The sequence below is a fragment of the Telluria sp. LT2P80 genome (genome assembly GCF_059685955.1).
Genome location: NZ_JCASIO010000012.1, coordinates 1 through 56,951, shown reverse-complemented (window position 1 = coordinate 56,951; position 56,951 = coordinate 1). Strand labels below are relative to the sequence as shown.

The 56,951-nt window shown below is 65.3% G+C and carries 50 protein-coding genes and 4 tRNA genes (1 of these 54 running past the window's edge); 31 read left to right on the top strand and 23 right to left on the bottom strand.

Annotation, left to right across the window (positions count from 1 at the left end):
* Window positions 1-718, bottom strand: partial view of a TonB-dependent receptor plug domain-containing protein gene (locus AC56LW_RS22310; RefSeq protein WP_499637726.1) — the start only. It extends 1,439 nt beyond the left edge of the window; only the first 718 of its 2,157 coding nucleotides appear in the window; it begins with the start codon at window positions 716-718; the stop codon falls past the left edge of the window.
* Window positions 719-1,010: 292 nt separating this feature from the next.
* On the opposite strand from AC56LW_RS22310, the gene asd reads away from it, so the two are divergent.
* The gene (gene asd / locus AC56LW_RS22305) at window positions 1,011-1,844 is read left to right on the top strand and encodes an archaetidylserine decarboxylase (RefSeq protein ID WP_499637811.1); all 834 of its coding nucleotides are present in this window, start codon (window positions 1,011-1,013) and stop codon (window positions 1,842-1,844) included.
* A 10-nt stretch (window positions 1,845-1,854) separates the two neighbouring features.
* Here asd and AC56LW_RS22300 read toward each other — a convergent pair whose 3' ends face one another.
* Window positions 1,855-2,826 carry a LysR family transcriptional regulator gene (locus AC56LW_RS22300; RefSeq protein WP_332532951.1) on the bottom strand — a complete coding sequence of 324 codons (972 nt, stop codon included), beginning with the start codon at window positions 2,824-2,826 and terminating at the stop codon, window positions 1,855-1,857.
* A 107-nt stretch (window positions 2,827-2,933) separates the two neighbouring features.
* Between AC56LW_RS22300 and AC56LW_RS22295 the strand changes: the two genes are divergently transcribed.
* From AC56LW_RS22295 to AC56LW_RS22255, 9 genes are all read left to right on the top strand, one after another.
* The gene (locus AC56LW_RS22295) at window positions 2,934-3,530 is read left to right on the top strand and encodes an FMN-dependent NADH-azoreductase (RefSeq protein WP_499637723.1); all 597 of its coding nucleotides are present in this window, start codon (window positions 2,934-2,936) and stop codon (window positions 3,528-3,530) included.
* Between the two features lie 139 nt (window positions 3,531-3,669).
* On the top strand, window positions 3,670-4,464 hold the full coding sequence (locus AC56LW_RS22290) for a pirin family protein (RefSeq protein ID WP_499637808.1): 795 nt from the start codon (window positions 3,670-3,672) through the stop codon (window positions 4,462-4,464).
* A gap of 81 nt (window positions 4,465-4,545) precedes the next feature.
* Entirely contained in the window at window positions 4,546-5,016 is a 471-nt protein-coding gene (locus AC56LW_RS22285; RefSeq protein ID WP_499637721.1) for a hypothetical protein, read from the top strand.
* A gap of 75 nt (window positions 5,017-5,091) precedes the next feature.
* The gene (locus AC56LW_RS22280) at window positions 5,092-6,066 is read left to right on the top strand and encodes a succinylglutamate desuccinylase/aspartoacylase family protein (RefSeq protein WP_499637718.1); all 975 of its coding nucleotides are present in this window, start codon (window positions 5,092-5,094) and stop codon (window positions 6,064-6,066) included.
* 173 nt (window positions 6,067-6,239) lie between these two features.
* Window positions 6,240-6,536, top strand: a complete 297-nt coding sequence (locus AC56LW_RS22275) for an ArsR/SmtB family transcription factor (protein WP_332532955.1) — start codon at window positions 6,240-6,242, stop codon at window positions 6,534-6,536.
* A gap of 9 nt (window positions 6,537-6,545) precedes the next feature.
* Complete coding sequence (locus AC56LW_RS22270; RefSeq protein WP_499637715.1) at window positions 6,546-7,607, top strand: alkene reductase; 1,062 nt, start codon at window positions 6,546-6,548, stop codon at window positions 7,605-7,607.
* A gap of 244 nt (window positions 7,608-7,851) precedes the next feature.
* Window positions 7,852-10,506 (top strand): aminopeptidase N, encoded by a 2,655-nt coding sequence (pepN, locus tag AC56LW_RS22265; protein WP_499637712.1) that lies wholly within the window; start codon window positions 7,852-7,854, stop codon window positions 10,504-10,506.
* 7 nt (window positions 10,507-10,513) lie between these two features.
* On the top strand, window positions 10,514-11,299 hold the full coding sequence (locus AC56LW_RS22260) for a hypothetical protein (protein WP_499637709.1): 786 nt from the start codon (window positions 10,514-10,516) through the stop codon (window positions 11,297-11,299).
* A 94-nt stretch (window positions 11,300-11,393) separates the two neighbouring features.
* Window positions 11,394-11,846, top strand: coding sequence for an acyl-CoA thioesterase (locus tag AC56LW_RS22255; RefSeq protein WP_499637707.1), 453 nt, complete (start codon window positions 11,394-11,396; stop codon window positions 11,844-11,846).
* Here AC56LW_RS22255 and arsC read toward each other — a convergent pair.
* Window positions 11,830-12,177, bottom strand: coding sequence for an arsenate reductase (glutaredoxin) (gene arsC, locus AC56LW_RS22250; RefSeq protein WP_332532960.1), 348 nt, complete (start codon window positions 12,175-12,177; stop codon window positions 11,830-11,832). The two genes, AC56LW_RS22255 and arsC, sit on opposite strands and share 17 nt — an antisense overlap.
* Before the next feature lie 191 nt (window positions 12,178-12,368).
* On the opposite strand from arsC, the gene AC56LW_RS22245 reads away from it, so the two are divergent.
* Window positions 12,369-13,001 (top strand): 1-acyl-sn-glycerol-3-phosphate acyltransferase, encoded by a 633-nt coding sequence (locus AC56LW_RS22245; protein WP_332532961.1) that lies wholly within the window; start codon window positions 12,369-12,371, stop codon window positions 12,999-13,001.
* Window positions 13,002-13,012: 11 nt separating this feature from the next.
* Here AC56LW_RS22245 and AC56LW_RS22240 read toward each other — a convergent pair whose 3' ends face one another.
* The 10 genes from AC56LW_RS22240 to AC56LW_RS22195 form a co-directional block, all read right to left on the bottom strand.
* Entirely contained in the window at window positions 13,013-14,671 is a 1,659-nt protein-coding gene (locus tag AC56LW_RS22240) for a SulP family inorganic anion transporter (RefSeq protein WP_499637704.1), read from the bottom strand.
* A gap of 87 nt (window positions 14,672-14,758) precedes the next feature.
* Window positions 14,759-15,337, bottom strand: coding sequence for a HupE/UreJ family protein (locus AC56LW_RS22235; RefSeq protein WP_499637701.1), 579 nt, complete (start codon window positions 15,335-15,337; stop codon window positions 14,759-14,761).
* Window positions 15,338-15,353: 16 nt separating this feature from the next.
* Window positions 15,354-15,977 (bottom strand): urease accessory protein UreG, encoded by a 624-nt coding sequence (gene ureG / locus AC56LW_RS22230; protein ID WP_332532964.1) that lies wholly within the window; start codon window positions 15,975-15,977, stop codon window positions 15,354-15,356.
* Window positions 15,978-16,000: 23 nt separating this feature from the next.
* Window positions 16,001-16,666, bottom strand: a complete 666-nt coding sequence (locus AC56LW_RS22225) for an urease accessory protein UreF (protein WP_499637698.1) — start codon at window positions 16,664-16,666, stop codon at window positions 16,001-16,003.
* On the bottom strand, window positions 16,663-17,196 hold the full coding sequence (gene ureE / locus AC56LW_RS22220) for an urease accessory protein UreE (RefSeq protein ID WP_332532966.1): 534 nt from the start codon (window positions 17,194-17,196) through the stop codon (window positions 16,663-16,665). Before ureE ends, AC56LW_RS22225 begins: the two co-directional genes overlap by 4 nt.
* 9 nt (window positions 17,197-17,205) lie before the next feature.
* Window positions 17,206-18,906: an urease subunit alpha gene (ureC, locus tag AC56LW_RS22215; protein ID WP_499637805.1), complete on the bottom strand. Its 1,701-nt coding sequence runs from the start codon at window positions 18,904-18,906 to the stop codon at window positions 17,206-17,208.
* Complete coding sequence (locus tag AC56LW_RS22210) at window positions 18,906-19,244, bottom strand: urease subunit beta (RefSeq protein ID WP_499637695.1); 339 nt, start codon at window positions 19,242-19,244, stop codon at window positions 18,906-18,908. The genes ureC and AC56LW_RS22210 overlap by 1 nt, the downstream gene beginning before the upstream one ends.
* 12 nt (window positions 19,245-19,256) lie before the next feature.
* Window positions 19,257-19,559, bottom strand: coding sequence for an urease subunit gamma (locus tag AC56LW_RS22205; RefSeq protein ID WP_183551533.1), 303 nt, complete (start codon window positions 19,557-19,559; stop codon window positions 19,257-19,259).
* A 27-nt stretch (window positions 19,560-19,586) separates the two neighbouring features.
* The gene (locus AC56LW_RS22200) at window positions 19,587-20,426 is read right to left on the bottom strand and encodes an urease accessory protein UreD (RefSeq protein ID WP_499637692.1); all 840 of its coding nucleotides are present in this window, start codon (window positions 20,424-20,426) and stop codon (window positions 19,587-19,589) included.
* Between the two features lie 103 nt (window positions 20,427-20,529).
* Window positions 20,530-22,002: a diguanylate cyclase gene (locus AC56LW_RS22195; protein WP_499637689.1), complete on the bottom strand. Its 1,473-nt coding sequence runs from the start codon at window positions 22,000-22,002 to the stop codon at window positions 20,530-20,532.
* 177 nt (window positions 22,003-22,179) lie between these two features.
* On the opposite strand from AC56LW_RS22195, the gene AC56LW_RS22190 reads away from it, so the two are divergent.
* Genes AC56LW_RS22190 through AC56LW_RS22180 form a run of 3 tightly spaced genes read left to right on the top strand, consistent with a single transcriptional unit; the run spans window position 22,180 to window position 24,443 of the window.
* Window positions 22,180-23,145 (top strand): SDR family oxidoreductase, encoded by a 966-nt coding sequence (locus AC56LW_RS22190; RefSeq protein ID WP_499637686.1) that lies wholly within the window; start codon window positions 22,180-22,182, stop codon window positions 23,143-23,145.
* A gap of 24 nt (window positions 23,146-23,169) precedes the next feature.
* Window positions 23,170-24,207 (top strand): non-homologous end joining protein Ku, encoded by a 1,038-nt coding sequence (gene ku, locus AC56LW_RS22185; protein WP_499637683.1) that lies wholly within the window; start codon window positions 23,170-23,172, stop codon window positions 24,205-24,207.
* Window positions 24,208-24,209: 2 nt separating this feature from the next.
* Window positions 24,210-24,443 (top strand): hypothetical protein, encoded by a 234-nt coding sequence (locus AC56LW_RS22180; RefSeq protein WP_332532972.1) that lies wholly within the window; start codon window positions 24,210-24,212, stop codon window positions 24,441-24,443.
* Window positions 24,444-24,465: 22 nt separating this feature from the next.
* Here AC56LW_RS22180 and ligD read toward each other — a convergent pair whose 3' ends face one another.
* Window positions 24,466-27,036 (bottom strand): DNA ligase D, encoded by a 2,571-nt coding sequence (ligD, locus tag AC56LW_RS22175; RefSeq protein ID WP_499637680.1) that lies wholly within the window; start codon window positions 27,034-27,036, stop codon window positions 24,466-24,468.
* A 122-nt stretch (window positions 27,037-27,158) separates the two neighbouring features.
* Here ligD and AC56LW_RS22170 point away from each other — a divergent pair, with 122 nt between their 5' ends.
* Window positions 27,159-28,100 carry a D-2-hydroxyacid dehydrogenase gene (locus AC56LW_RS22170; RefSeq protein ID WP_499637677.1) on the top strand — a complete coding sequence of 314 codons (942 nt, stop codon included), beginning with the start codon at window positions 27,159-27,161 and terminating at the stop codon, window positions 28,098-28,100.
* On the opposite strand, the gene AC56LW_RS22165 is transcribed toward AC56LW_RS22170, so the two are convergent.
* Window positions 28,097-31,981, bottom strand: coding sequence for a two-component regulator propeller domain-containing protein (locus AC56LW_RS22165; protein WP_499637674.1), 3,885 nt, complete (start codon window positions 31,979-31,981; stop codon window positions 28,097-28,099). The genes AC56LW_RS22170 and AC56LW_RS22165 overlap by 4 nt on opposite strands.
* Window positions 31,982-32,090: 109 nt before the next feature.
* On the opposite strand from AC56LW_RS22165, the gene AC56LW_RS22160 reads away from it, so the two are divergent.
* The 6 genes from AC56LW_RS22160 (at window position 32,091) to AC56LW_RS22135 (ending at window position 34,672) form a co-directional block, all read left to right on the top strand.
* Window positions 32,091-32,167 (top strand) — tRNA-Arg (locus AC56LW_RS22160).
* A 192-nt stretch (window positions 32,168-32,359) separates the two neighbouring features.
* Window positions 32,360-32,436, top strand: a tRNA-Arg gene (locus tag AC56LW_RS22155).
* Window positions 32,437-32,525: 89 nt separating this feature from the next.
* A complete protein-coding gene (locus AC56LW_RS22150) occupies window positions 32,526-33,155 on the top strand; it encodes an NUDIX hydrolase (protein ID WP_499637672.1) in 630 nt (209 codons plus the stop codon).
* 80 nt (window positions 33,156-33,235) lie between these two features.
* Window positions 33,236-33,312 (top strand) — tRNA-Arg (locus AC56LW_RS22145).
* 162 nt (window positions 33,313-33,474) lie between these two features.
* Window positions 33,475-33,551 (top strand) — tRNA-Arg (locus AC56LW_RS22140).
* Window positions 33,552-33,703: 152 nt separating this feature from the next.
* On the top strand, window positions 33,704-34,672 hold the full coding sequence (locus AC56LW_RS22135; RefSeq protein ID WP_499637669.1) for an IS1595 family transposase: 969 nt from the start codon (window positions 33,704-33,706) through the stop codon (window positions 34,670-34,672).
* Window positions 34,673-34,759: 87 nt separating this feature from the next.
* Here AC56LW_RS22135 and AC56LW_RS22130 read toward each other — a convergent pair whose 3' ends face one another.
* The 3 genes from AC56LW_RS22130 to AC56LW_RS22120 are packed head-to-tail and all read right to left on the bottom strand — an operon-like array spanning window position 34,760 to window position 39,136.
* Window positions 34,760-36,652: a sensor histidine kinase, YfiR-like protein-associated gene (locus AC56LW_RS22130; protein WP_332533693.1), complete on the bottom strand. Its 1,893-nt coding sequence runs from the start codon at window positions 36,650-36,652 to the stop codon at window positions 34,760-34,762.
* Complete coding sequence (locus AC56LW_RS22125; RefSeq protein ID WP_499637666.1) at window positions 36,652-37,239, bottom strand: TOL_0243 family YfiR-like periplasmic protein; 588 nt, start codon at window positions 37,237-37,239, stop codon at window positions 36,652-36,654. Before AC56LW_RS22125 ends, AC56LW_RS22130 begins: the two co-directional genes overlap by 1 nt.
* A gap of 16 nt (window positions 37,240-37,255) precedes the next feature.
* Window positions 37,256-39,136, bottom strand: a complete 1,881-nt coding sequence (locus AC56LW_RS22120) for a TOL_0244 family TonB-dependent receptor (protein WP_499637663.1) — start codon at window positions 39,134-39,136, stop codon at window positions 37,256-37,258.
* 335 nt (window positions 39,137-39,471) lie between these two features.
* On the opposite strand from AC56LW_RS22120, the gene AC56LW_RS22115 reads away from it, so the two are divergent.
* The 3 genes from AC56LW_RS22115 (at window position 39,472) to AC56LW_RS22105 (ending at window position 44,628) form a co-directional block, all read left to right on the top strand.
* Window positions 39,472-40,305 carry a response regulator gene (locus tag AC56LW_RS22115; protein WP_332533690.1) on the top strand — a complete coding sequence of 278 codons (834 nt, stop codon included), beginning with the start codon at window positions 39,472-39,474 and terminating at the stop codon, window positions 40,303-40,305.
* Between the two features lie 161 nt (window positions 40,306-40,466).
* Window positions 40,467-43,493, top strand: coding sequence for an ATP-binding protein (locus tag AC56LW_RS22110; protein WP_499637660.1), 3,027 nt, complete (start codon window positions 40,467-40,469; stop codon window positions 43,491-43,493).
* A 130-nt stretch (window positions 43,494-43,623) separates the two neighbouring features.
* Window positions 43,624-44,628, top strand: a complete 1,005-nt coding sequence (locus AC56LW_RS22105; protein WP_332533688.1) for a GGDEF domain-containing response regulator — start codon at window positions 43,624-43,626, stop codon at window positions 44,626-44,628.
* 145 nt (window positions 44,629-44,773) lie between these two features.
* Here the strand turns inward: AC56LW_RS22105 and AC56LW_RS22100 are convergent, their stop codons facing one another.
* Window positions 44,774-45,193 carry a hypothetical protein gene (locus tag AC56LW_RS22100; protein ID WP_499637656.1) on the bottom strand — a complete coding sequence of 140 codons (420 nt, stop codon included), beginning with the start codon at window positions 45,191-45,193 and terminating at the stop codon, window positions 44,774-44,776.
* A gap of 189 nt (window positions 45,194-45,382) precedes the next feature.
* On the bottom strand, window positions 45,383-45,862 hold the full coding sequence (locus AC56LW_RS22095) for a hemerythrin domain-containing protein (protein WP_499501904.1): 480 nt from the start codon (window positions 45,860-45,862) through the stop codon (window positions 45,383-45,385).
* A gap of 192 nt (window positions 45,863-46,054) precedes the next feature.
* Between AC56LW_RS22095 and AC56LW_RS22090 the strand changes: the two genes are divergently transcribed.
* Window positions 46,055-46,774: a sensor histidine kinase gene (locus tag AC56LW_RS22090; protein ID WP_499637653.1), complete on the top strand. Its 720-nt coding sequence runs from the start codon at window positions 46,055-46,057 to the stop codon at window positions 46,772-46,774.
* A 76-nt stretch (window positions 46,775-46,850) separates the two neighbouring features.
* Here AC56LW_RS22090 and AC56LW_RS22085 read toward each other — a convergent pair whose 3' ends face one another.
* The 3 genes from AC56LW_RS22085 to AC56LW_RS22075 all read right to left on the bottom strand — a co-directional run bounded on the left by AC56LW_RS22085 (window position 46,851) and on the right by AC56LW_RS22075 (window position 50,301).
* A complete protein-coding gene (locus tag AC56LW_RS22085; RefSeq protein ID WP_499501902.1) occupies window positions 46,851-48,152 on the bottom strand; it encodes an NAD(P)/FAD-dependent oxidoreductase in 1,302 nt (433 codons plus the stop codon).
* 95 nt (window positions 48,153-48,247) lie between these two features.
* Window positions 48,248-49,018 (bottom strand): LytR/AlgR family response regulator transcription factor, encoded by a 771-nt coding sequence (locus AC56LW_RS22080; protein WP_499501901.1) that lies wholly within the window; start codon window positions 49,016-49,018, stop codon window positions 48,248-48,250.
* The gene (locus AC56LW_RS22075; RefSeq protein WP_499637649.1) at window positions 49,015-50,301 is read right to left on the bottom strand and encodes a sensor histidine kinase; all 1,287 of its coding nucleotides are present in this window, start codon (window positions 50,299-50,301) and stop codon (window positions 49,015-49,017) included. The genes AC56LW_RS22080 and AC56LW_RS22075 overlap by 4 nt, the downstream gene beginning before the upstream one ends.
* Before the next feature lie 230 nt (window positions 50,302-50,531).
* On the opposite strand from AC56LW_RS22075, the gene AC56LW_RS22070 reads away from it, so the two are divergent.
* From AC56LW_RS22070 to AC56LW_RS22045, 6 genes are all read left to right on the top strand, one after another.
* Complete coding sequence (locus tag AC56LW_RS22070) at window positions 50,532-51,221, top strand: hypothetical protein (protein ID WP_499637647.1); 690 nt, start codon at window positions 50,532-50,534, stop codon at window positions 51,219-51,221.
* Between the two features lie 194 nt (window positions 51,222-51,415).
* Window positions 51,416-52,180 carry a glycosyltransferase family 2 protein gene (locus tag AC56LW_RS22065; RefSeq protein WP_499637644.1) on the top strand — a complete coding sequence of 255 codons (765 nt, stop codon included), beginning with the start codon at window positions 51,416-51,418 and terminating at the stop codon, window positions 52,178-52,180.
* The gene (locus AC56LW_RS22060; RefSeq protein WP_499637641.1) at window positions 52,177-52,881 is read left to right on the top strand and encodes a TVP38/TMEM64 family protein; all 705 of its coding nucleotides are present in this window, start codon (window positions 52,177-52,179) and stop codon (window positions 52,879-52,881) included. The genes AC56LW_RS22065 and AC56LW_RS22060 overlap by 4 nt, the downstream gene beginning before the upstream one ends.
* On the top strand, window positions 52,853-54,580 hold the full coding sequence (locus tag AC56LW_RS22055) for an ArnT family glycosyltransferase (protein WP_499637638.1): 1,728 nt from the start codon (window positions 52,853-52,855) through the stop codon (window positions 54,578-54,580). Before AC56LW_RS22060 ends, AC56LW_RS22055 begins: the two co-directional genes overlap by 29 nt.
* Before the next feature lie 68 nt (window positions 54,581-54,648).
* Window positions 54,649-54,786, top strand: coding sequence for a hypothetical protein (locus AC56LW_RS22050; RefSeq protein WP_499637635.1), 138 nt, complete (start codon window positions 54,649-54,651; stop codon window positions 54,784-54,786).
* A gap of 109 nt (window positions 54,787-54,895) precedes the next feature.
* Window positions 54,896-56,140 (top strand): DEAD/DEAH box helicase, encoded by a 1,245-nt coding sequence (locus AC56LW_RS22045; protein WP_499637632.1) that lies wholly within the window; start codon window positions 54,896-54,898, stop codon window positions 56,138-56,140.
* Window positions 56,141-56,951 lie beyond the last annotated feature (811 nt).

Below are 56,951 nucleotides of genomic sequence, written 5' to 3'. Positions count from 1 at the left end.
CCAGGCGCGGCGTCAGGTTCAGGCGTCGCATGCGGCCACGTTCATCGGTCGCCGTCGTGCGCAGCAGGTCGAGGGCGCCGTCGGTTCCCGTGTTCTCCAGCACCATCCCATTGACGCGATCGAACCGTTCGCTCACGCCATCGCCGGCCAGCGACCAGGCGAAGCCCTCGCGCCGGTCACTCAGTTGCAGGGACGCAGTCGGCCCCTTGAACACATCCGAACCGAGCATGCCCAGCTTGAGCTCGCGCTCCCTGGTCTTGGCCACGTGGCGCAGGACGATGTTGACCGTGCCGGCCACCGCCTGCGTCGACAGGTCTGCCGTCGCGGCGCGCAGCACCTCGATGCGCTCGACCACCTCGGGCGACAGCGTGTCGAAGCTGAAGTTGCCGGGGGCCCGTTCGCCGTTGATCAGTACCTGCGTGTAGCCGGCGCCCAGTCCACGTAGCTGGATCGTCCCGCCCTGGCCACTGCTGCCGTCGATCGTCACCCCGGGTACGCGCCGCAGCGCATCCAGGATCGAGCGGTCGCCGTAGCGCGCGAGTTCGTCGCGCTTGATGATGATGCGGGTGGCGGTGTCGTCGCGACGCGCATCGTAGCCGGCAGCGCTGCCCCGGATGTCCACCTGCGCGATGCCAGGTTCAGTCTGGGCAGCTGCCGGTAGCGGCAGGCTTGCAGCGATCAACAGGGACACGGTGTAGTGCGTTGGCAGATTCGTCACGGCGGCTTCTCCCGGTTATTGAACAGACCGGACCAGAATATGCCACTTCATAGCAGAATGTAAACGTAAATATAGAAGTTTTTATTCGACTGCAGCGCATCCCATACTGCTAGCCAATGGAACTTATAAATAACAGGGAAGCGCATGCCTGCACTGTCCGCCATCCACCGGCTACCTGCGGTACACTCGCCTCAACAGTGTTAAAAGCGGCAACAGAATTTCCGTCTGACATGCCCAGCTATAATGCGCACTTTTCCGCGAAAGGCGATCGACCGTGTCCAGACTCAAAGTCCTGCCCCAATATGTGATGCCGAAGCAGGCAATGACCAACCTCGCCGGCCGCGTTGCCGGCCACCGTGGCGGGTCGATGACGACTGGCCTGATCCGTTGGTTCGTGGGCAAATACGGCGTCGACATGAGCGAAGCAGCCAATCCGGACATCGCCAGCTACCCGAGTTTCAACGAGTTCTTCACCCGCGCGCTGCGCGATGGCGTGCGCCCTTTGGCACAGGCCGATTACGTGTGCCCGGTCGACGGCGCGATCAGCCAGTTTGGCGACATCGATGACCACCAGATTTTCCAGGCCAAGGGCCACAAGTTCACCACGGCCGAACTGGTGGGCGGCGACCAGACGCTGGCGGCGCACTTCCAGCACGGCCACTTCGCCAACGTCTACCTGAGCCCGAAGGATTACCACCGCATCCACATGCCGTGCGACGGCCGCCTGACGCGCATGATCTATGTGCCGGGCAAGCTGTTCTCGGTGAACCCGACGACGGCGCGCGGCGTGCCGGGGCTGTTTGCGCGCAACGAGCGCGTCGTGTGCGTGTTCGACAGCGACGAATTCGGGCCATTCGTGATGACGCTCGTGGGCGCGACCATCGTCGGCAGCATGGCGACCGTCTGGCATGGCGTCGTCAATCCGCCGCGCATGGCGCGCATCTGCGACTGGCAGTACGAGCCGGGCCAGGTCACGCTGAAAAAAGGCGATGAGATGGGCCGCTTCCTGCTCGGCTCCACCGTCGTGATGCTGTTCCAGAAAAATGCGATCCGCTTCAATCCGGCCTGGGCGCCTGAAGGCAAGGTGCGCCTGGGTGACGTGATGGGCAACCGGCCCCTGCGCTGATCGTTCGCGCTCAGGCAACGTCCGGCGCACCCTCCTCCAATGCGGCCTTCGCCCTGAAGGCCGCAGCGATCTGCTCCGGCCCATGGCCGTGGGCCGTACAGGTCTCTTCCATCATCGCCAGGAATGCGCGCGTCTTGGCCGGCATCAGCTTGCGGCTCGGGAATACGGCCCAGCCATTCGCGGTCGGCATTTCCCACTCCGGCAGCACCCGCACCAGTTCACCCGTCTGCATATACGGTTCGGCAAACAGCGTCGAGCTGAGCGCGATCCCGGCGCCGCGCGCAGCGATGCGCGCCAGCAGGTCCGGTGAATTGGCCGTCAGTCGGCTTGGCAGCGCGCGCTGCCAGCGCACCTTCCCGCGAATCAGCGTCCATGGCATCGGGCCGCCGCTGCGGCTCAGGATACACAGCACGTCGTGCGTGGCCAGGTCGTCCGGATGCTCGGGAATCCCGTGCCGCGCCAGGTAGGCGGGCGACGCGAACAGGCCCGGCTGCTCGAGGATGAACGGGCGCGCGCTGAGCGTGGCGTCGTCCGGCAAGTCGCCCATGCGGATGGCAATGTCGAAATTCTCGGCCACCAGGTCGACCCGGCGCGGCGTCAGGTCCATCTCGAGCGTGACGGCCGGATAGCGCTCGAGAAAGCGCGCGATCACGTGATTCAGCGTGCTGTTGGCAAAGTCGCCCGGCGCCGAGATGCGCAGCTTGCCGCTCGGCTCACCCTGGCGGTGCTGGGCCAGTGCGCCAGCAGCCTCCACTTCGTCCGCCAGGCGCCGCGCATGCTCATACAGGCTGGCACCGAATTCCGTCACCACCAGCTTGCGTGTCGTACGCTGCAGCAGCCGCTCGCCCAGGGTCGTTTCGAGCAGCGCCAGGCGGCGCGACACGGTCGACTTCGGTAGATTGACGCGGTCCGCAGCGCGCGTGAAGCTCCCGGCCTCTACGATGCGGGCAAACAGCAGCAGGTCATTCGGTTCGACGTCCATGATTGTCCCATCAGCAGAATAATGTTATCCATTTTACGGGCTTTCGCATTGTTTTTGGAAAGACTAAAGTAGACCCATCGCTACTCCAACCACGAAGGGAACACACCATGAACATCCTGCACATCACCTCGAGCATCCGCGGCGACGCTTCCGAATCGACCCGCGTCACGCAGCAGATCGTCGACAAGCTCGTCGCTGCCAATCCGGGCGCCACGATCGTACGCCGCGACCTGGGCGCGGCCCCGGTCGCGCTGCTCGACGGCGCAGCACTGGGCGCGCTGTTCACGCCGGGTGACCAGCGCAGCGCCGCGCAACTGGCGCGCGTGGAGCAGGACGACGCGCTGATCCTCGAAGCGCAGGCGGCGGACGTGATCGTGCTGGGTGCGCCGATGTACAACTTCTCGATGCCGGCGCAGCTGAAAAGCTGGTTCGACGCCATCGCCCGCGCTGGCGTGACGTTCCGTTATACCGAGACCGGTCCGGAAGGCCTGCTCAAGAACAAGAAGGTCTACGTGGCTGCAGCGCGCGGTGGTGTCTACGAAGAGGCGCAGGATCCGCAAGTGCCGCAGATGCGCGCGCTGCTGGGCTTTTTGGGCCTGATCGACCAGACCTATATCTACTCGTCGGGCATGGCAATGGGGCCGGACGCCGTCGCTGCTGGCCAGGCAGCGGCCAACGCCGCTGTCGAAGCGGCGCTGGCATAACACCCGCACTGCCCCAGCCGCCAGCAGGCGGCCCAACCACCAGGAGAACAGATTGACCACTACCGTCACGCAGCCAGTCACCACGGCACCCCTCGCAAAAAGCCGTGGCGTCGAGCGCCTCATCAACGGCCAGTTCGTGATGGACGGCGCGGGCGTACGCATCAACCGCATCCTGACTGGTCCCCTGCAGCGCCGCCTGGACCCGTTCCTGATGCTCGATGCCTTCGGCAGCGACAAGCCGGGCGACTACATCGCCGGCTTTCCCGAGCACCCGCACCGGGGCTTCGAGACGATCACCTACATGCTGGCAGGGCGCATGCGTCACCGCGACAGCGCCGGCAACGAAGGCCTGGTCACCGATGGCGGCGTGCAGTGGATGACGGCCGGCCGCGGGGTGATTCACTCCGAGATGCCGGAGCAGAACGCCGGCCTGATGGAAGGCTTCCAGCTCTGGCTCAACCTGCCCGCGAGCGACAAGATGACGGCGCCGTGGTATCGCGACATCCCTCTCGAGGAAGTGCCGCGCCTGACAACGCCTGACGGCGTGACCGTGCAGGTAATCGCCGGCCGCACGCATGGCGTCGACGGCGCGGTGCAGCGGGCGCATACCGAGCCGCTGTATCTCGACCTCGAAATCCCGGCCGGCGTGACGTTCGAGCAGCCGATTCCGGCCGGACACAATGCGTTCGTCTATGTGTTTCGCGGTGAAGCCGTTATCGACGGAAAAGGCGTGCCGCAAACGCGCATGGCGATCCTCGACAATGCCGCCGGCGCCGACGGCGTGCGGATCAAGGCGATCGCACCCACGCGCCTGCTGGTACTGGCCGGGCGCCCATTGAGCGAACCCATCGCGCAGTACGGACCGTTCGTGATGAATACCCAGGCCGAGCTGCATCAGGCGGTCGAGGATTTTCGGGCCGGGCGTTTCGCATAAGCGCGTCGTCAGCGGCCACCCTACGTACCTGGCAGGCATGCGCTACACTCTCGGGATGACACAAGCGCAACACAGCCTGCCATGGCACTGCTAGACACCCTGGGCGACCTGCTCGCCCGCGCCAGCTATGCGCTGGGGCTGGAAAACGCCGACCGCTTCCCGCGCGGGCACGCTTCCCCGCACACCCGCTGGAACAAGGCGTACTTCGACATCCCGTCCGACCTCAAGGCCGAGCGGATGGAAACCATCATCTGCGCGGCCATCACCAACACGCCCTATGTGTTCGGCGAGATCCGCAATCCGACGCCCCGCATGCAGCGCGCGTTACTTGCCATCATCGAAGCGCGCCTGCGCCGCGCCGACGCGCCGGCCGATCTGGTGGCGCTGCTGATCAAGGCATACCGTCAGCCGCACACACCCGACATCGTGCCGGGCCTGCGCGCGACGATCGCGGCCAATGCGCAGTTCGATGCAAATATCCAGGCGCATGCGGTGCTGGCGTACCTGGGCGATGCGCCGGCGGGGTTTGGCGTGATCGAGGCGCGGGGCTGATGCAGCCAGCATGCGTCAATGCTGGCATTTACCGATAAAATACCGCCACCCATTTTCTCTTCACTCACACCGCCCATGACTTCGCCCCGCCAGTTCCAGTTCAAATCGATCAACTACACCGGCCTGCAGCCAGGCCCGCGCGTCATCATCATGGGCGCGACCCACGGCAACGAGGTATGCGGCACCAAAGCCATCCGGCGCGTGATGGACGAGATCGACAGCGGCGCGCTGCACATTGCTGCCGGCAGAGTGACATTCGTGCCAATCGTCAATCCGCTGGCGTACCAGCAGGTCACGCGCAATGGCGACCGCAACCTGAACCGCGACCTGTTCCCGAAAGCCAATCCACAGGATTTCGAAGACCAGATCGCGAACTGGCTGTGCCCCCTGCTCGGCCAGCACGACGTGCTGCTCGATATCCATTCGTTTGCCGCCACGGGCGAGCCGTTCGTGATGGTTGGTCCGCTCGACAATGACGGCACGCTGCAGCCGTTCCGCCACGCCGAAAAAGAACGCGCGTGGGCGCGCCGCCTGGGCGTGCGTCGCTTTGTCGATGGCTGGCTGGCGACCTATGGCGACGGCGTGCAGCGCCGCAGCCGCAGTGCCGACGAACTGGAAACGGTGTTGCGTTATGGCGTGGGCACCACCGAATACATGCGCAGCACGGGTGGCTACGCGCTGACGCTCGAAGCCGGCCAGCACGACGATCCGGCCGCGCCCGATGTGGCATACCGCGCGATCATGAATACGCTGGCGCACCTGGGTTTGATTGCGGCGCCCGACCCGGTGCCCGTGGATTTCGATGCCATGGAAGCGCTGTCGATGGTGGTCGTGCACGACAAGCTGCACGCGGATGACGCGTTCGTGCGTCCCTGGAAAAGCTTCGATCCGGTTGAAGAAGGTGAACTGATCGGCACCCGCGCCGACGGCACGCCCGTCACCGCCGAATTCGGCGGCCGTATCCTGTTCCCGGCCGCCAGCGCTGCCGCCAACACCGAGTGGTATTACCTCACCCGCCCGAACCCGCTGTTCGGACGCGAACAGGGCTGAGCTTCACGATGCCGCTGATGATCAGCGCGTTCGGCAACAGTCGCAGCGCGCCGGTCCAGATGGCGTAGGCAGCACCCGGCAGCAAAAATCGGACCCCCGCCAGCAGACTTTTTTTGAATATCGTAAGATGACGATATTCGGATCGAAAGATCCCGATATAAAGGAACCACCCGATGGATATCGACGCGATCCACAAGGCCCTGGCCAACCCGGTGCGGCGCCAGATCCTGCACTGGCTGAAAGATCCGCAGTTGCACTTCAGCGAGCAGGAACACCCGCTCGAGATGGGTGTGTGCTGCAAGCTGATCGACCAGCGCACCGGCCTGTCGCAATCGACCGTGTCGGCGCACTTGGCCACGCTGCAGCGCACGGGCCTGGTGGGCACGCGCCGGGTCGGCCAGTGGGTTTTTTATCATCGCAACGAGGAAGCCATTGCGGCCTTCCTCGCCCAATTGAACGACGCAATTTAGGAAAACCAGATGACTACCATGTTTGATCCGATCAAGGTCGGCGCCCTCGAATGGCCAAACCGCATTGTCATGGCGCCGCTGACCCGCTCGCGCGCCGATGCCGGCCGTGTCCCCAATGCCCTGATGGCCGAATACTATGTGCAGCGCGCTTCGGCGGGCCTGATCCTGTCCGAAGCCACGTCGGTCACCCCGATGGGTGTCGGTTACGCCGACACGCCAGGCATCTGGTCCGATGAGCAGGTCGAAGGCTGGAAGCTCGTGACCGACGCCGTGCACGCTGCCGGCGGCCGCATCTTCCTGCAGCTGTGGCACGTCGGCCGCATCTCCGACCCGTCGTTCCTGGACGGCCAACTGCCGGTGGCGCCATCGGCGATCAAGCCGGACGGCCACGTGAGCCTGCTGCGCCCGAAGCGTGAATATGTCACCCCGCGCGCGCTGGACATCGAAGAAATTCCGGGCATCGTATCGGCCTACCGCAAGGGCGCCGAGAATGCCAAGCTGGCCGGCTTCGACGGCGTGGAAATCCACGGCGCCAATGGCTACCTGCTCGACCAGTTTCTGCAAGACTCGACCAACCAGCGCACCGACGCGTACGGCGGTTCGATCGAACACCGCGCGCGCCTGCTGCTGGAAGTAACCGATGCCTGCATCGACGTCTGGGGCGCCGACCGCGTCGGCATGCACCTGGCGCCGGCACGCGACTCGCACGATATGGGCGACTCGACGCCGGCCGAAACCTTCGGCTACGTCGCGCGTGAACTGGGTCGCCGCAAGATCGCGTTCATCTTCACCCGCGAAGGCCAAAGCCCGGATGAACTGGGCCCGATGATCAAGAAAGAATTCGGCGGCGTCTGGATCGCGAACCAGCAGCTGAGCAAGGAAAAGGCCGAGGAACTGGTCGCCAGCGGCACGGCCGATGCCGTCTCGTGGGGCCAGCTGTACATCGCCAACCCGGACCTGGTGGAACGCCTGCAGCTGAACGCACCGCTCAACAAGCCGAACCCGGACACGTTCTACTATCCGGGCGCGACCGGCTACACCGATTATCCGGCGCTGCCGGCCACGGTGTAAGCATCCCTTTCTCCGCGCCCTCGCCCGCTATCGCCGGCGAGGGGCGGCGCTTCTTCGAACAGGACCTGCGGGTCCTGTTTTTTTTCGTATTGACGCTTGAATGGAGCATATGTATGCCATATGCATGCGTGAAAAAGGATCATCGTGATGGGTGTCCAGCCACGAACGTTAGTGATATTCTTGCGCGATTGTTAGATTGTTACTGCGCGCACGTGTCGATGCGCCTACCGAGAGAGGATTTTCAGTGAACGTTCCAGCACACCGCGCCATGGCGCTTGCCATCGCTTCCGCCATCGCCTTCAGCGGCGCCGTCCACGCTGCGCCGGCGGCTCAGGGCGCGCGCGCCGAGACGCCATTCCTGTCGCAGGTCGACGCCTTTGCCCGCTCCGCGCGTGTATCGAACGTGGACTATGTGCTGGACTTCACGCTGACCGGCAAGGAAACCTTTGCCGGCACCACGACCGTCACGTTCGACCTGAAGGATGCCGACGCGCCGGTCACGCTCGACCTGAAGGACGCCACCGTCAAATCGGTCAGCGTCAACGGCAAGCCCGTCGCCACGCGCTACAACAAGTGGTTCGTCACGCTCGACGCGGCCAGCCTGGCCAAGGGCCGCAACACGGTCGTCATCGATTACGAGCGCCTGCACAGCACCAATGGTGAAGGCCTGCACCGCATGGTCGATCCGGCCGATGGCCGCGTCTACACCTATTCGCACTTCGAGCCGGTCGCCGCCCAGCAGATGTTCGCCGTGTTCGACCAGCCCGACCTGAAGGCCAGCTACACGGTGTCGGTTACCGCGCCGCGCGACTGGCACGTGGTCACGACCACGCGCGAGACGAAGATCGATGAGCGTGGCGCGAACCGCCACTGGACCTTCAAGACCACCAAGCGACTCAGCCCGTACAACTTCTCGCTGCACGCCGGCCCGTACCAGGTCTGGGAAGACAACAGCGGCAAGTACCCGATGCGCCTGTTCGCGCGCCAGTCGCTGGCCAAGCTGGTGGTACCGGCAGACTGGTTCCGCCAGACCAAGGCCGGCCTCGGCTTCTTCGAAGAATACTTCGGCGTCCCGTATCCGTTCGAGAAATACGACCAGCTGATCGTGCCGGACTTCCTGTACGGCGCGATGGAAAACGCCGGCGCGATCACGTTCGCCGAAGCGCGCTATGGCGTGGCCAATATGACGGCCGAGCAGAAGCAGTCGCTGACCGAAGTGATCATGCACGAGATGGCGCACCAGTGGTTCGGCAATCTGGTGACCATGAAGTGGTGGAACGGCCTGTGGCTGAACGAAAGCTTCGCATCCTTCATGGGCGTGCTGGCGACGGTCGAATCGACCGAGTTCAAGGATTCGTGGCAGAAGTTCTACCAGAGCGGCAAGCAGCGCGCCTATATCCAGGACCAGACCGCCAGCACGCATCCGATCGAAGTGCCGGTGCCGTCGTCGAGCAACGCCTTCGACAATATCGATGCGATCACCTATTCGAAAGGCGGCTCGACGCTCAAGCAGCTGCGCCACCTGCTGGGCGAAGACGTGTTCCGCAAGGGCGTGCACAACTACCTGGTCAAGTACTCGTGGAAGAACGCGACGCTCGACGATTTCATCAGCAGCCTGGGCGAAGCAGCAGGCCGCGACCTGTCCGGCTGGACCAAACAATGGCTGTACAACGCCGGCGTGAACACCATCGCCGCGAACTACAGCTGCAGCGGCGGCAAGATCCGCAACTTCACGCTGACGCAGACCGCGCCATCGAAAGAGCTGCCGACGCTGCGCGAACAGCGCGTGCAGATCGGCGCCTTCAAGATCGACGGCGGCAAGCTGACGCTCGTGAAGAACGTCCCCGTCACCTACACGGGCGCCAAGACCGCGGTGCCGGACATGAACGGCACCGCCTGCCCGGATCTGGTCTACCCGAACTACCAGGACTGGGGCTACGCCAAGGTCAAGCTGGACAAGCGCTCGTTCGCCACCGCGCGCACCAGCCTGGCCAAGGTCGACGATCCGCTGCTGCGCGCGATGCTGTGGCAGAGCCTGTGGGATGGCGTGCGCGACGCCGAAATGCCACTGAATGACTTCCTCACCGTGGCGCTGAACAATGCGCCGCTCGAGAAGGATTACACGCTGCTGGGCGACGTGCTGGGCAAGGTCAGCGAGTCGAAGGCCTACCTCAATGCGATGAACCTGGATAACGCCTACACGCGCCAGACCACGCTGGCACTGGAAAAAATGGCGTGGGACGGCGTGCTGGCCAACAAGGGCAACGCCGACTTCCAGCGCCGCTGGTTCAACCAGTACGTGAGCGTTGCCAGCAGCCCGGACGCGCTGGCGCGCCTGGCCGGCATCCTCGATGGCAAGGTCGACGCCGCGGGCGTGCCGGTGGGTCAGCCACAGCGCTGGTCGATCATCGCGCGCCTGAACCGGTACAACCACCCGGGCGCGTTCGACCTGATCGCGCAGGAGTCCGCACGTGACAAGTCGGACGCCGGCCAGATCGCGGCCGTGGCAGCCACGGTCGTGCGCCCTGACGCCGCCGTCAAGGCGGACTGGGTCAAGCAGATCGAAGACCAGAAGACGGCGTTGCCGTTCTCGCGTATCCGCACCGCGATGGGCAGCATCTTCCCGGCTGAACAGGGCGCGCTCAATGAGCGCGATGCCGATGCGCGCCTGGCACGCCTGCCGCAGGTGGACAAGACGGGCGGCCCGGTCTTCATGCGCGCGTATGCCGGCACGATGATCCCGGCGACCTGCACGCCGCAAAGCGTGGCGCGCCTGAGCCGCGCGGCAGCCACGATGACTGACCTGTCGGCGTTCACGCGCCGCACGCTGCTCGACACGCTGCAGGACGATCAGCGCTGCGTGGCGATCAAGGCAAAGCTGAACGCACCAAAAGGCTGATCGCCACATGCTGGCTGCCGGAGTCCTGACGCCGCGCCGCAGGCCCGGCTGGCCGCTTGCGGTCACGCTGGGTCTGCACCTGCTGCTGGGCTGGTGGTGGTTGCAGGCGACCGGCGTACGGGTGCTGCCGGCGGTTGTGTCGGCGCCCCGTGAATTCATCGTGGTAGCGGTGCTGGCGCCTGCGCCTTCCCGTCCTTCCACTGCCCCCGCTGCACCCGCTGCACCCGCTGCACCCGCTGCCGCAGCGTCACCACGACCGCGCGCAACGCAGGCAATTCCTGCGCGCGCCGTTCCTGCCGCGCCGACAGTGGCGCCACAACCGCTCACGCCAGCGCCTGCGGACACTGCGCCGCCTGCGGCCACGAGCGAACCTGGTGCAGATCCCTTCCCCACCCCGCCCGGCGCAGCACAAGACACCACTGCCACAGGCGACGACAGCCTGGCCAGCCGCGGCAAACGCACGGCAGGCGCGATCGACCACGAGCTGCGCAAGGGGAAACTGGCGCCGCTCGATCCGGGCGACAGCAAATGGCAGCGCTTCGCGGAGGCCGTCGGCAATGCCCGCGTGGACACCTCGCGCACGCTGATATCGGAAAGTTATACGGCGCCGGACGGGGTTGTCGTGTACCGCTTCCGCCTGGGCGGGCGCACCTGGTGTCGCACCGGCGGCGACATCAGGCCGAGCCCGTTCGGCGCCCAGGCTGGCGGCGCAGCGCTGTTCGACAAGGCCGGTGGTGGCGGCTTCGCTGGCACGGTCCGATGCCCGACGCGGGTAGTGTTCAAACCCGACTGAGCCACTGACAGGCCGCACAGTCGCCGTCCACCGTCGCGCTGCCCTGCCGTAAAATGGCCGCTTGCGGCGCTCTGCCGCTTACGGAGACAACACATTGGACTGGGATTATCCGCAACCGTTCATCCTGGCGGTGACGCCGCAGGCCGGCGACATCGATGGCCTGAACCACACCAACAATGCCGTGTACGTGCGCTGGTGCGAGCAGGCCGGCTGGGCGCACTCCGACAACCTCGGCCTGTCACTCGACGACTACCGGCGCCTCGACCGGGCGATGGCGATCCGGCGCGGCGAATACGATTACCTGCTGCCGACGTTCGTCGGCGAAGCGCTGCGCCTGGCCACCTGGCTCGTTGGCGGCGACGGCAAGCTGTCGATGGAACGGCGCTTCCAGCTCGTGCGCGACAGCGATGGTGCCACGGTGCTGCGCGGGCGCTGGGACCTGGTCTGCATCGAACTCTCGAGCGGCCGGCCGCGCCGCATGCCCGCCGAATTCCTGGGCACGTACATGCCGGTGATCGTGGGCGGCCCGCCTACAGGATCTCGCTGACGCGCGTGAATGGCCGGCACAGTCGCACACCCTTGGGTGTCACGACAAATGGCCGCTCGATCAGGATCGGATGCGCGACCATCGCGTCCAGCAGCGCAGCGTCGCTGGTGCCCGGCTGGTCCAGTCCCAATTCGGTGAAGACCGCTTCCTTGCTGCGCACGGCCTCCCGCACCGTGATGCCCGCATCGGCAATCAAGCGGGTCAGCGTGTCACGTGTTGGCGGGTTGGCCAGGTAGTCGATGATCTGCGGTTCATGACCGGCGTCGCGGATGGCGGCCAGCGTGTTGCGCGACGTGCCGCAGCGGGCATTGTGATAAATCGTGATAGCCATGGTCATAGCAATGGTGTTTTTCTATTCATGGTGTGGTGAATCGGACAACGACATGATAACCACAGCGCATACCCGTCACCACTATTTTGCTTGTTCCCCCTTCCGGGCCGGGCTAGAATCGCACGCTTGATTTTATCGAGCGTAAGAACTGCAGCCGTTGCAGATGACTGACGCCACCCTCCGGAGACCCGATGACCGACTACTTGCTGCGCCCTGCAGCCCTGCCCACCCTGCGCCAGCGCGCGGCGCTGCGTGTACTGCAGTGCTTCGGCTGGAAGGTGTTCTTCAAACCGTTGCCAGGGCCGCACGGTGTTTGCGTCATCTATCCGCATACGTCGAACTGGGATTTCCCGATCGGCCTGCTGGCCACGTGGGCCATGGGCACGCAGTTCAAGTGGCTGGCCAAGGACACGCTGTTCCGGGGCCCGATGGGCCGCCTGATGCGCCACTGGGGCGGCGTGCCGGTCGACCGCCGCGCGCCGATGGGCGCAACGCGCCAGCTGGCTGACACCATGCTCGCCGCGCCATCGTTCTGGATCGGCATCACGCCGGAAGGCACGCGCGCCTATCGTCCCAACTGGAAAAGCGGCTTCTACCACCTGGCCGTCACGGCCAATGTGCCGATGGTGCTGGTGCGTTTTGACTATGGCAAAAAAGAGCTGAGCCTCGTCGACACGATGACACCGACCGGCGACGTCGAGCGCGACATGGACGCCATCCGCGCCGTCTACGTGGGCAGCCAGGCGCTGTACCCGGAAAACGCGGCGCCGATCGTGCTGGCGCCGCCACGCGACGAGCAATCCGCGCAGCGCAAGCGGGCCTGAACGCCGCGGACTCAGTCCCCTGCCGGCGCGGCCGCCAGCTGGTCCCACGCAATGGCGGCGCTCAGGAACACCTGGCCATCGAGTTTGCCCAACAAGTCGCTTTCCTTGAGCCGGTCCATGACCGGCCCCTTCACTTCCGCCAGATGCAGCAGCACGCCGCGCTGGCGTAGCGAGCTGATCAGCTCTTCCAGCCCGAACAGCGCCGACGTGTCGATCGCATTCACGGCCGACAGCACCAGCACCAGATGGCGCGTCCCCGGATGGGCGACGAGTTCTTCGTCGATGCGCTCGTTGACCGCATCCACATTGCCGAAGAACAGGCCGGCATCGACCCGCAGCATCAGCAGCCCCGGCGTCGTCTCGGCCGAATAGCGCTCCACGTTGCGGAAGTGTTCGGTGCCATGGATGCGGCCCAGCACCGCGATATGCGGCCGGCTGGCGCGCCAGATCAGCACGACCATCGACAGCGCCACGCCAACCAGCACGCCGGCTTCCACACCCAGCAGCAGCACCCCGCCGGCGGTAGCCAGCAGCGCCAGCGCATCGGCGCGGTCGTAGCGCCAGGCGGTGCGCAGCGTCGACAGGTCGAGCATCCCGAGCACGGCCACGATGATCGTTGCGGCCAGTGTCGGCAGCGGCAGCAGCGCGAGCCAGCCGGTGGGCAGCACGAGCGCCAGCGCCAGCAGGCCGGCCGTGATCATGCTGGCCAGTTGCGTGTTGGCGCCGGCCGCGAAATTGACGGCCGAACGCGACAGACTGCCGGTGACGGGAAAGCCGCCGGTCAGCGCGCTGCCGACGTTGGCCGCGCCCAGGCCCACCAGTTCGCGGTTGCTGACCAGTTTTTCGCCGCCCCGCTTGAGCGCCAGCGCCTGCGCGCCCGACATGCTGATCAGGAACACCATGAAGCCAATCAAGAGCGCCGGTTGGAGCAGCGCTTGCCAGTGCTGCGACGACGTCGCCAGGTTCAGCCCCGGCAAACCGGTCGGCACGGCGCCCGTCGTCGCCACCCCCATCTGCACAAGACCCAGCTGCTGCACGAGCGCCATCGCACCCAGCACGACGGCAATCGGCGCCAGCTTGGACCCGACGTCGGCCGCCGCTGCCGGCACGCGCAGCCGGCGCAGCAGCGGCGCCAGGTGACTGCGCGCGGCCAACAGCAGCACGAGCGAACCGACGCCCAGCAGGATGCTTGGCCAGTGCGGCGTCATGCCGATCTCGATGGGGCCGCCCACCAGCGTGCGCAACTGCCCCCACGCGATGACGATCGCCGAGCCGATGGTGAAGCCGCTCATCACGGGTCGCGAAAAGAAGTTGGCGAGAAAGCCGATGCGCAGCAGCCCGCACAGCAGCAGGACCAGGCCGGACAACAGGGCCAGTTGCGCGGCCAGCACGCCATACAGCGCCGTGCCCGGCGTGGCCAGTGGCGCCAGCGTGGACGCCGTCATCAGGGAAATGATCGCCATCGGCCCGACCGATTGCGTGGTGCTGGTGCCGAACAGCGCATACAGCAAGGGCGGGACAATGCTGGCGTAGATACCGACCGCCGGCGGCAGGCCCGCCACCAGTGCGTAGGCCATGCCCTGCGGGATCATCATCATCGCCACCACGATGCCGGCGCTGATATCGCCCGGCAGCGCGGCGCGCCGGTACGGGCGCAACCACTCAAGCATGGAAAGTCCTGGCCGGGACGGCCGGAGGTGAAAAGAACGCTAGCGTAGCATGATTACCAGCCCAGGCCGAGCCTCAGGACGCATACTTCAACGGGCCAGCGCCACCAGCCAGATGCCCGCCGCGCCGATGGCCGCAGCCAGTGGCCGGCGCAGGCGCTCGCCCGGGATCGCGCCCAGCAGCATCAGCCCGGCGCTGGCCAGGATGAAGCCGGCGCCGCTGGCCATGCCGGTCAGCTCATTGCCGTGCGCGAGTCCGTGCACAAAGGCGCAGGCGCCGACGGTAAGCACCGCCATCTGCGGCTGCTGCAGTCGCGGGGCATATGCCGCCAACCCGCCCAGTAGCAGCACGGTCGCCGCGATCGACAGTTCGAGTGCCGGCAACGCGACGCCGCCGCTGCTGGCCGCGCCCAGCGCCATCATCACGAGGAACGTCGGTGCGAGCAGGTAGCGGTGCTGCTGGCGGCTCCAGAGGCCAACCGCGAGCAGCGCCAGCAGATGGTCGACGCCCGTCACCGGGTGCAGCAGGCCGGCCACGAAGCCACTGTCGGGCGCGTGTCCGGGATGCGCGGCCGCCGGCAACGCCAGTGTCAGGGCGGTCACGGCCACGCCGGCGCGGGCCCGGTGGTGGCGGATGGTGTGGTGCAGCGCGCGCAAACTTGTCGTCATGGTCATCTCCCTGGTGTTATTGGTGGACTGCGTCGAGCAGGCCCTGCTCGCGGATGAACGCGACCACGTCCTGCACGCCTTCGCCCGTGCGCAGATTGGTAAACACGAAGGGCCGTTCGCCGCGCTGGCGCCGTGCATCGCTCGCCATCACCGCCAGGTCCGCCCCGACGTGCGGCGCCAGATCGGTCTTGTTGATGATCAGGAGGTCCGAGCGCGTGATGCCCGGCCCGCCCTTGCGCGGGATCTTTTCGCCGCCGGCGACGTCGATCACGTACAGCGTCAGGTCGGACAGCTCCGGGCTGAAGGTCGCGGCCAGGTTGTCGCCACCCGATTCGACCAGCACCAGCTCCAGGTCCGGAAAATCGGCCTGCAGGCGCGCGATGGCTTCCAGGTTGATCGACGCGTCTTCGCGGATCGCCGTGTGCGGGCAGCCGCCCGTCTCCACGCCCATCAGGCGCTCGGGCGCGAGCGCACCGGCGCGCAGCAGGATGTCCATGTCTTCGCGCGTGTAGATATCGTTGGTGATCACGGCCATGTCGTACGCGTCGCGCATGTGGCGGCACAGCAGCTCGCACAGCGCGGTCTTGCCCGAGCCAACCGGCCCGCCGATTCCGACCCGCAGCGGATTGGATGTTGTCATGCTTGCTCCTTCATCAACAATGATCACGACCGGTACAAGCGGCCATGCTGCACTTCGTGGCGCATCGACAGCATCGACAGGCCAGGTGCCCAGTTCGATAATTCGTCGTCCGGCAAACGCCGCGCCAGTTCAACGGCGCGCTCGATCTCGGGCCGCAGCGACAGCAGCAGGCGCTGGCCGGCCACCTGCCCCAGCGGCACCGACTTGACGCACACCAGCACCTGGTTTTCGACCCACGCGAACACCATCGCCAGCAGCGCTTCTTCATGCGGAATATCGAGTCCGTCCACCGCGCAGGCAAACGCCAGCGGCAGCGTGACGTCCTCGCCGAGCGCGCGCGTGTCGGCCACGCCCAGCTCCGCGATCAGGCGACTCAGCGAATAGCCCATCTGGACCGATTCGGCGCGCAGTTCGGCCGTGTCGCGCGACGCCAGGAAGCACCCGCCCCAGTGCGCAATCGTCTCGTCATCGCGCGCGGCAAATGCTTTCAAAAGACGCCACAACACGGGCGCATCCCAACGCGCCACGACGTCATCGAGGTAGCGCACGATCCACGCGCGAGCGCTGTCGGCGTCCGTGACCAGGCCTTCTTCGAGCGCCGCTTCGAGGCCCTGCGAATAGCTGTAGCCGCCGATCGGCAAGGCCGGGCTGGCAAACTGCAGCAGGTGCAACAGGCTGGCGGCGTTCATGTCGGATCCGGTGCTATTGGCGCAACGTCCGACGGCCGGTGAATCTTCTGGCGCAGCGGCACCGGCGCCAGCAAGCCGCCCGGCCCCTGCTCATGATGGTGACCGTGGCCGCCGCCATACGCGCCTGCCTCCGGCTCGAATCTGGCCAGTTCTTCACTGACGTCGGCACCCAGCCCTGCGACCATCTCGCGCAGCACCGGATCGACACGGATGCGCAGCCAGCCCGTCCCCACCTGCGTCTGCGTGTGACGGTTCCCCAGGTGAAAGGCGCAGCGGGCCAGCAGCGTCGCGTCGCTGCAGCGTACGACATACGTCGGCTCCAGCGCGGCCTCGACGCGTACGACACGCCCGCCTTCGCCCAGCAGCAGGTCGCCATCGCGCAGCACCGTGCCGCGCACGAGAAACAGCGCGACCTCTTCGCCCGAGGCCAGGCGCGCGCGCTGGCGGCAGCGCTCCCGTTGTTCGAACGGCAGCACCAACGTGTCGTGCACGACGTCGGCAACAAGGATGCGGGTATGCAGCGAAATCATGGATGGCCTCTAGAACAGAAAGTAACGCTGCGCCAGCGGCAGCACGCCCGCCGCTTCGCATACCAGCAGGCGGCCGTCGGCCCGCACTTCATAGGTTTCGGGATCCACTTCCATGTGCGGCGTGGCGCCGTTGTGGATCATGTCGCGCTTGCGCAGGCCGCGCGTGCCGCGCACGGCGATCGTCGTCTTGGTCAGTCCCAGCGTGCGCGCGATGCCGGCCTCGAACGCGCTTTGTGAAACAAACGTGAACGACTTGCGCAGGCCGCCGCCAAACGCGCCGAACATGGGCCGGTAATGCACCGGCTGCGGCGTCGGGATCGAGGCATTCGGGTCGCCCATCAGGCTCGCCGCGATCATCCCTCCCTTGACGACCATCGACGGCTTGACGCCAAAGAAGGCGGGCCGCCACAGCACGATGTCGGCGATCTTGCCCACCTCGAGCGAGCCGACGACGTGCGCGATGCCGTGCGTGATGGCGGGATTGATCGTGTACTTGGCGATGTAGCGCTTGACGCGGGCATTGTCGTTGCGTGACGAGTCGCCGTCCAAAGCGCCGCGCAGCACCTTCATCTTGTGCGCCGTCTGCCAGGTGCGCATGATCGTCTCGCCCACGCGCCCCATCGCCTGCGAGTCCGACGACATCATCGAGATCGCGCCCAGGTCGTGCAGGATGTCCTCGGCGGCGATCGTCTCGCGCCGGATGCGCGATTCGGCAAACGCCACGTCCTCGGCAATCGCCGGGTCGAGGTGGTGGCAGACCATCAGCATGTCCAGGTGCTCGTCGAGCGTATTGACCGTGAACGGGCGCGTGGGATTGGTCGACGACGGCAGCACGTTGTCGTAGCCCACGGCCGCGATGATGTCCGGCGCATGGCCACCGCCGGCACCCTCGGTGTGGAAGGTGTGGATCGTGCGGCCGTTGAACGCCGCCACGGTCGACTCCAGAAAGCCTGCCTCGTTGAGCGTGTCGGAGTGCAGCGCCACCTGCACGTCCAGCCGTTCGGCCACCGACAGGCAATTGTCGATCGCGGCGGGCGTGCTGCCCCAGTCTTCGTGCAGCTTCAGGCCCACGGCGCCGGCATGGACCTGCTCTTCGAGCGGGCCGGGCTGGCTGACGTTGCCCTTGCCGAAAAAGCCCAGGTTCATCGGGAACGCATCGGCCGCCTGCAGCATCGAATGAATGTGCCAGGCGCCCGGCGTGCAGGTCGTGGCGGCCGTGCCGACGGCGGGCCCGGTGCCGCCGCCCAGCATCGTCGTGATGCCCGAGTACAGCGCTTCATCGATCTGCTGCGGGCAGATGAAATGGATGTGCGTGTCGACGCCGCCGGCCGTGACGATCATGCCTTCGCCGGCGATGATCTCGGTGGCCCCGCCGATGGCCATCGTGACATTCGGCTGGATATCCGGGTTGCCGCCCTTGCCGATGGCGGCAATCAGGCCATCCTTGATCCCGATGTCGGCTTTGACGATGCCCCAGTGGTCGATGATGACGGCGTTGGTGATGACGGTGTCCATCACGGCCTCGCGCAGACGCTGCGACTGGCCCATGCCGTCGCGGATCACTTTGCCGCCGCCGAACTTGACCTCTTCGCCGTAGGTCGCGAAGTCGCGTTCGATCTCGATCACGAGGTCGGTGTCGGCCAGGCGGATCCGGTCGCCCGTGGTCGGGCCATACATGTCGGCGTAGGCCTGGCGGCTGAGCGTGACCATCATGCCTCCCCTGGTGTGAAAGGTACGACCGCAGGCAACGGCCCCGACACGCGGCCCTGGAAACCATGCACGATCCGCTCGCCCGCCAGGTCGACCAGTTCCACCGTGCGGCGCTGGCCTGGCTCGAAGCGCACGGCGGTACCGGCCGCGATGTTCAGCCGCATGCCGCGCGTGCTGTCGCGCTCGAACTGCAGCGCGGAATTGACTTCATAAAAGTGATAATGCGAGCCGACCTGCACCGGCCGGTCGCCCGCATTGGCCACAACCACGGTCAGCGTGCGCCGACCGACGTTGAGTTCGATATCGCCGTCGTCAAGAAAGTATTCGCCTGGGATCACGCTGGGCTCCGGCTAGGGAATCGGATGGTGGACGGTCACGAGCTTGGTCCCGTCCGGGAACGTGGCCTCGACCTGGATATCGGGGATCATCTCGGGCACGCCCTCCATCACGTCGCCGCGCGCGAGGATCGTCGTGCCTTCGCTCATCAGCTCGGCCACGCTGCGGCCATCGCGCGCGCCTTCCATGATCGCGGCCGTGATCAGGGCCACGGCTTCCGGGTAATTCAGCTTGAGTCCGCGCGCCCGCCGGCGTTCGGCGAGCAACGCAGCAGTAAAGATCAGCAGCTTGTCTTTTTCGCGGGGCGTCAGGTCCATGGGCGGTTCCGTATCAAGTGAGCCAGTCTAGGTAAGCCAGATGCGCGGCGGGCACGCCGGGCGGTCGAGCAGATGGGGGCGCAGCAAAGCCCACACCTGCGCCATGACGGCGCGCGCCGCCTCGCCGTCGTCGCCGAGATAACGCACAACGAACACCGACCTCACCTGGCTCGACGCCAGCTGCGGGTCGAGCGCGCGCACGTGCGCCTGCAGCGCGGCGGGCACGGGCCGGCCGACGGCAAGCAAGGTCGCGCACACCGAATGGCCGCGCATGCCGAGAGGGCTGGCGATGCCGTCGGGGGTCAGGATCCCCTGCTCCCACCACAGAAGGCGGCCCTCCTGGCGAATGCGCGTGTGCTGGCGGATCCGCCCGCGCGTAAACGCTTCGCCGGCGGCCACGCGGCCGAAGCACAGGACTTCGCTGCCGATATAGGTGCTGCCGGCAGCGAGATCGACGTCGTGGTCGAGGTCGACGCTGGCCGCGTCATAGAAGATGGTTTCCTGCGGCAGCCATTCGATGGCCGCGCCCGCAGCGATGCGCAGGCGCACCGCCTGCTGCGACACGCGGCCGTTGGCGCGGTACCACTTGGCCGCGCCGGGACTGGTGGCGAGCACGCTGCACGCGGGGCCGGCGTCGACGTCGATCTCGAGCCGGTCGCCCCCGACCACGCCACCTGGCGGGTGCACGACGATCACGTGGCAGGCGCCGGGGCCTTCCGGATACAGCGCCTTCTGCACACGCAGTGGGCCGCGGTGCGTGCGGCGCACCAGGCGTGTCGTGTCGCCATCGCGCACGAAGCCCAGCGCCAGGCTGGCTTGCCAGGCGGTGAAGACCGTGGATGGATCGGAAGAGGTGCAATCGCGCATGCTTGATGAAACAGCACGATGCGTGCCAGCGTCTTGACGTGGCGTGGGACGCCTATTTTGCAAGCGACGCGCACCGCGAAGGTGCGCGCTGCACCCGAACGCGTCAGGACATCGCCAGCTCGATGCAATTGCGACCGGCCCGCTTGGCACGCGCTAATGCGGCGTGGGTACGCACCGCCATCGAGTCGCCGCTCTCGCCCTCGCCCAACTGGGCCACGCCGAGGCTGATCGTGACGTGGTCACACCCGGGTATTTCGACCTGCTCGATCGCCGCGCGCAGCTTCTCGGCCATCTTCAGCGCGTCAATCGCGCTCGTGTGCGACGCGATGACCTGGAATTCTTCGCCGCCCGAGCGCACCAGCACGTCGCTCGCGCGCAGCAGCGCACTTGCCGTGTCGGCCACCGTACGCAGCACCAGGTCGCCCACCGGGTGGCCGAAGGTGTCGTTGATCTGGCTGAAGCGGTCGATATCGAAGACGATCAGCGCCAGCGGCAGCCGGTAGCGGCGTGCGCGCTTGATTTCCTGTTCCAGCAGGCCTTCGCCGTGGCGGCGGTTGGCCAGGTCGGTCAGGGCATCGGTCGTGGCAAGATGCGTGATGCGGGCCAGCAGCGCCTCGTTCTCGCGCGTGATCTCGGCCATGCGCAGGCCATGCGCGGCCAGCCCGGCGACGTCGTCCAGTGCCTGCAACTGCGCTGACGAAAAAGGCCGTGCGTCGCCGAACAGCAGGCACAGGGAGCCCATGGGCCCGCCCGGACCCGGCGCGGGGATCGGCACGCCGACGACCATGCGCGCGCCAAAGGCATCCAGGCGCGCCGCCAGCGCCGGCTCGCCGGCCTTGTCGAGCGTATCGAGCAGCGTGAATTCCCCTGTTGCCGCCGCCAGCAGGCCGGGGAAGGCATGGCGCAGCGGCGATTGCAGCAAGCGGCCATCGTGCGCGAGCAGCGCCGACAGGTGCAGGCCGTCCACGCCCTGCTCGGCCTCGAGATGCAGGTCGCCATCGCGATGCTGGAACAGCGCCGCATGCACGACACCGGGCCAGCCGGCCAGCGCTGCACACAGGCGCTCGGCAAAGCGCACGCTGTCGTCGGCATCGGTCAATGCCTGCTGACAGACAGTACGCAGTGCCAGCAGCGTGCGCAGCTCGGCTTCCGATGGGGTGGACGCGCCAGGCGCCACCACACTGAATCCGGTGCGCATGCGCGCGGCCAGCAGCGCGCGGGTCTGCTGCGCGCGCAGCGGGCCGATGGCGTAGTCGAGCGGACCGAACGCCATCAGCGCCGGCAGCCAGCGCGCGTTCGTGAAAGGACACAGCACCAGCACCGGTGCGCCGGCGCGCTCGGCGACCAGGGCGCCCAGCGCTGCCAGGTCGATGGCGAGGTCGCAGCGTTCGAGGTCCAGCACGAGCAGGTCGGCCGGTTCGCGCGCCAGCAGTGCGCGCGCCTGCTCGGCCCCTGCCGCCACGCGCAGATTGGCGAACATGCCGTCGCAGCCGTGCTGGAAATCGGCGCGGCGCTGGCCGACGGGATTGACGAAGACGCAGGTAAAGTCTTCGTGCGCGCCGTCTTCTTGATGCATGGTGATTCTCCAGAGGTAGGTCCAGCCGCACCCTGTCGGCATGGCTGCAAGGCAAGTTTGCCATAAGCGGGCGTGCCAAGCATAGCAATTGTCGTCCTGTGTGTGGGAGCGCACCGTCGCACCATGGTGCGCGCCGAATACTCTTGCGAACGAAACCACACTCACGGGAGAACCACCATGGCACATCAACACTACTTGGCAGCAAAGCAGCGCGCCATCCAGCAAGAACAGGACGCGCGCGACGCCAGGAAGAATGAATCCGAGAGTAAAGAAGCCGTCCAGACCGGCGTCGACCAGCCGGCGCCGCCGATGCCGGCGCAGCACCTGGCCAAGCCGGGCCTCGAAGCCGATATGGAAAGCAAGCCGAAGTTCATGGCCGAGGGCTACAAGGGTAGCGGCAAGCTCGAGGGCATGGCTGCGATCGTTACCGGCGCCGACTCGGGCATCGGGCGCGCGGTCGCGGTGCTGTTCGCACGCGAAGGCGCCGATGTCGCCGTCATGTATCTGAACGAAGATGTCGATGCGGCAGAAACCAAGCGCTGCATCGAGGCCGAAGGCCGCCGCTGCATCACGATCGCGGGCGACGTCAAGGATCCGGCATTCTGCAACGACGCGGTGCAGCAGGTGGTCGCGGCGTTTGGCCGGCTGGATGTCCTGGTCAATAACGCCGCATTCCAGGAACACGCCGATTCGATCCTCGATATCACCGAAGAGCGTTTCGAAGAGACCTTCCGCACCAATATCTTCGGCTACTTCCACATGGCCAAGGCCGTCGTGCCGCACCTCAAGCGCGGCGCGTCGATCATCAATACGGGCTCGGTCACCGGTCTGAAAGGCTCGGCCAAGCTGATCGACTATTCGTCGACCAAGGGCGCGATCCACGCATTCACGATGTCGCTGGCCGGTAGCCTGCTCGATCAGGGCATCCGCGTGAACGCGGTGGCGCCAGGCCCCGTCTGGACGCCGCTGAACCCGGCCGACAAGGGCCCGGACGACATCACCGAATTCGGCGCCAGCACCGACTACCGGCGCCCGGCCCAGCCTGAAGAACTGTCGCCGGCCTACGTGTTCCTGGCCTCGCCCGTGTGCTCGGGCTACATCACGGGCATCGTGTTGCCGGTGACCGGCGTCGTCGGCGAATAACAGACCCAGAGCGAGGAGCAGGCAATGGCACGCAGCATGTGGAAGGGCGCGATCAGTTTCGGACTGGTCCACATTCCGGTCGATATGTATCCCGCGGTCGAAACCAAGGGGCTCGACCTGACGATGCTCGACCGGCGTGATTTTTCGCCGGTCGGGTTCAAACGCTACAACAAGGGCAATGGCAAGGAAGTCGTGTGGGACGACATCGTCAAGGGCTACGAGTACGAGGACGGCGAATACGTCGTGCTGTCGGACGAAGACCTGCGCCGCGCCAACCCGGAAGCGACGCAGACGATCGACATCCAGGCCTTCGTCGACGCTGGCGATGTGCCGCTGATCTACTACGACCAGCCGTACTACCTGGCGCCCGGCAAGGGCGGCGCGAAAGTCTATGCGCTCTTGCGCGAGACGCTGCGCGAAGCGGGCAAGATCGGCATCGCGCACGTGGTCATCCGCGTCAAGCAGCATCTGGCGGCGCTGATCTGCGTGGGCGACACGATCGTGCTCAATACGCTGCGCTACCCGGACGAGATGCGCGACGCGGGTGAACTCAAGATCCCGTCGCCCAATTCGAAAACGGCGTCCGTCACCGTCAAGGAACTCAAGATGGCGATGGCGCTGGTCGAGGGCATGAGCGAAGACTGGGCGCCGGCGCAATACCACGACAGTTACCGCGAAGATGTGCTGGCCCTGGTCAAGAAGAAGATCAAGGCCAAGCAGACCAAAACGATCACCCAGCCCGAGCCCGAGAAGGAAAAGCGCACCACCGGCAAGGTGATCGACCTGGTTGCCCTGCTCCAGGCCAGCCTTGGCAAGAAGCCGGCCAAGGCAGCGCTGGCCGCGCTTGACGACGATGACGACGACGACGATCCGCCGCCACGCAAGTCGCGCAAACCGGTCGACGACGAGGATAGCGGGGACGACCAGCCGCCTCCACGTGCGCGCAAGGCGGCTACGTCAGGGGCCCGTGCCACTGCCACCAAGGCAGCGTCCAAGCCAGCAGCGAAGAAGGCGGCGGCCAAGTCCGCAACCAAGGCGCCTGCGCGCAAGAAGGCGGCGTGAGGATGGACGGATTCATCGACTTTCTCCAATGGCCTGCAATGGCCGTCAGCCTGATTGCCGCCTACCTGGTCGGCGCCAAGCGCGCCGAGCGCCGCATCCTGGGCTTCTGGACGTTCATCTTCAGTAACGTGCTATGGATCATCTGGGGCTGGCACGACGAAGCCTGGGCGCTCATCGCGCTGCAGGTCGCGCTGCTGGCCATGAACGTGCGCGGGATCTTCAGGAACGAGGCCTAGCGCACCGCGCTCACCTTCACCCTCAGGGCACGAACCCGAGCTGCTTCATCGCCTTGGTCAGTGTCTTCGCCGCCGTGGCATAGTCCTGCCACGGCGTATTTCCCACGTCCAGCCGCTCGTGCACATTGGCGATCGTCCACTGATCGCTCGATGTCAGCGTGTCCAGCTCATCCCACCCCAGCGGCACCGAAATCCCCAGTCCCGGGCGCGAACGCGCCGACCATGCGGCCACCGTCGTCGCCCCCTGCCCGTTGCGCAGGTAATCGATGAAGATTTTGCCCACCCGGTTTTTCGGCCCGCTCTTGAAGGCAAAGCGCTCGGGCAGCGTTTGTGCCATGTGGTGCACGATCGCCTGAGAGAAGCGCTTGACGGTGTCCCAGTCGTGATTGCCCTTGATCGGCACGACCACGTGCAAGCCCTTGCCGCCGCTGGTTTTCAGGAACGCCGGTAAACCCAGTTCGCCCAGGAAGGCGTGCATCAGCTGCGCTGCTTCCTGCATCTCGGGCCACTCGATGCCGTCGCCCGGATCGAGGTCGAACACCATCCGGTTCGGTTTCTGGTAACTGCCCTTGAACGCATTCTGGGTATGGATCTCCACCACGTTCCACTGCGCTGACGACAGGATGCCCAGCGGCGTGGCCACTTCGAGCATCGGCGGATGCTCCGGGTCGAGCGCCTGGTCCAGGTCGCGCAGGCCAGGCATCTTGCGCACGTCGACGTGCTTCTGGAAAAACAGCTCGCCGCCCACGCCCTCGGGCGCACGCACGAGCGAAACCGGCCGGCCTTTCAGGTGCGCCATCATCAACTCGCCCACCAGCGCGTAATAACGCACCAGCGCCAGCTTGGTGGCGCCCGACGCCTTGTCGATCACGCGCTCGCCGTTGGTGATCTTCAGCGATGCCGGCAGCTTGCCCTGTGCGGCCACCGGCTCGTCATCTGTGACGTCTTCTACCGGAAGCGCCTGCTCACGGGTGATGTTCCTGGCCGGCTTGTCCTTGCGCAGCCCATGGAACACGGGATGGCGCACGGCGCCGCCGCTCGTCCAGTCCGAGAAACTCACTTCCGCTACCAGCACCGGCTTGACCCAGTGGTGCGCGCGCCCCGGCACGGCGCGCGGCGGGAACGGGCTCGTGTCGGTGCGCAGCGCCTCGAGTTGTTCCGCGATGCTGGTCAGGGTCGCGTGGTTGAAACCCGAGCCGACGTTGCCGGCATAGCGCAGCACGCCGTCGTCGTCATGGACCCCGAGCAGCAGCGCACCGATGCCGGTGCGCGCGCCTTTCGGGTCGGTGAAGCCGCCGATGACGAATTCCTGGCGCCGACCGCATTTCAACTTGATCCAGTCGGGCGAACGGCGCGACACATAGCGGGCGTCGCGGCGCTTGCCGATCACGCCTTCGAGGCCGATCTTGCAGGCGGCGACGATCAGTTCATCCGGCTTGGCGCCGAATTCGGCAGAGAACCGCACCTTGTCGGATTTAACCTTCTTGAGCACCTGTTCGAGCACCGTGCGGCGGTCGACCAGCGGCATCTCGCGCAGGTCGTGGCCGTCGAAGTACGGAATATCGAACAGGAAGTAATCGATGTCGACGGCGCCATTGCCGTCGAACGCCGCCTGCAGCAGGCCGAAATCGGGCTTGCCATCGTCGTCGTGCACGACGATTTCGCCGTCGTACCAGCCGTCGGGCAGCGCCATGCGTTCCAGCTCTTCCTTCAGCGGCGTGAGCTTGTCGGTCCAGTCGTTCGCATTGCGTGTGATGAGACGCACCGTGCCCCCCTCGATGCGCGCGAGCATCCGGTAGCCGTCGAACTTGACTTCGAACAGCCAGTTTTCGGGGTCGGGCGGCGGCGCATCGACGAGCGTGGCCAGTTCAGGCGAGAATTTGGCGGGCAGCGGCGACGTGGCGTCTTGCGTCGCCGCGCGCTTTGCCGGTGCCTTCTTTGCTGCCGTTTTTTTGGCGGGTGCTTTTTTGGCGGGTGCCTTCCTTGCAGGCGCCGCCTTCACGTCCTCGCGCAGCGCTTCGACCTTCTGCGCCGCCCGCTTCGGCATCGGCAATGCCTTCACGCTGTCGGGCAGTTCATCGACCAGCGAGAATTCGGCTGCCGGGCGCGCGTAATCGTCCTTCTCCTTGATCAGCAACCATGGCGGCTGTTTTTCGCCACGGCCCTTCATCCGTACCAGCGTCCAGCGGCCGTGCATCTTGTGACCGTGCAGCGCGAACTTGATGCTGCCTTTGGCAAAGCCAGCGCGCGGGTCTTCCAGCGGCTCCCAGGTGCCCTTGTCCCAGATGATCACCTTGCCGGCGCCGTACTGCTTGGCCGGGATCGTGCCTTCGAAGTCCGAGTACGAGATCGGGTGGTCCTCGACCTCCACGGCCATCCGCTTGTCGTGCGTGTCGTAGCTGGGGCCTTTTGGCACGGCCCAGCTTTTCATCGTGCCGTCGAGCTCGAGCCGGAAATCGTAGTGCAAGCGGCTGGCCCAGTGCTTCTGGATCACGAAGGTAAGCACGTCCTGCCCCGCCTTCCCGCCGTCGGCCGGCTCGGTCGTGATATCGAAATTGCGTTTGGCTTTATAGGCTTTGAGCGCGTCCGTCATGGCAATCCCTGGGAAATTCGATCGTGCCAGCGTAGTCCCGTGGCGCGCCGCGGACTGTACGGCAACTCACGCTGACAGGGGCTGTTATGATTACTGCAAGCCGCCAACCGCGAAGGGACACCATGCAGCGAATCGTTTTTCTCGACCGTGACAGCCTGCGCGCCAACGTACGCATACCCGCCTTCGAGCATACCTGGCAAGACCATGCCGCCACCGCGGTCGATGACGTCGTGGCACGCCTGGCCGGCGCCACCGTCGCCATCACCAACAAGGTGCCGTTGCGGGCCGACGCCATCGCGCGACTGCCCGACCTGAAGATGGTCGCCGTCGCCGCGACCGGCACCGACAACGTTGATCTGGCAGCCTGCCGCGCGGCCGGCATCGTGGTGGCCAATATCCGCAATTATTCGCTGGTATCGGTGCCCGAGCACTGCTTCACCTTGATTCTGGCGCTGCGCCGCAATCTGCGCGCCTACGCGGCCGACGTCGAGGCGGGCAAGTGGGAAACCTCGTGCCGCTTTTGCCTGCTCGACCACCCGATCGGCGACCTGGCCGGCACGCGCCTGGGCATCGTCGGCTACGGCGCGCTGGGCCGGCAAGTGGCCAGCATCGCGCGCGCTTTCGGCATGGAGGTCGTCGCCACCTCGCGCTCGCCGATCACCGATACGGACGTCACGGCGCTGCCGCTGGACGAGTTGCTGGCGACGTCGCAGGTGGTGAGCCTGCACGTACCGCTGACTGACGCGACGCGCCACATGATCGGCGCGCGCGAACTCGCTCTGATGCAGCCCGGTGCGCTCCTGATCAACACGGCGCGCGGCGGCCTGGTCGACGAAGCGGCGCTGGCGAACGTGCTGATGGAAGGCCGCATCGCCGCCGGCTTCGATGTCCTGAGCGAAGAGCCGCCCGGTTCGAACAATCCGCTGCTGCGCCTGCGCCTGCCGCACTTTCTGCTGACGCCGCACATCGCCTGGGCCAGCTTTGGCGCAATGCAGACGCTGGCCGACATGCTGGTCGATAATATCGAAGCGTGGCATGCCGGCACGCCAACCAACGTCGTTTAAACAGCGGCGCTGACCGTGGGCGCCAGGGCCTCGGGCGCTTTCTGCGGCAGTTCGAGCAGGAAGGCGGTGCCGGCGTCCGGCAGGCTCACGACGCGGATCGTCCCACCCATCAGCGTCGTGACGATGTTGTAGACGATGTTCAGTCCCAGACCGGTGCCGCCCTGGCCCATGCGCGTCGTGAAGAACGGATCGAAGATCCGGCCCAGGTAGGCCGGGTCGATGCCGCGGCCGTCGTCGCGGAACGTGAGCGCGACCTGGCCGTCGGTTTCCAGCGCCGTCAGCGTCATCACGCCGCCCGGGCCGTCGAACGCATGCAGCATTGCGTTGTTGACGAAGTTGATGATCACCTGGCCCAGCGGGCCAGGAAAACTGTCCATCACAATCCCTGGCGGCACATCGATGTCGAGCCGGTGCCCGCTCAGGCGCACCGTATTCATCAGGGTTGCGCCGATCTCATGACAGGCCTGGGCCAGGTCGAACCGGCGCCGCTGGGCACTGGCCTGGTCGACCGAGACCTGGCGGAAGCTGCTCACCAGCTCGGCCGCATTGTGCAGGCTGCGCACGATCAGCTTCGACGCGTCGCGCGCCGCGCCCATGTAATCGGCCAGGTCGGACCGCTTGAGCGTGGTGGCCTCGAACTGCGCCGCCACCGCGTGCGTGCGTTCCTGCAGCGTGCTGGCCATGAGAAGGCTGTTGCCGATCGGCGTATTGAGTTCGTGCGCCACGCCGGCCACGAGCGAACCCAGTGACGCCAATCGCTCCTGCGCCGCCAGTTGCACCTGGGTTTCCTTCAGGCGCGCGTAGGCTTCGGCATTGTCCATGGCCACGCCGACATAGGCCGCCAGCGTGCCAAGCATGTCGAGGTGGACCTGGCCGTAGGCGCTTGCCTCCAGGCTTTGCACCGTCAGTGCGCCCAGCACGCGCTCGCCCGCCGTCACCGGCACGCATAGCAACGAGCCCGGCATCGGGAGTGCAGCCGCCGGTGCGGCCAGCGCCACTGCAGCAGCCAGGTCAGGCGCGTCGGGCAGGCAGGCCCGCAGTTCGGCGTCGACATCCGTCAGCAAGAATGCGCGGTTCTCGTTCACGCAGCGCGCCAGCAGGTGCCCGGCCGGATCGAAGGTCAGCTCGCGCGGCGCCTCGCGCCGGCCGAACGCCATCGCGAACGGCAGCTCGAGCACGCCGCGCTCGCGCTGGCGCAGCGCGACGGCAAACAGCGGTGCATCCATCAGCGCCTTGACGTGCTGGTACAGCGTCAGCATGATCGCCTCGTGGTCGAGGTTCGTGGTCAGCATGCGCCCCATCTCCGACAGCAGCGCGATGTTGCGGTGTGCACGCTCGACCGATTCCTTCTGACGTTCGACCTCGCGCTTGCCGCGCTCGGCCGCTTCTTTCTGCAGCAGCAGCTCGCCGGTGCGGGCGTCGACTTCGCGCGCGAGCAAGCCCTGGCGCGTCACGAGCGCGCCGATGCGCAGCCGGTAGGCGAGGTACGACAGTGTCACCACGAGCGCCACGGCCAGCGTGCGGAACCACCATGTCTTCCAGTACGGCGGCGTGACCGTGATCGCGAGCGTGGCCGCCTCCTTGCTCCAGACGCCATCCTTGTTGCTGGCCCGGACCCGGAACACATATTGGCCGGGATCGAGATTGGTATAGGTGGCAAAGCGCCGCCCCGCGCCGGTATTGACCCAGTTGGCGTCGAAGCCTTCGAGCTGGTAGGCGTACAGGTTGCCCATCGGGTCGGCGTAGTGCAGCGCCGCGAACTCGAGCGAGATCACGGTGTCGCGGTGCGACAGCGTGATCTCCCGTTGCGCCGCCAGGTTGTGGATACCGCGCGAGCGGTTCAATACCTGCAAGTCGGTGATGGCAACCGTTGGCGGGAAGGGATTGTCATGCACGTCGGCCGGGTTGAATGACGTGACGCCGCTCACGCCGCCAAAGTGCAGCTGCCCATCGGCGCCGCGCCGGCCGGCGCCGACGAAATAGGCACCGTCGATCAAGCCATCCTTGGCGTTATAACTCTTGGTCTGGCCGGTGACCGGGTCGACGCGCGTGATGCCGGCGGTCGTGCTGGCCCAGATGATGCCGGCGTTGTCTTCGAGGATGGCGCCGATCGACTGCGCATCCTGGCTGCTGAAAGGATAGTAGCGAAACGACGTGCGTGCGCCAGCCTGCACCATCCGGTGCAGGCCCCCTGCGGTGCCGACCCACAGGTGGCCGTCCTTGGACTCGAGCAGATGATACACACGGCTGTGGCGCAGGCTCGCGCCATCGTGCGGGTCATGGCGAAAGCGGCTGAACGTGCCGCTGGCGGGATCAAAGCGCTCCAGGCCCGATTCGGTGCCGATCCACAGCACCCCGCGCCGGTCTTCGACCAGGGCAAAGCCATAGTTGTCGCCCAGACTCGTGGCGTCACCCGGCACATTGCGCCAGTTGCGCACGGTGGTGGCGCCAGGCGCGACTGCCGACAGGCCATCGCGCGTCATGACCCACAGCGTGCCGTCGCGGCCCTCGCGCAGCGCCTGTATGTGATTGGCGCCCGGACTCTGGCCCAATTCGACACGCCCCATGCGCCCGCGCGCGTCGCGCCACGCCAGGCCGATGGGGGTGCCGATCCAGAGCCGCCCCCCGGCCTGCGCCAGCGCAGTGACGACCGTGCCCGTGAACGCATCGGTGCCGAAGCGCCGGGTCGTGCGCGTGGCCGGGTCGAGCAGCATCAGGCCATCGCCGCTGGTGCCCAGCCACAGGCGCCCGGCCGGGTCGTCGACAATGGCCCGCACCCTGGCGCGCCCCATCCCTTCCGTCTCGCCAAAGCGCGCAAAGCCCCCGCTGGCAAGATCGGTGCGATTGATCCCGCCAAAATACGTGCCGACCCACAGCGTACCGGTGCGGTCGACCAGCAGCGCCGAGACCATGTTGTCGGACAGGCTGTGCCGATCTTGTGGCAGATGGCGGTAGCCGGTGAACCGGCCGCTGGACGGATCGAGCCACTTCAGGCCATCGGCCGAGGTACCGACCCATAGCTGCGCACCGCTGTCGTGGTACAGCGTGCGGATGCGCGCGTCGCGCATCCCGTCCGCAGCGCCGATCTGACGCCGCTGCGGCACATCGCCGTCGATGCGCCAGGCCTCGAGGCCCGCCGCGGTACCGATCCACAGCGTCTCGCGCGGTCCCATCGACAGCGCCAGTACGGCATTGCGTTCGGCGTCATCGGGCGGTGCCATCGTGAAGCGCGTGACCTGGCCGCTCGCCGGGTCGAGCCGGTCCAGGCCTGCGGCGGTGCCAACCCACAGCGCCCCGCGCCCGTCGAATGCGAGTGCATTGACGCGGTTGTCGCGCAGGCTCGCCGGGTTGTCCGGATCGGATACATGGTTGTGCTGCTGGCCCGTGTGCGGGTCGAAGCGCACCACGCCGTCATTGGTCGCGAGCCACAGCGCGCCATCGGGCCCCGGCACGATCGCCACCACCGAACGCTTGACGGTGCGGCCCGGCTGGGTGAGCGCAAACCGCTCGAACCGGCCGGTCGCCGGATCGTGCCGTGCCAGCCCACCTTTCGTGCCGAACCACAGGCGCCCATCCGGATCTTCGTACGAAGCCGAGATGAAGTTGTCGGGGATGCTGGCAGGATCGTTGGCGTCGTTGCGGTAGATGACGATCCGGTAGCCGTCGTAGCGATGCAGGCCGGCCTGGGTGCCGAACCAGATGAATCCCTGGCGGTCCTGCAAAATGCTCATGACCGAGTGCTGGGACAAGCCTTCTTCGACCGACAGGCGCTCGAAGCGCAGGTTGCGCTGGTTGGCGTCGGCCGGCAACGCCAGCGCCAGCAGCAGGAAGAAGGTGAAACGAAACAGGCCGCTACAGGCAGCCCAGGTAAAACCTGGCATGGTCATCCGATCGATTTGCGCTGCAACCAATCTACCAGAGGTCTTTGTTGCCGTGAAATAATTTGAGTCTTCCAGAAATAAAATGTCGCTGCTATAATGCCTGCCTCGGGCGGCTGTAGCTCAGCTGGATAGAGTACTTGGCTACGAACCAAGGGGTCGTGGGTTCGATTCCTGCCAGCCGCACCAGAAAATACGAAAGGCCAGATCGCGAGATCTGGCCTTTTTTCTTGGTCGCTGTATTTGTTGCAGACTGATGGACATGGCTGGCGGAATATGGCTTCCACCAGAGCCCTCCTGACTTGGCAGATGAATCAGCATCACATGCGCATAATCACCCTTTGCCAAGATGCTCACTGCCCGCTATAATGCTCGCATTGGGCGGCTGTAGCTCAGCTGGATAGAGTACTTGGCTACGAACCAAGGGGTCGTGGGTTCGATTCCTGCCAGCCGCACCAAACCTTTTCAAGATAAGGGCACTTCGCAAGAAGTGCCCTTATTGCATTTGGGCTCGTGTTACACGCTACTCCCAACAAACTTCCCGACGATGACCACCTTCCATCCTCAACCCGATGAGCACGGTGCGCCGGTACGTCTCGCGCACCCTTCGACGCCAACGGCCATCGCTACCTGGGATGACCCGGCAAGCATCGCCACCGTGATTCCGCTCGGCGCCCTGCCCCCATCGCTGAACGATGTGCCGTTTGCACCATGGCTCGATATTCCGGCCACCAACGCCGACTGGCAAACGGTCCCTGGCCAGGCCGTCATCGACGAGCCGCTCTTTGTCGTGCCAACAGGGTTTGCGCCCGCTGCAGGCGTCGTGATCGTGGAAGACGATGGCCGCGTGTGGGCCGTCGCGCCCTCGAACGCCTTCGGCGGTTACGACGCCACCTTCCCCAAGGGCCGTGTCGACCCGGACATCAGCCTGCAGGCAACCGCCATCCGCGAAGCATTCGAGGAATCGGGCCTGCGCGTGCAGATCGTCCGGCACCTGATCGACTGCAGGCGCACGCAGACGCTCACGCGCTACTACCTGGCGCGGCGCCTGGGCGGCAATCCGGCGCTGATGGGCTGGGAAAGCCAGGCCGTGCACCTGGTGCCGATGGCACTGCTGGAGACAGTGCTGGGCAATCCCAACGATGCGGTCATCATCGATACGCTGCGACGAATCTGATGTTGCGCCGACGCCGGCAAAACAATCTCTCGATACGTGTTTGCCAAGATCGCCACACCCCGCTATAATGCGTGCCTCGGGCGGCTGTAGCTCAGCTGGATAGAGTACTTGGCTACGAACCAAGGGGTCGTGGGTTCGATTCCTGCCAGCCGCACCAAAGTTTCAAAGAGAATGGCTCAGAAGAAATTCTGAGCCATTTTTCTTTTGCGTGACAGTTTCTGCTGCTGCCAGATGACCGAAGACAGCACCTATACGCGAGCACATCGAAACACGGCAGACTTTGCCAATCCGATACATGCTGCTATAATGCGTGCTTCGGGCGGCTGTAGCTCAGCTGGATAGAGTACTTGGCTACGAACCAAGGGGTCGTGGGTTCGATTCCTGCCAGCCGCACCAAAGTTTCAAGAGAATGGCTCAGAAGAAATTCTGAGCCATTTTTCTTTGCGTCCTGGTTTTTTACGTGGCGCAGTCAGCGTTAAATAGAGACTAGCTTGAACTGACGAGCAGTCCAGTGGTCCAACCCCTGTCCACAGCGTCAGGAGTCGATCATGAAAGCGCCGCGTTTCAAGGGCTGGTTTGCAAAACTGCCTTCGCTGAATCAGCCGCAGCGCCGGCAGGTGCTTGATGCCCTGCACCCTGCAGCCGGGCTTGATCAGGTAGTCGCACTCATCAGTGAATCCAGAGCGCCAGGCCGCTGCTGCCCCAGATGCGGCAACGAGCGTTGCTACCGGTACGGGTTCGCCAACGACTTGCAGCGCTATCGCTGCTGCGCTTGCGGCCGCACTTTTAACGACCTGACCGGTACCCCGCTGGCGCGGCTGAGGCTCAAGGCCAAATGGCTCGCGTATTCTCAGGCGCTGCTCGATTCACTCCCCGTACGCAAGGCGGCAGACCGGGTCAGTGTACACCGCAACACGGCCTTTCGATGGCGCCACCGTTTCCTGCATTGGGTCAAGCTCGACCGGCCCGCAGTCCTCAATGGCATTGTCGAGGCCGACGAAACATTTCTGCTCGAATCACAAAAAGGTTCACGCACACTTGACCGGGCACCGCGCCATCGCGGCGGCCGCGCTGCCAAACCGGGCATTTCCAGCGAACTGGACTGCATCCTGGTCGCGCGCGACCGCGAAGGGCGCACGGTCGATGCCGTGACTGGCCGCGGTGCACTCACGGCTGCGCAACTCGATCGTAACTTGCTGCCCAGGCTCGATAAGCAGGCGTTGCTGGTCAGTGATAGCCATGCCGCCTACTGCGCCTTTGCACGCAAGCACAGGATCGCGCACGAGACGGTCAACCTGCGCGCGGGTGTGCGTGCGAGGCGACTGGGCAATCTTGCTATCCATGTGCAGAACGTAAATGCCTACCATCAGCGTTTCAAGACCTGGCTACAGGGCTTTCGCGGCGTGGCGTCGCGCTACCTGCCCAATTACCTGGGCTGGCGCTGGGCGTTGGATGGACAGCGAATTATTTTGCCGGAACAATTGTTCCGCATTGCTATCAGCGTCATCAACAGATAACACTGACTGCGCCTTTTAGGTGGCGACAACATCACCGCGTCATCCGGAGGACTGGCTTGCCCTGCCCCGCCAGACGACGCATCACACTCAGGTACGCAGCTTCTTGATGATGCTGCGGCTACCCAGAATCTCTTCGATCTGCTCGAAGCGCACCGGCTTGACCATGTGGTGGTCGAAGCCGGACTCGAACGCCAGCTGGCGGTCTTTCTCCTGGCCCCAGCCCGTGACGGCAATCAGCACGGTCAGCGCGCCGGTGGGCAGCTTGCGGATCCCGCGCGCCAGGTCGTAACCGGACATGTGCGGCAGGCCGATATCCAAAAAGGCGTAGTCCGGGCAGAACCGCGCGGCCGCGGCCAGCGCATCGGGCCCGTTGTGCGTGATGACCACGCTGTGCCCCATGGCCGTGAGCAGCGCGCCGATGCTGTTGACGAAATCGACGTTGTCGTCGGCCAGCAGGATGCGGTAACTTTCGGCGCTGATGAAGGCGGCAGGGGTCGGCTTGGTGGGCGGCTCCGGTTCGACGACGATCGGCAGGCGCACCACGAAGCGGCTGCCATGGCCGAGGCCTTCGCTGTGCGCCGTGATCGTGCCCCCATGCAGTTCGACGAGCTTGCGCGCCAGCGACAGGCCCACGCCCAGGCCGGCATTGCTGCGCTCGAGCGTCGAGTCGACCTGAACGAACATGTCGAACACCGAGTCGAGCATCTCCGGCGCCAGGCCGATGCCGGTATCGGCCACTTCGAGGATCAGGGTGTTCTCGTCCACTTCGCCCTTCAGCACGACGCGTCCACCCCGGTTGGTGTACTTGGCCGCATTGTTGAGCAGGTTCGACAGCACCTGGGCCAGGCGCGTCGCGTCGCCGTGCAGAAAAACGGGGCGATCGGGCAATTCGAGCACCAGTTCGTGGCCGTGCAGTTCGATGTACGAGCGCACGACTTCGAGCGCATCGTTGACCACGGCCTTGAGTTCCACGCGGCCCATCTTGATCGTGAACTTGCCGGTATTGATGCGCGAGACGTCCAGCAGGTCGTCCACCAGACGCACCATCTGGCGCAGCTGGCGCTCCATGATGTCGGTCGCGCGCTGCGTGGCCTGGGCATCGCCGCTGCGAATGCGCAGGATATCCAGACCCGTGCGGATCGGCGCCAGCGGATTGCGCAGTTCGTGCGCCAGCGTCGCCAGGAATTCGTCCTTGCGGCGGTCGGCCAGAATCAGCGCGCCCTCGGCCTTCTGGCGCACGTCCATTTCATGCTCGAGCGTGCGGTTGGCGGTCTGCAGCGCGTCCGAGCGGCGGCCGATCTCGGCCAGCATGTCGTTGAAGGCTTCGACGAGCACGCCGATCTCGCCCTTCTGGTGGCCCGGCACGCGCAGGCTGAAGTCGCGCCGCAGCATGACCTGGCGCGCGATATCGGTCACCGCTTCGAGCGGCCGCGTGATCGAGGCCTGCAGGCGCGAGGCCACGATGGCGGCGATCACGAGCGCGCCCAGCAGCACGCCGCCCAGGATCGCGCCATAGCTCAGGGCCCGGTCCAGTACGCCATAGCGCGAACGCAGGTAGACGGTGCCGACCCGCTCGCCGTTTTCGACGATGTCGTGGTACAGGACGACTTCGCCGCGCTCGATGCGGTAGCCGGCCGGCTCGGGTTGCTCGGGCAGATTGGCCTTGACGCCGGTGCGCACGTAGGTGGCAAAGCGCGTGCCATTCGCAGTAAACACGGCCGCGGCCACGATCTGCGGGCGTACCCGCAACAGGGTCAGGCTCTGCGCCACGTCGGCCGGGTCGTTGAACGAGACCGCCGGTGCGGTCACGCTGGCGACGATGTCGGCCTGGGTGGTGAGGTCGTCGATCCAGTAGCGCTGGAAGGTGCGCAGGTCGAGCAACAGCATGGCGATACCCGCGCACAGCAACGCCACTGCGGTGGTGGACACCGCCATGAGGATCAATTTGCTGCGCACGGAGCCGGTATCGTGCATAGACATCAGGTGGCTCCTTTTTGCACACGGTTCGCTACCGTCAGCAGGCGCGAACTGAGCTTTACATTCTTCTTTTCGGCCGCGTCAAGCGAGACGTCGAAACGAACCCGATCGTCGATGATCGTGAAGTTGATGACGCTGCCACTGCGCAGTCCGCCTTCGCATTCGGTCACGGTCAGCTGCGCATTGGCGGCGCGCAGCAGGCGTGCGGCGCGCGCATCATCCTGCCCGGCGACAAACAACACGTGCAGCGGCTGTGCCAGATCCTGCTCGCGCAGCGCGCGCACCGTGATCATGCGCCCGGCCACCAGACGGCCCGCGGCAATCCGGGTCAGCTCGGCCGCCATGTCATCGGCGCCGACCACGCCAATGCTCACCGGCGTCGTCGCATCGGCAAACGAGCCGGCCGGGAAATCGGCGTAGCCCAAAAACTTGTACAGGAAAGCGGCCTTGACGCGGCGTTCGAGTACGGGCGCAGTCTCGACCACGATCGCGTGCGCAGGCAGGCCAAGGCTGAGGCCGGCCAGCAGCGGCAGCATCAAGGCCAGGCACGCCCTGCGGCGCTTCAGACAAGCTGGTTGATTGATAGTCATGAAATCCATTCGCACGTCAAAAACGCAGCGTGGCGCTGGCAAACACCGTGCGCTCGAGCAACTGGCGGCTGCCTGCCGCGACGAATTCGGCGTGGCGGGCATGCAACAGGTTGCGCCCGGCAAGGGCGAGCTCGAGATCGGGACGCACTTGCCACGCGATCCGCGCGTCGAGCTCATGATAACTTGGCACGGCCAGCTGCGGCAGCCGTGCGACGTAACGAAGTGAAAAATCCGCCCAGACGCGTTCGCTCAGATCGTGCGCGCTGCGCAAGGTCCAGGTCAGGTTGGGGTCATTGCCACCCAGGAAGGACAACCCCGTGGTGTCGCGACTGGCCGGCTCGCGACCCACGTCGACGTCCTGCAGCACGCCGCCGGCGTGCAGGCGCCAGCCGCGCGCGGCCTGCCAGCTGGCCCAGAATTCGATGCCACGCAAACTGCCCTTGCCCAGGCTGTTGATGACGTACGGCAACCTTATGCCGGGTGTTGCCGGCTCAAGCGAGCGCAGCCGCTCGAAGTCGGTATAGAACAGCGTGGCCGAATACGACAGCGTCGGCATGGGTTGGGCGCGGAACCCCAGTTCGGCCACACGCGCCGTTTCCGCGAGCGTGTCGGCGCCGCCGGCAATCAAAAACTGGCGCGGCGAGGCCGGATTAATGACAAACAGATCACGGTCGATGCGCGACGGTGCACGCACCGTGCGCGACAGGGCCGCCCACAGCGTCGCATGGTCGTTCGCGTCCCACGCCAGCCGCAGATTGGGCAGCAACTCGCTGCCCGTATAGACATTGTGTTCGACGCGCATCCCGGCCACGGCGCGCAGCGCCGGCGTCAGGGCCAATTCATCCTGGACGAACAGGTGCGACCAGCGCAGATTGCGGCGCGCCGGCGTGAAACGCAACACGGGCCCGCCGTCGATCCGGTCACGGCTGTTGCGGTACCCGCCGCCCCAGGTGACGCCATGCGCACCGAAGCGCAACAGATGCTGGGCTTCGACGTCGACCGTGTCGATCTGCTGCATCCCCACGCCCGGCTTGCTGCGGCGCGTGTGATCGAGCCAGGCATGCATGCGCACCTGGCCGGCGTCGGCAAGATCGCGCTGGACCTCTGCCCGCAGATTGGCGCCGGACATCGTCCCGCTCGATAACAGGGACGTGTTGCGCAAGCGCCCGTCATATACGTCTCCGCTGAGCGTTACATCGTGCTCGCTGCCTTCCCAGTCGAGACGAAAACCGGCCTGCTCGCGCGCCATGCGATTGTCGGCGCCTTCAGCCGGCCCGCTCCGATCGGCCTCGATCCGGGCTTGTCTGGCATATACGCGCCAGTGCGGTCCGTTCTCGAATTGCCCGCCGTAGCGCACACCGGCGCCACGCTCGTCCGGCCCCGCATACGCCGTGACCACGCCGCCGTGGGTCTCGGCCGCGCTGCGTGTGATGATATTGATCACCCCGTTGACGGCATTCGTACCCCACACCGTACCGCCCGGCCCGCTGACCACCTCGATGCGCGCGACGTCTTCCAGCGCCACATCCTGCATTTCCCAGACCACGCCGGAAAACAGCGGCGAATACACGCTGCGGCCATCGATCATGACAAGCAGCTTGTTGGCCTGGGTCGACAGGAATCCGCGGGCGCTGATCGCGTATTCATGGGTATTCACACGGGCAACCTGGAGATTCGGCGCCAGCCGCAGCACTTCGGGCAGCGTGGTCGCGCCCGAGCGTGCGATGTCCGTGGCGCTGATCACGAATACCGACGCCGCTGCGCGCGCCAGCGGCTCGCTCTGGCGCGATACGGACGTCACGGCGATATCGGATAATTGTTCGAGCGAGTAATCTGCCCACGGCAGCGCGCCCGAATCGTCCTGCGCGCTTGCATCAAGGGAATATGCGGTCGACAACAGTGTGGCAAAGGCGCAAACATACAACGAAGAAGGTGGCATAGTTGCCATCGTAGAACATTTTCTCGCTCGCACCAAGTGCGCACACACCACAACGCAGTTCTTGACAACGTTCCCGGGATATTGATTAAAGCAATGACAGGTATTGGAAATATAAATTGGACTGATTTGACGCAATGCAGCATGATTGCACTGTCTCCTCTATTCTCCTCCTAGGAAATAGATTTAGCCCGCTTCCTACGAAGCGGGCTTTTTTTTTGCGCGCACGGTTGCCCGAGCAGGTGCATCCTGTTTGGTGTAGGATGCCGCCAATATTTTCGTTTTTACAACAATCCATGCCCGACCTCGACCTTTCCGCCCGGAGCACCGCTTCCTACGACTGGAGCACGACCGCCCTGGGCGATGCCGCCCGCTGGCCGTTGCCGCTGCGGTTGTGCAGCGATCTGCTGCTCAATTCGCCGCTCCCGACCCTGCTGGTATGGGGACCGGAAACGGTCCTCGTGTTCAATGAGGCTTACGCAGCCCTGGCCGGCCCTGGCTATGGTCGCGTACCCGGAGGCTCGGTCCCGCCGGTCATGCCGCCGCCACTGGCTGCTGCCGGTGCGGCGCTGGCCGCAGCCTGGCGTGGTGAGGCCGGCGTGCTGGCCGACACCGCCCTGACCTTCCGCCGCCTCGACGGCAACGCAGACAACCGTTTCGACCTGCGCCTGTCCCCGGTGCGCGACGAAACCGGGACCGTGCGCGGCGTGCAGATTGCGCTGGCTCCTGCCACCGTGCAGCCGGCCCAGGAAGCGGTCGATGACGCTGGCCTGCGCATCCTGGTCGTCGAAGACAATGTCGACTCGCAATACCTGGTGTGCGAGATGCTCAAGGCCTTCGGTCACGAAGCCGATGGCGTTGCGCATCCCGACGATGCCCTGACGCTGCTGGCGAGCCAGCGCTACGACGTGCTGTTTTCCGACGTCAGCCTGCCCGGCATGTCCGGCGTCGAACTGGTGCAGCGCGCCATCAGCGACGACCCGGCGCTGTCGATCATCTTCGCGTCGGGCTACGGCGATACGCTGCTGCGGCACCTCGAGTTCCCGTACCAGTCGCTGCAGAAACCCTATGAAATCGACCAGCTGCAGGATGCGCTGGCCAAGGTAGTGCGTCAGCCGGGCCGACGCTGACCGATGGGCGAAACGGTCCGCATTCACAAAGTGTGAGTCGGACCCGCCCGGCTGGTCTACAATGAAACGCATCCTGCCCGGCTTCGGGCGCATGGCAACCCCGGCATGAACTCTTCATCACAACACGTCCGCCCCATCGCGCGCTTCCTCCGGAGGCCGGCATGAGCATTGCCCGCGACGTGTCCGGCCAGGATCTGGTTGCCGCGCAAGAGGCGCTCCAGCGCGCCACCGAGCGCATGGAAAACATGCTCGAAAGCCTCACGGATGGCTTTTGCGCGGTGGACCGCGACTGGAACATCACCTATATCAATGGCCGCGCCCTGCAAATGGTCGAGCCGCTCAACAAGCGGCGTGGCGACCTGGTCGGGGCCAGGCTGTGGGATGAGTTCGAGGACCTGCACGGCACGACGGTCGCCCTCGATTGCGTGCGCGCAATGGAGCAGCGCGTTACCGTCAATCGCGAATTCTATTACCGCCGCCTGAATGCCTGGCTCGACATGCGGGTCTATCCGTCCCCCGAAGGCTTGACCCTGTACTTCCAGGACATCACGGCGCGCAAGCTCGACCAGCAGGCGCTCATCGACAACAACAACCGCCTGCAACTGGCGATCGCGGCCGGGCGCCTGGGCGACTGGCGCTGGGATGCGGCTACCGATCGCGTCACGTTCGGTGAGCGCGCGGCCGAGATCCTCGGCTTGCCGGCCGATGTTGCGCTGGCGTGGCCAAGCCTGCGCGAGCGGCTGCAACCCGAAGACCGCAAGGTCGTGCGGCGCGCCGTGCTGGCCGCCTTCTCGCAGGGCACTGACCTCGATCTCGAATGCCGGCTGCTCCCGCGCGGCAACCTGGCTGGCGGCGCCGCGCACTGCGTGGCCCTGGTCGGCCGCCCCGATTACGCCAGCGCCGTCGACGGCGGCGGCGTGCTGGGCATGACGGGCATGGCCCAGGACATCAGCGCCCGCCGCGCGGCCGACGACCACCTGCGCCAGAGCGAAGAAGAATTGCGCGCACTGGCCAACACCATTCCCCAACTGGCGTGGATGGCCGATCCGGACGGCTCGATCGTCTGGTTCAACGAGCGCTGGTACGAATACACGGGCATCACGCCCGAGGAATCGACCGGCTGGGGCTGGAAAAAAGTGTACGACCCGGCGGTGTTGCCTGCCGTGCTCGAACATTGGGATGAATCGGTGCGCACTGGTACGGCGTTCGAGATGGAATTTCCGATCCGCGGCGCCGACGGCAATTTCCGCTGGTTCCTGACGCGGGTCGAAGCCGTGCATGACCGCGACGGCCGCGTGGTGCGCTGGTTCGGCACGAATACCGACGTCGACCAGGTCAAGCGCGCCGAGCAGGCGCTGCGCGACGAATCGCACGTGCTCGAGCTGCTCAACAGCACGGGCAGCATGCTGGCCTCGACGCGCGATCTGCGCGCCGTGATGCAGGCCGCCACCGATGTCGCCGGCGGCGTCTGCGGCGCGCGCTTTGCAGCTTTCGTCCACTATGGCCAGGATGGCGAAGGCACGCTGTATTCGCTGCACACGCTGTCGGGCACCACGTCGGCCCAGTTCCAGGACTTCGCCGAACCGGGCGCCAGCGCACTGTTCGGCCCTGGCCTGCGCACGACAAGCCTGCAGCGCGTGGCCGACCTGACAGCCGATCCGGTCCAGGCCAGCAGCGCGCTGCACTTCAACTTGCCGAGCGGCCAACCGTCGGTGCGCAGCTACCTGACCGTGCCAGTCATGGCGCGCTCGGGCGAACTGCTCGGCACGCTGTTCTTCGGGCACCCTGAACCCAACGTGTTTACCGAACGCAGTGAACGCATCGTTAGCGGCATCGCGGCGCAGGCTGCGATCGCGGTCGACAACATCCGCCTGTATGAAGTGGCCAGCCGCGCGGCTGAAGAACGCAAGGTGCTGCTCGAGAACGAGCGCGAAGCACGCGCCGAAGCCGAGCGCACCAGCCAGATGAAGGATGAATTTTTGGCCACGCTGTCGCACGAGCTGCGTACGCCGCTGTCGGCCATTCTCGGCTGGTCGCAAGTGCTGCGGCGCGGCAGCCGCGATGGCGCCGACCTGCAGCGCGGTCTGTCGACGATCGAGCGCAATGCGCGCGCCCAGGCGCAGCTGATCGAAGACCTGCTCGACATGAGCCGCATCACGTCCGGCAAAGTGCTGCTCGACATGCAGACGCTGGCCCCGGGCAGCTTCATCGACGCGGCCATCGAAACGGTGCGCCCGGCAGCCGACGCCAAGGGCATCCGCATCGAGCGGCGCTATCCCGAAGGCGTCGCCATCCCGTCCGTCGCCGGCGACCCGGGGCGGCTCCAGCAAGTGGTCTGGAATCTGCTGTCGAATGCGATCAAGTTCACACCCCGCGACGGACTGGTCACGATCGAACTGGGGTATCACGATGACCAGGTGGCCATCACGATCCGCGATACCGGCTCGGGCATCGCGCCCGAATTCATCACGCACGTGTTCGAGCGTTTCCGCCAGGGTGATGCCTCGATGACACGTAGCCATGGCGGCCTGGGCCTGGGCTTGTCGATCGTGAAACACCTGATCGAACAGCATGGCGGTACCGTGCGCGCCGACAGTGCGGGCCCTGGCCAGGGCGCGAGCTTCACGATCGAACTGCCGGCGGCGCTGTCGAGCATGCCACGCTCGTCGCGGCCAGCCGGCAGCGACGCCGGCTCGCTGCCGGACATGGCGCAAGCCACCTTTTCTGCCGCCCCGGAGGCGGCGCCCGAGGCCGTGGTGCGCGACATGCGCGGCATGTCGGTGCTGGTAGTGGACGATGACCGCGACGCGCGCGAGCTGATCGCCCGCATCCTGTCCGATTGCCACGCCAAGGTGCGACTGGCCGGCAGCGCACAGGACGCCATGGCGCAGCTGCGCGCGAGCCCGCCCGACCTGTTGATCAGCGACCTCGGCATGCCCGATGTGAATGGCCTTGAGTTTCTCGCCTGGGTCCGGGCCCTGCCGCGCGACGCCGGCGGCCTGATTCCGGCCATCGCGCTGACGGCGTTTGCACGCTCCGAAGACCGCCTGAAGGCGCTCGAGGCCGGCTTCTCGGCCCATGTGTCCAAACCGGTCGAACAGAGCGAATTGATGGCGGCAATCGGCATGGTCAGCACGCCCCCCGCTGTCCCGATGCTCGCCGAAAGCGGTCGCGGCCCTAGTCGATGATGTTCCTACCTTCTGACGCGGCGCTGTCCTACAAGAAATTTTATGGTCCTTGATACACTAATTAGAGGTAAGGTATCGTTAGATTCCACCCCGAAATGGGGCGCCGCCCAGTTTCGATAAAGAGATAAGCATGCCGAGCAGACAAGACATTTTGAACGCCAAAGTCCTGGTGGTAGACGATTCGCCCGACAATATCGAGCTGATGGAAGAGATATTGCGCGAAGAAGGCTACACCTGCGTCAGCTCGACCATGCTGCCGGAGCAGGTATGCCCGCTCCATCGCGAACACAATTACGATTTGATTCTGCTCGACCTGCAAATGCCAGGTCTGAATGGTTTCCAGGTCATGAAGGGCCTCAAGGAAATTGAACAGGGTGGCTATCTGCCGGTTCTGGCTCTGACGGCCCAGCCGAGTTTCAAGATTGCCGCGCTCGAAGCCGGCGCCCGCGACTTCATCAGCAAGCCATTCGACCTGCTCGAGGTGCACAAGCGCATCCACAACATGCTCGAGGTACGCCTGCTGTACAAGGAGCTGGCCCAGTACTCGAAGGCCCAGCAGGAGCTGGCGCTGCACGATGCCCTCACCGGCTTGCCGAACCGTCGCCTGCTGGAAGACCGCATCGAGACGGCGCTGCAGCACGCCAACCGTACCCATGCCAAGGCCGCGATCATGTATCTCGACCTGGATGGTTTCAAGGCGATCAACGATACCTATGGCCACGCGTATGGCGACGAGATCCTGAAAGCCGTGTCGCAACGATTGCTCGCCAGCTCACGCAAGGAAGACACCGTCGCCCGCCTGGGTGGCGATGAATTCATGGTCGTGCTGGGCGATATCCATGGTCTGGTCGACGCGCAGGGCCCGGCGGCCAAGCTGGTTGAATCCCTGTCCGAGCCATTCTTCATCAACGACCTGACGCTGCGCCTGTCCACGTCGATCGGCATCAGTATCTATCCGGACGATGCCGAATCGGTCGACGCCCTGATCAATATCGCAGATTACGCGCTGTACGAAGCCAAGCGCGCCGGCAAGAACCGTTTCTGCTCGCCGGCAGCGAATCGCCAGGCAGCGTCAAAAACCACCGGTGCGCCGGTGCCAGCGCCAACGCCCGAGCTGGCGACACCACATCGCTGACACGTCACCTGCTTTCAGCTGACTAAGAACCGGGGCTCTCGCGCAAGCGAGCGCCCCGGTTTGCTTTTGCATCGGCTGCGCCAATAAAAAAACAGGCCACGGAACCTGCGTTCCGTGACCTGCTCCATCCTGCCCTGCCGTGTGCTTAACGCTTTTCGGCTGGCGGGCAATCGCGAATGGTGCTCGTTTCTTCGATCGAACGAGCATTCTGGTGATCGCGGCCTGCGTCGACCATCTCGGGCGGTACTTCGATGCGGGTGATACCGGCGTCGACCGAAATCGGATCGCTGGCCGGGAACGTCATTTCGACAGCGTCATCGAGCAAGGTCTCTTCGGCCTTGTCCTTGCTCGACTGCGTTTCGCTGCCGGCCAGTGCCTTGATCGCGACGGCGAAGCTGACCGCCTGCAGGCTCGCCAGATCGCCGATGGTCTTCACGCCCAGCGTATCGGCCAATGCATTGGCCTGCTGCTCGCCGATGCCGCGCAGTGCCGACAATGGCGCGTCGGCCAGCTCACGGAAACTCTTGCCACGGAACTGCTCATTTACGATCGTATCGATATTCATGGTGTGTCCTCTCTTATATAACGCCCCCGTCCTCGATGGAACCGGCTAGCTTTCACTATCGCATACCAGCAATAGCACGTATGTGCGGCAGCGAACCTCTTGACTGCCCGCATTGCCGAATTCTTGGCTAAATGGCACAAACGTAAAAAAGCCGGCCCCGGGGAGGCCGGCCAGTCTGCTAACGACGGTTTACACCGTAGCCAGAATTTCGTCGCGACGGGCGGCCATCTCAGCGCCCATGGCTTCCAGGTCGAGGTCGAGCTTGCGCACTTTCGGGAACATTTCTTCCTCTTCTTCTTCGACGTGGTGCGACACGTATTCGCCCAGAACCTTCACTTTGGCGTCGTAGTAGTCTTCGTCCGGTTCCATCTCCTGCACCTGTGCGATCAGGTCCTTGGCCGACGCGTGTTCGACAAACGCTTCGTCAAGCATGTCTTCCATTTCCTTCGAGGTCTTGCGCAGCGCCGGATAGAAAATTTCTTCTTCGATCGACGTGTGCATGATCAGGGCTTCGCAGATCTCGTTTGCCAGCTTCTTCTTGCTGACCGTGGCACGCTCGCCCAGCTCTTCGAACTTATCGAACATGTCTTTCACTTCGTCGTGCTGGCTCTTCAGAAGGTCCAGGGCATCCTGCGGGCCGCTCGTCTTTTTGGTCGTTGCTTTGGTCATGGTGTTACCCCCGTATTGTTGGTTGAATGATGACTCGTTGGCCACATCACCAGAGTGCGCCTGACGCACCATCCACACTGTTCGCGACTTCACACTCGGTGAGAACATAACGAACCGCTCTTGCGGCACCCAATGCGCGACGGATAAATGACAATTGTTGTATGATTTGGGAAACATTTAATTGAGACCCTGATGACTGAACCGGTCCCACCGCATCCCGACCCGGAGCTGGAACGCCTGGTCGCGGCGCGCACTGCTGAACTCTCCGATATGGTGTCCTGGCTGGCCAACAGCTGGGACCAGGAGCGTCGCCAGCTTGCGCGCCAGTTGCACGATAGTCTGGGTTCGTCGATGACGGCCCTGACGATGCACCTCGCCCTGCTTACCCAGCGCCTGCCGGCCGACGACAAAGCGCTGCGCGACCGCGCCGCGCAAATGAAGCTTCTGCTCGGAGGCGTCATTGAGACCAACCGCCAGATGCAACTCGCGCTGTGGAACGACAAGCTCGAATTTCTTGGGTTGCGCACCGCGCTGGCCGAGCTGGTGCCCGAATTCGGCGCCGAGCATGGCATCCAGGCGCAAGCCAGCCTGCCCGAGGAAGACGGCGCCTGGTCGCGCGAGCATGCCGTGCTGCTGCTGCGCTGCGCCGAGGAAGGTTTGCGCAACGCCGCGGCGCATGCGCAGGCCACGCGCGTGGACGTGATCCTGGATGACGATGGCGAGATGGCCATGCTGACGGTGCGCGACGATGGCGTCGGTCCCGGCGCCGATCCGCTGGCCGCCGGTAAACGCCATGGCCTGCGCCTGCTGCGCGAACGCGCCCGCACGCTCGGTGGCAACCTGATCCTGGTGCGCACCGAGCAAGGCGGCGCCATGCTGCAAATGACGCTGCCGCGCGAATTGCCGGCCTAGACAGCGGCAGGGTCTTTAAAAACAACAACGGCGGCCACTGGCCGCCGTTGTTGTTTGTCGCCTGATGACGATCCCGTCAGTGCAGCTTGACCAGCGGCGTGCTGCGCCGGATCAGGAAGCGCGCCACTGCCAGCAAGCCCGTGCGGGTAATGCCCATCACGGCGCGGTGGTGCATCAGGTGCAGGCTGGCGTACATCAGGCGCGCGATGCCGCCCTGCACGAACCAGCTCGCGCCGCGAAGCGAACCCATCAGGCTACCGACACTGGTGTTCTGACCAACCGACACGAGCGAACCGTAGTCGCGGTACTCGTAGGGCTCGGTCAAGGCCGGCTGGCCCTTGTCCATGCGCAGGAAGGTCGTGACGAGATAATCGGCCTGCTGGTGCGCTGCCTGCGCGCGTGGCGGCACCGGCAAGCCGTTGCCGTCGATGCAGACCGCGCAGTCGCCCAGCGACCAGATGGCTTGCGTACCCTTGACGCGCAGATGCGAATCGACATCCAGACCGCCGCCGCGTGCAGTCTGCAGGCCCAGCTTGCCGAGCATCTCTGGAGCGCGGATACCCGCCGCCCACACGCACAGGTCGGCCGGGTACACGTTGCCATTGGCGTCGAGCACCTTGTCGCTCTCGATCGCCGTGACGCGGCAATCGCTGACGACGCGGATGCCGCGCTTGTTCAGCAGGCCCAGCGCCGCATTCGACACGCGCTCGGGAAGCGGCGCCAGGATGCGCGGCGCGCCTTCGAGAATGGTGATGCGCACGTCGCGCTTGACGTCCATCCGTGCAAAACCGTAGCGCGCATACGCGCCCGACGCTTCGCGCAGTTCGGCGGCCAGCTCGACGCCGGTGGCGCCGCCACCGATGATGACGACGTCCAGGCCCGTTTCACGACCCTCTTCGCGCTGCTGCTCGACCGCCAGCATCAGACGCAGCATGCGCAGGCGGAAGCGTTCGGCGTCTTCGGTGGCGTTCAGCGAAATCGAGTGTTCCTGCGCGCCCGGCACACCGAAGTAGTTCGAGGTGCTGCCGATCGCGATCACGAGCGACGTGTAGGCCAGGCGACGCGCTGGCAGCACTTCGTCGTGTTCGGTGGCCGAATACACGGCCCCGATCTCGATCGCCTGGCCGGCCTCGTCCAGCCCGGTCATCGGACCGAGCACGAAATTGAATCCATTGTCGTGCGCGAGCATCGCGTACGACAGACCTTCCTGGTGGATGTCCAGGGTGCCCGCCGCGACTTCATGCAGCGACGGTTTCCAGATGTGGTACAGGCGGCTGTCGACCAGCGTCACCTTTGTCGGGCCGAGTTTACGGCCTAGTTTGCATGCCAGCTCCAGACCGCCAGCGCCGCCACCCACGATCACGATATCGCTACGCAAGCTTGCCTCCTTCTTGATGCCCCAACCGGCAACAACGCCGGCCTGATGGCCATCTGAGATTTTACTACGGCAACGTCGCGCGCGCTGACCTGTCCCTACATGTGACGAAAGAGCGCCATGAACGGCTGACTGACTGTCAGCGTCTCGGGCCGGTTGCGCAGGCGGATGACGCCCTTGCCGCTGTCGTCGCGCGTGACACCCGCCACGGCCCGCAGATTGACGATCGTCGAGCGGTGCACCTGCCGGAACATGGACGGGTCGAGCACCTCGAGAAGGTCACGGATGGGCTTGCGCAGCAGCGATTCGCCCTCGGCCGTCATGACCACCGTGTACTTGGAGTCGGACTGGAAATACGCCACGTCGTCGACCAGGATCAGGCGCGTTTCGACCCCACGGCTGGCCGTCAGCCAGACCAGCGGCTGGGCGCGCGGCGCCGGCGGCGCGACGCTCTGCAAGCGTGCCAGCAGCGCCGCCAGCTGTGTCGTATCCGCCACACCGCGCGCCAGCCGATCGCGCAGCCGGGCCACGGTCGCGGCCAGGCGTTCGCGCCCGACCGGCTTGAGCAGGTAGTCGACGGCGCCCCGATCAAAGGCGTCGAGTGCGTACTGATCATACGCGGTCACGAACACGATCTCGGTGCGCAACCCCGCCGCCAGCACGCTCGAGGCCACCTCGAGGCCCGACAGCCCCGGCATGCGGATGTCGAGGAACGCAACCTCGGGCCGGTAGCTGGCAATGGCGTCGAGCGCACTGCCGCCATCGTCGCAGGCGGCCACGATCTCGAGGTCCGGCCACACCTCGCTCAGCAGCTTGATCAACTCTTCCTGCAGCAGCAGTTCATCTTCGGCAATCACGCAACGGGTCATGGCCGTACCCCGGGTTGCACTCCAGACCGCACCCCTGCGCCCTGCAGCGCCAGCGGCACCGTGATGGTAGCGGCGACGCCGCTCGGGAAGTTGGCCACGATGGCAAAGCTCGCCATGCTGCCGTAGCCGAGCCGCAGACGCTCGCGCACATTGCGCAGGCCGATGCCGGTGCCGGCCGTCTCGAGCGAGAAGCCACGGCCGTCGTCGGCCACCGTGACGGCTGCCGCATTGTCGATGGCGCGCGCCAGGATCCAGACGGTGCCGCCGCCCGGCTTCGGTTCGAGCCCGTGCTTGATGGCGTTCTCGACCAGCGTCTGCAGCATCATCGGCGGAAACACGAGCCGGCGCAGTTCATCCGGCACATCCACCTGCAGCGCCAGGCGCGGCCCCATTCGGATGGCCAGAATATCGAGGTAGGCACGCGCCCGTTCCAGTTCTTCGCCCAGCGTCGACGGTGCATCCTCGGTACGCGGCAGCGAGTGGCGCAGGTACTGGATCAGGTTACCCAGCATGGCGTCGGCGCGCGCCGGATCGGTACGCGTGAGCACCTGCGCACTGGCCAGCGTGTTGTATAAAAAGTGCGGCTCGACCTGGGCGTGCAGCAGGTTCAGGCGTGCCACCGTCAATTCCTTCTCGGTCGCGCTTTCGCGCACGGCCTGTGTTTCGAGGCGGCGCCGCTCGGCAATGCGGCGCGTGATGGCGCGCACGATGGCGTCGGCATTTTCCAGGTTGCTGCCCTGGTCGACCAGGAACCAGTCGATCCAGGCCGGGTCTTCCGGTTCGCAGATCAAGGTCACGCTGCCGGCCGCGTCGCCATTGGGCGTGATCGTCGCGCGGATCTGGTTGCGCCAAGTCGACAGGCGGGCCAGCGCCGCGCCCGCCGACGCATTGCCGCCATACAGGTCAGTGCGCTCAACCTTGGCGCGCACCTGCAGGCTGTCGCGGGCGCTGTCGACGGCGGTCACACCGGGCAGCTCGCGGATCGCGGCGTCGATCATGTCGAACGCTTCACCGGCCTCGAACGGGATTTCGATCTGGCGCCGCTGCCGGTTTGCCAGCGTGGCCGCGTTCACGGTGCCGGCCAGCAGCCGCACGCGGCGGGTGTGCGAGAACGCGATCAGCAGCACCCAGCCGACCAGCGCAAACCCGAGCAGCGCCGCATAGCCGCCGAGGTTCAGATCAATATCCTGCAGCACGGTGTCGCTGATGAAGATACACAGCGCCAGGTACACCGCGCTCCAGGCAAGGACCAGGCGACCGTGGTGGAAAAAACTCGACATCATGATGGGCTTTCAAGCGTTGAAGAATGGCGCCAGCATAGGCACGCCATGGTTCGCAAGACAGCATTATGCGACGAAGCCGTGGCTGGGCCGACGAAACCGGCCTTGGCGGCATTCCCGTTCGGGCGCGGACCGATGTTGCGAGCGTGCCGCATTACAAATTTGCTGAGTATGCAGACGGGCCCTGGCCGTACAATCGCGCCTTTCTGCTTTTTGATAGAGAGGTCGTCGAGATGTCCATCCCACGTAACGTCATTGCCATTGCCGCAACCATTGCCGCCACTGTCGCCGCCGCATCCGCCCACGCCGAGATCGGCGTGGGCGTCACCGCCACCCTGGGCACGACCGGCGCGGGCGTTCATCTGGTCGTGCCGATGGAACGCACGCTCAATGGCCGTTTCGGCATCAACTACTACAAGCACGACTTCGACAAGCGTTCGGGCAGCATCGATTATGACGGCGACGCCAAGCTGCAAACGTTCGACGCCCTGTTCGACTGGTATGCATTCGCCGACACGCCGTTGCGCCTCACCGCCGGCGTGGTCTACAACGGCAATGAAGTGACGGCCAAGGCGCGGCCGAACAGCAACGGGCGCTACCTCATCAATGGTCAGAGCTACAGTGCGGCAGACGTCGGCACGCTCGATGGCAGTGTCGACTTCCGCAAGGCGGCGCCCTACTTCGGGATCGGCTGGGGCAATGCCCTCACGCCGAACAAGCGCTGGAACGTCAGCGCCGATCTCGGCGCCTTTTACCAGGGCAAGGGACAGGTCGACCTGATCAGCCGCGGCTGCCGCACGTCGCAGGCCGTGTGCGCCGTGCTGGTCCGTGACGTTGCCGTCGAAGAAGCGCGCCTGACGAACGAACTGGCCGACCACAAGTTCTTCCCCGTGCTGCGCGCCAGCATGTCATACAGTTTCTGACGCTCTCGCCACAGCCTTCCCGACCCAGGGCGCTTGCCATCAACTATTCCTTTCCAATGTGATCACGAACTCGTACACTGGCCTGTATTGACAGCTCATCCGTAACCAGCAACATCAGACGTCGTTATCCAGAATTCTTGCAGAACATGGTGCGCAGTATGTGTGCTGCGCTCTTTTTGGAGAGATTGCGCGATATGGCTGACGAAGCGAACGACGAGCATGCGTGGCTGGTGTCGGTACTGATTCCGGCAAAGGATGAGGCCGGCAATATCGGCCATCTGGTGGACGAAATCCACCACGCCCTGGCCGGGCATCTGACGCACGAGGTCGTGCTGGTGGACGATGGCAGCAGCGACGACACCGGCGCCGTGTTCCTGCAGCATTGCCAGCGATGGGGCATGCCGGCGCGGCTGATCCGCCACGCAACCAGTGCCGGCCAGAGCACGGCCCTGTGGACCGCCGCACGGCACGCCACCGGGCGTTTTCTCGTCACCATCGACGGTGACTGCCAGAACGACCCGGCTGATATTCCGGCGCTGGTGGCACAGGGACTCACCCTGAGCGAAACGCACCGGCATTTTTGCATTGCCGGCTATCGCACCGACCGGCGCGACACGCGCTGGAAAAAAATCCAGTCGCGCATTGCCAACGCCGTGCGCCGCCGCATCCTCGACGACGGGGTGCCCGATACCGGCTGCGGCCTGAAGCTGGTGCCGCGCGTCACATGGCTGTGCCTGCCCTATTTCGACCACATGCACCGGTTCGTCCCGGCGCTGGTCAAGCGCCTGGGCGGCGTGATCGCCATCGTGCCGGTGCGCCATCGCCACCGCACGGCCGGCGTGTCGAAATACACGGCCTGGAACCGGCTGTGGGTGGGCATCGTCGACATGTGGGGTGTCAGCTGGCTGATCCACCGCAGCAAGCTGCCGCTGATCGACCGCATGGAACGGCGGCATTGAAACCCGCACTGGCCCTGCTGATCAAACCGCTGCTGCTGACAGGCGTACTGACGCTCGGCTTCGTGTCGCTGCATTTCCAGTGGTGGGGGTCATTTACCGAACTGGATCTGCTCAACCGCCTGTTCGAGCGGCACTGGGCCGTTGCCTGGCCCGTGTTCGCGATCACCGGCATCGTCTACACCGCGCTTGGCGGTCCGCGCCAGGTGCTCGCCTTCGCCTGCGGCTGCGTCATCGGCGGCGTGCCGGGCGCGTTGCTGAGCACTCTGCTGACAGGCTTCGGCGCCCTGCTGGCAATCTGCTGCGTGCGCCACATCGGCACGGCCTGGGCCAGTACCCGCTACGGCGACTGGGTCACCATCATCCGCCAACTGCTGGCCCGCGACGCCTGGCTGTGGATCTGCACGCTGCGGCTGATGCCGGTCGGCAGCAACCTGGCGACCAATATCGCCGTGGGACTGGCCCGGCTGAGCATGCCGGCGGTGTTCTGGGGCAGCCTGCTGGGCTACCTGCCGCAAATGCTGCTGTTCAGCTTTGCCGGCGCAGGCCTGGCCCTGCACGACGAACAGCAGCTTTGGCTCGGTCTGCTGACGCTGGCCCTGTCCACGGCGCTCGCGCTCTACCTCTACCATCACGGCTTCAAGCAGCGTCTGCAGCACATCCGGGGACAAATGCATGCCACGCCCGCACACCGGCAACCTTGATCAGGCCCCAAGCTGGTGGCCGTGGCTCGTCGGGCTGACGCTCATTGCGCTGTTCGCGGGCATCGGGCTGCGCGCGCCTTGGCCAGCCGATGAGCCACGCTTTGCCCAGGTCGCACGCGAAATGGTGGAATCGGGCCAGTGGCTGTTTCCCACCCGGGGCGGCGAATTCTATCCGGACAAGCCGCCCGTCTTCATGTGGCTGATCGCCCTGTTCTATCAGCTGACCGGACAGCTCAAGATCGCGTTTCTGCTGCCCAGTGCGCTGGCGGGGCTGGGGACGCTGTGGCTGGTGTACGACCTGGGGCGCCGCTTGTGGGACGACCACGTCGCGCGCTCGGCCGTGCTGATCCTCGTGTTCACGCCGCAATTCCTGCTGCAGGCCAAGGGTGCGCAGATCGATGCGGTGCTGTGCTTCTGGATCACGCTCGGCTGCTATGGGCTGGTCCGCCACTTTCTGACCGGGCCCGCCTGGGGCTGGTATGCCACCAGTTGGGCGGCGATGGCACTGGGCGTCATGACCAAGGGCGTCGGTTTTCTCCCGGCACTGATGCTGATCCCGCTGGCCATCTGGCGCCGCCGCTTTGATGAATCCGGGCACCAGGCCTGGCGCTTGCGCGCGTGGTGGGGGCCCGCACTGATGCTGGCCACGCTCGCGCTGTGGCTGGCGCCGATGTGGCTCACGGTCGAGCGCGTGCACAGCCCCGAACTGCTGGCCTACCGCGACAATATCCTGTTCAGGCAGACCGCCGAGCGCTACGCCAATGCGTGGCACCACATCCAGCCGTGGCACTATTATCTGACGACTGCCTTGCCGACGATGTGGTTTCCACTGGTCGTGCTGTTCGTACTGCGGCTACGCGGCATCATCGACCTGTGGTCGCGTGACGCAGCGCTGCGCGTCCTGCTGAGCTGGGTTGCACTCGTGCTGCTGTTCTTTTCGCTCAGTCCCGGCAAGCGCGAGGTCTACATCCTGCCCGCGCTGCCGATGTGTGCGCTGGCGCTCGCCTGCGTCTGGGAACAGACGCCGGCCGCGGGCCGCCGCGCCGCTGCGGTGCTGTTGCGCGCAGTGCTCGTGCTGATGGGCGTGCTGCTGATAGCGCTGGCGGGCGTCGCATGGCTGGCGCCCCACCGGCTGCCAGCCCGGGCCGACGACTACGCCGGGGCCGTCGCAGCACTGGCGCCCGGTGTGCTGCTGCTGGGGCTGGCGTTGACCGGCATCCCCCTGCTGCTACGCAAGCGCGCCCTGTTCGAGCAACTTGCGCTGGCAAGCCTGCTGACCTGGCTGTGCATCGCCTTCTGGCTGTGGCCAACCCTCGACCCGCATCGCACGCCGCGCGCCGTTCTGCAGGAACTCGAGCGCCAGATCGGGCCTGGGACGCAAGTCGGCATGCTCGAGTTCAAGGAGCAGTTCCTGCTGTTTACAGCCCGGCCCATGGTGCATTTCAGTTATCTGGCGCCGCTCGCGCAGCAAGAGTCGAGCGCATGGCATTGGATGCGCGCCGATCCTGCGCGCGTGCTGCTGGTACCCGACCATCTGACGCTGCGCTGCTTCGATCTGTCGCGGCATCGGGTGCTTGGCCAGGCCCATCGGCGCGACTGGGTCATGCTCGATGCCACGGCGCTGCGTGAACGCTGCGACGGGCCTGTCGGCCACGCACCGTATCGCTATGTTCCCGTCAGGAAGGACATCCTGTCATAGGGGGCCACGGCGCGCCAGCGCGCGCCGGTACGGCGTATGATGGTCGTCTGCTACCCGGAGGATTCATCATGCAACTACGCACTTATTCCGCCGCTGTTCTGACCATCGCCTGCCTGATGCTGGGCGGCTGCCGGGAACACAATGCGCCGGCCCAGCCTATTGCCCCGGTCGCGCAAGCCGCACTGCACACGCCAGCGTTGTCCTGATCCTGGACGAATGAGTTTGGCACGCCCTGGCGGCGTGCCAATGATCGCCATGCCGGCGCCGGCAGGTTACACTGCGGCCTGTCCATTTTCGTCGCAAGGTGTCCTGCCCATGTCGTTTGCTTCCCTCGGCCTGATCGAGCCGATCGTCCGCACCCTGGACGCCCTCGCCTACCACACGCCCACCGCCGTCCAGGAGCAGGCGATTCCCGCCATCCTGGCTGGCAACGACGTGATGGCCGCCGCCCAGACCGGCACCGGCAAGACCGCCGGCTTCACGCTGCCGATCCTGCAGCGTCTCGTCATGGGCGGCAAGGTCGGCAACAACGCGGCGCGCGCGCTGATCCTGGTGCCGACCCGCGAACTGGCCGAACAGGTGCACGAAAGCGTGCGCACCTATGCCGAAGGCCTGCCGCTGCGCTCGATGGTCGCGTATGGCGGCGTGAGCATCAATCCTCAGATGATGACGCTGCGCAAGGGCGTGGACGTACTCGTCGCCACGCCGGGTCGCCTGCTCGACCTGCACCGCCAGAATGCGGTGCACTTCAACGAAGTGAAAACGCTGGTGCTGGATGAAGCCGACCGCATGCTCGACTTGGGCTTCGCGCGCGAGCTCGACAACATCCTGAAACTGCTGCCGAAGAAGCGCCAGACGCTGCTGTTCTCGGCAACGTTCTCGGACCCGATCCGCGCGCTGTCGAACCAGATGCTGCGCGAACCGGTATGTATCGAGGCAACGCCGCGCAACACGACCGTCGCTGCGATCCGCCAGTGGGTCATCCCGGTCGACAAGAAACGCAAGGCCGCGCTGTTCGTGCACCTGCTCGAACGGCGCGACTGGACGCAGGTGCTGGCCTTCGCCCGTACCCGCAAGGGGGTCGATGAACTGGTCGGCCTGCTCGAATCCAAAGGCATCCCGGTGGACTCGATCCACGGCGACAAACCGCAGCCGGCCCGTCTGCGCGCGCTCGATCGTTTCAAGGCCGGCGAGGTGCGCGTGCTGATCGCCACCGACGTCGCCGCGCGCGGCATCGACATCGACGACCTGCCTGCGGTGATCAATGTGGATTTGCCGATCGTGGCCGAGGACTACGTGCACCGCACCGGGCGCACGGGCCGCAAGGGCGCGAGCGGCGAAGCGGTGTCGCTGGTGTGCGCCGACGAAGTCGAGCAACTGGCGGCAATCGAAGTGCTTACGCGCCAGATGCTCGAACGCGTGGAAGAGCCGGGCTATGCGCCCGAGCATCGCGTGCCGCAGACGGATGCAAAGGGTCAGATCGTCAAGAAGCCCAAAAAACCGAAGAAGCCCAAAGGCAATGCGCCCGTGGTGAGCGAGGACGTGCGATTTCGGCGTTAAGAGCGCCTGACAACGCCGCTCGACATACCGCCAACAAACGAGCGAGCAGGCAAGCGAGAGAAACGCCTGATGGATGTCTGCCCGTCGCTCATGCCGTCTGCGCAGTCAGCGAGCGCAGTGTAGCAAACCCAAGGTGCGCTCGACGACCCGCTGCCATCGGCCGATCCGTTCGCGCGACTCTAGGCCATGCCGCGCGATTCGATCTGGTAATGCCCCGATGGTCCAACCAAGCCGGATGGGTTCTCGAAGCATACGCTTGATCGGCATGCAGCTCACTTGGGCGTCTTCGGGCACGGCCTGCTCATCCTTTCACTGCTGGGACGGACGCTACAGCGGGATAAGGAACGCGAGTCGTGTACTTGCCCGGCTGAGATCTGAGCGACTGGCAAAGGCCCATGCTCATCCACCAGCAGATGGTGTTTGCTTACGCGTTTGCCGCGATCGCCAGGCCGCAGCCGAGTTCGCGCGGCAGGTACTCCCATGGCATTCCGGTCTTGAGGACTAAACCGGATCCCAGCCAGGGCCGCGTGATCATCGATATGAAAGCGTCCGCCTTTCGGCGATCGGTGATGGGCCAGAAGATGATCTGCTATAAGCGACCACAGATCTCCAGGAAGTAGTGCTAGCTATGGCATTAGTCCGTACGAACGTGGCCGCTATGTTAGTGCCGGACTAACGCTGCGTCGGTCCGCTATCGACCCAGGCTGTGTAAAAACACCACTTCGTGTAAACGAAACCGGTTGAGGAAACGTTAAGCCAGTATCTCATCAATGCAGGGGCCAGATGAAACGCTTTATTGAAGGTGAAGACC

Excerpts from the sequence above, each read along its gene's own strand:
- AC56LW_RS22300 (WP_332532951.1), bottom strand. The coding sequence starts at position 2,826 with ATGGACGTCGAACCGAATGACCTGCTGCTGTTTGCCCGCATCGTAGAG.
- AC56LW_RS22295 (WP_499637723.1), top strand. The coding sequence starts at position 2,934 with ATGAACATCCTGCACATCACCTCGAGCATCCGCGGCGACGCTTCCGAA.
- AC56LW_RS22290 (WP_499637808.1), top strand. The coding sequence starts at position 3,670 with ATGGACGGCGCGGGCGTACGCATCAACCGCATCCTGACTGGTCCCCTG.
- AC56LW_RS22285 (WP_499637721.1), top strand. The coding sequence starts at position 4,546 with ATGGCACTGCTAGACACCCTGGGCGACCTGCTCGCCCGCGCCAGCTAT.
- AC56LW_RS22280 (WP_499637718.1), top strand. The coding sequence starts at position 5,092 with ATGACTTCGCCCCGCCAGTTCCAGTTCAAATCGATCAACTACACCGGC.
- AC56LW_RS22275 (WP_332532955.1), top strand. The coding sequence starts at position 6,240 with ATGGATATCGACGCGATCCACAAGGCCCTGGCCAACCCGGTGCGGCGC.
- AC56LW_RS22270 (WP_499637715.1), top strand. The coding sequence starts at position 6,546 with ATGACTACCATGTTTGATCCGATCAAGGTCGGCGCCCTCGAATGGCCA.
- AC56LW_RS22260 (WP_499637709.1), top strand. The coding sequence starts at position 10,514 with ATGCTGGCTGCCGGAGTCCTGACGCCGCGCCGCAGGCCCGGCTGGCCG.
- arsC (WP_332532960.1), bottom strand. The coding sequence starts at position 12,177 with ATGGCTATCACGATTTATCACAATGCCCGCTGCGGCACGTCGCGCAAC.
- AC56LW_RS22245 (WP_332532961.1), top strand. The coding sequence starts at position 12,369 with ATGACCGACTACTTGCTGCGCCCTGCAGCCCTGCCCACCCTGCGCCAG.
- AC56LW_RS22240 (WP_499637704.1), bottom strand. The coding sequence starts at position 14,671 with ATGCTTGAGTGGTTGCGCCCGTACCGGCGCGCCGCGCTGCCGGGCGAT.
- AC56LW_RS22235 (WP_499637701.1), bottom strand. The coding sequence starts at position 15,337 with ATGACGACAAGTTTGCGCGCGCTGCACCACACCATCCGCCACCACCGG.
- ureG (WP_332532964.1), bottom strand. The coding sequence starts at position 15,977 with ATGACAACATCCAATCCGCTGCGGGTCGGAATCGGCGGGCCGGTTGGC.
- AC56LW_RS22225 (WP_499637698.1), bottom strand. The coding sequence starts at position 16,666 with ATGAACGCCGCCAGCCTGTTGCACCTGCTGCAGTTTGCCAGCCCGGCC.
- ureE (WP_332532966.1), bottom strand. The coding sequence starts at position 17,196 with ATGATTTCGCTGCATACCCGCATCCTTGTTGCCGACGTCGTGCACGAC.
- ureC (WP_499637805.1), bottom strand. The coding sequence starts at position 18,906 with ATGGTCACGCTCAGCCGCCAGGCCTACGCCGACATGTATGGCCCGACC.
- AC56LW_RS22205 (WP_183551533.1), bottom strand. The coding sequence starts at position 19,559 with ATGGACCTGACGCCCCGCGAAAAAGACAAGCTGCTGATCTTTACTGCT.
- AC56LW_RS22200 (WP_499637692.1), bottom strand. The coding sequence starts at position 20,426 with ATGCGCGATTGCACCTCTTCCGATCCATCCACGGTCTTCACCGCCTGG.
- AC56LW_RS22195 (WP_499637689.1), bottom strand. The coding sequence starts at position 22,002 with ATGCATCAAGAAGACGGCGCGCACGAAGACTTTACCTGCGTCTTCGTC.
- AC56LW_RS22190 (WP_499637686.1), top strand. The coding sequence starts at position 22,180 with ATGGCACATCAACACTACTTGGCAGCAAAGCAGCGCGCCATCCAGCAA.
- ku (WP_499637683.1), top strand. The coding sequence starts at position 23,170 with ATGGCACGCAGCATGTGGAAGGGCGCGATCAGTTTCGGACTGGTCCAC.
- AC56LW_RS22180 (WP_332532972.1), top strand. The coding sequence starts at position 24,210 with ATGGACGGATTCATCGACTTTCTCCAATGGCCTGCAATGGCCGTCAGC.
- ligD (WP_499637680.1), bottom strand. The coding sequence starts at position 27,036 with ATGACGGACGCGCTCAAAGCCTATAAAGCCAAACGCAATTTCGATATC.
- AC56LW_RS22170 (WP_499637677.1), top strand. The coding sequence starts at position 27,159 with ATGCAGCGAATCGTTTTTCTCGACCGTGACAGCCTGCGCGCCAACGTA.
- AC56LW_RS22165 (WP_499637674.1), bottom strand. The coding sequence starts at position 31,981 with ATGCCAGGTTTTACCTGGGCTGCCTGTAGCGGCCTGTTTCGTTTCACC.
- AC56LW_RS22150 (WP_499637672.1), top strand. The coding sequence starts at position 32,526 with ATGACCACCTTCCATCCTCAACCCGATGAGCACGGTGCGCCGGTACGT.
- AC56LW_RS22135 (WP_499637669.1), top strand. The coding sequence starts at position 33,704 with ATGAAAGCGCCGCGTTTCAAGGGCTGGTTTGCAAAACTGCCTTCGCTG.
- AC56LW_RS22130 (WP_332533693.1), bottom strand. The coding sequence starts at position 36,652 with ATGTCTATGCACGATACCGGCTCCGTGCGCAGCAAATTGATCCTCATG.
- AC56LW_RS22125 (WP_499637666.1), bottom strand. The coding sequence starts at position 37,239 with ATGACTATCAATCAACCAGCTTGTCTGAAGCGCCGCAGGGCGTGCCTG.
- AC56LW_RS22115 (WP_332533690.1), top strand. The coding sequence starts at position 39,472 with ATGCCCGACCTCGACCTTTCCGCCCGGAGCACCGCTTCCTACGACTGG.
- AC56LW_RS22110 (WP_499637660.1), top strand. The coding sequence starts at position 40,467 with ATGAGCATTGCCCGCGACGTGTCCGGCCAGGATCTGGTTGCCGCGCAA.
- AC56LW_RS22105 (WP_332533688.1), top strand. The coding sequence starts at position 43,624 with ATGCCGAGCAGACAAGACATTTTGAACGCCAAAGTCCTGGTGGTAGAC.
- AC56LW_RS22100 (WP_499637656.1), bottom strand. The coding sequence starts at position 45,193 with ATGAATATCGATACGATCGTAAATGAGCAGTTCCGTGGCAAGAGTTTC.
- AC56LW_RS22095 (WP_499501904.1), bottom strand. The coding sequence starts at position 45,862 with ATGACCAAAGCAACGACCAAAAAGACGAGCGGCCCGCAGGATGCCCTG.
- AC56LW_RS22090 (WP_499637653.1), top strand. The coding sequence starts at position 46,055 with ATGACTGAACCGGTCCCACCGCATCCCGACCCGGAGCTGGAACGCCTG.
- AC56LW_RS22080 (WP_499501901.1), bottom strand. The coding sequence starts at position 49,018 with ATGACCCGTTGCGTGATTGCCGAAGATGAACTGCTGCTGCAGGAAGAG.
- AC56LW_RS22075 (WP_499637649.1), bottom strand. The coding sequence starts at position 50,301 with ATGATGTCGAGTTTTTTCCACCACGGTCGCCTGGTCCTTGCCTGGAGC.
- AC56LW_RS22070 (WP_499637647.1), top strand. The coding sequence starts at position 50,532 with ATGTCCATCCCACGTAACGTCATTGCCATTGCCGCAACCATTGCCGCC.
- AC56LW_RS22065 (WP_499637644.1), top strand. The coding sequence starts at position 51,416 with ATGGCTGACGAAGCGAACGACGAGCATGCGTGGCTGGTGTCGGTACTG.
- AC56LW_RS22055 (WP_499637638.1), top strand. The coding sequence starts at position 52,853 with ATGCCACGCCCGCACACCGGCAACCTTGATCAGGCCCCAAGCTGGTGG.
- AC56LW_RS22050 (WP_499637635.1), top strand. The coding sequence starts at position 54,649 with ATGCAACTACGCACTTATTCCGCCGCTGTTCTGACCATCGCCTGCCTG.
- AC56LW_RS22045 (WP_499637632.1), top strand. The coding sequence starts at position 54,896 with ATGTCGTTTGCTTCCCTCGGCCTGATCGAGCCGATCGTCCGCACCCTG.